Annotated in this window: 48 protein-coding genes; 31 read left to right on the plus strand and 17 right to left on the minus strand. The window is 64.9% G+C overall.

The window, feature by feature from the left end:
- Nucleotides 1-130: 130 nt before the first annotated feature.
- Nucleotides 131-442 (plus strand): HigA family addiction module antitoxin, encoded by a 312-nt coding sequence (locus tag EPN80_RS13455; RefSeq protein WP_293028020.1) that lies wholly within the window; start codon nt 131-133, stop codon nt 440-442.
- Between the two features lie 178 nt (nt 443-620).
- On the opposite strand, the gene hydA (EPN80_RS13460) is transcribed toward EPN80_RS13455, so the two are convergent.
- Genes hydA (EPN80_RS13460) through EPN80_RS13470 form a run of 3 tightly spaced genes read right to left on the minus strand, consistent with a single transcriptional unit; the run spans nt 621 to nt 4,153 of the window.
- Entirely contained in the window at nt 621-2,084 is a 1,464-nt protein-coding gene (gene hydA, locus EPN80_RS13460; RefSeq protein WP_293028023.1) for a dihydropyrimidinase, read from the minus strand.
- Between the two features lie 12 nt (nt 2,085-2,096).
- Nucleotides 2,097-2,825 carry an aspartate/glutamate racemase family protein gene (locus EPN80_RS13465; RefSeq protein ID WP_293028026.1) on the minus strand — a complete coding sequence of 243 codons (729 nt, stop codon included), beginning with the start codon at nt 2,823-2,825 and terminating at the stop codon, nt 2,097-2,099.
- 32 nt (nt 2,826-2,857) lie between these two features.
- The gene (locus EPN80_RS13470) at nt 2,858-4,153 is read right to left on the minus strand and encodes an MFS transporter (RefSeq protein ID WP_293028029.1); all 1,296 of its coding nucleotides are present in this window, start codon (nt 4,151-4,153) and stop codon (nt 2,858-2,860) included.
- 198 nt (nt 4,154-4,351) lie between these two features.
- Here EPN80_RS13470 and EPN80_RS13475 point away from each other — a divergent pair, with 198 nt between their 5' ends.
- Entirely contained in the window at nt 4,352-5,065 is a 714-nt protein-coding gene (locus EPN80_RS13475) for a GntR family transcriptional regulator (protein WP_293028032.1), read from the plus strand.
- 35 nt (nt 5,066-5,100) lie between these two features.
- On the opposite strand, the gene EPN80_RS13480 is transcribed toward EPN80_RS13475, so the two are convergent.
- Together EPN80_RS13480 and EPN80_RS13485 are read right to left on the minus strand one after the other, a co-directional pair.
- On the minus strand, nt 5,101-5,517 hold the full coding sequence (locus EPN80_RS13480; RefSeq protein ID WP_293028034.1) for a PilZ domain-containing protein: 417 nt from the start codon (nt 5,515-5,517) through the stop codon (nt 5,101-5,103).
- A 139-nt stretch (nt 5,518-5,656) separates the two neighbouring features.
- The gene (locus EPN80_RS13485; RefSeq protein WP_293028037.1) at nt 5,657-6,130 is read right to left on the minus strand and encodes a MarR family transcriptional regulator; all 474 of its coding nucleotides are present in this window, start codon (nt 6,128-6,130) and stop codon (nt 5,657-5,659) included.
- Between the two features lie 35 nt (nt 6,131-6,165).
- On the opposite strand from EPN80_RS13485, the gene EPN80_RS13490 reads away from it, so the two are divergent.
- The 6 genes from EPN80_RS13490 (at nt 6,166) to EPN80_RS13515 (ending at nt 12,216) form a co-directional block, all read left to right on the plus strand.
- A complete protein-coding gene (locus EPN80_RS13490; protein WP_293028040.1) occupies nt 6,166-6,900 on the plus strand; it encodes a siderophore-interacting protein in 735 nt (244 codons plus the stop codon).
- 363 nt (nt 6,901-7,263) lie between these two features.
- A complete protein-coding gene (locus EPN80_RS13495) occupies nt 7,264-8,685 on the plus strand; it encodes an outer membrane beta-barrel protein (protein ID WP_293028043.1) in 1,422 nt (473 codons plus the stop codon).
- Between the two features lie 274 nt (nt 8,686-8,959).
- Nucleotides 8,960-9,802, plus strand: a complete 843-nt coding sequence (locus EPN80_RS13500) for a hypothetical protein (RefSeq protein ID WP_293028046.1) — start codon at nt 8,960-8,962, stop codon at nt 9,800-9,802.
- A 55-nt stretch (nt 9,803-9,857) separates the two neighbouring features.
- The gene (locus tag EPN80_RS13505; RefSeq protein ID WP_293028049.1) at nt 9,858-10,871 is read left to right on the plus strand and encodes a hypothetical protein; all 1,014 of its coding nucleotides are present in this window, start codon (nt 9,858-9,860) and stop codon (nt 10,869-10,871) included.
- Nucleotides 10,872-10,873: 2 nt separating this feature from the next.
- Nucleotides 10,874-11,644 (plus strand): hypothetical protein, encoded by a 771-nt coding sequence (locus tag EPN80_RS13510; protein WP_293028052.1) that lies wholly within the window; start codon nt 10,874-10,876, stop codon nt 11,642-11,644.
- A gap of 71 nt (nt 11,645-11,715) precedes the next feature.
- A complete protein-coding gene (locus tag EPN80_RS13515; protein WP_293028055.1) occupies nt 11,716-12,216 on the plus strand; it encodes a hypothetical protein in 501 nt (166 codons plus the stop codon).
- A 73-nt stretch (nt 12,217-12,289) separates the two neighbouring features.
- Here EPN80_RS13515 and EPN80_RS13520 read toward each other — a convergent pair whose 3' ends face one another.
- Nucleotides 12,290-13,210, minus strand: a complete 921-nt coding sequence (locus EPN80_RS13520) for a LysR family transcriptional regulator (protein ID WP_293028058.1) — start codon at nt 13,208-13,210, stop codon at nt 12,290-12,292.
- Between the two features lie 279 nt (nt 13,211-13,489).
- On the opposite strand from EPN80_RS13520, the gene EPN80_RS13525 reads away from it, so the two are divergent.
- The 3 genes from EPN80_RS13525 (at nt 13,490) to EPN80_RS13535 (ending at nt 17,646) form a co-directional block, all read left to right on the plus strand.
- Nucleotides 13,490-14,605, plus strand: coding sequence for an NADH:flavin oxidoreductase/NADH oxidase (locus EPN80_RS13525; RefSeq protein WP_293028060.1), 1,116 nt, complete (start codon nt 13,490-13,492; stop codon nt 14,603-14,605).
- Nucleotides 14,606-14,685: 80 nt separating this feature from the next.
- Complete coding sequence (locus EPN80_RS13530; RefSeq protein ID WP_293028063.1) at nt 14,686-16,032, plus strand: MFS transporter; 1,347 nt, start codon at nt 14,686-14,688, stop codon at nt 16,030-16,032.
- A 129-nt stretch (nt 16,033-16,161) separates the two neighbouring features.
- A complete protein-coding gene (locus EPN80_RS13535) occupies nt 16,162-17,646 on the plus strand; it encodes an MFS transporter (RefSeq protein WP_293028066.1) in 1,485 nt (494 codons plus the stop codon).
- A gap of 84 nt (nt 17,647-17,730) precedes the next feature.
- Here the strand turns inward: EPN80_RS13535 and EPN80_RS13540 are convergent, their stop codons facing one another.
- Entirely contained in the window at nt 17,731-18,204 is a 474-nt protein-coding gene (locus tag EPN80_RS13540; RefSeq protein WP_293028069.1) for an Lrp/AsnC family transcriptional regulator, read from the minus strand.
- Between the two features lie 307 nt (nt 18,205-18,511).
- On the opposite strand from EPN80_RS13540, the gene EPN80_RS13545 reads away from it, so the two are divergent.
- Nucleotides 18,512-19,891, plus strand: a complete 1,380-nt coding sequence (locus EPN80_RS13545) for an amino acid permease (RefSeq protein WP_293028072.1) — start codon at nt 18,512-18,514, stop codon at nt 19,889-19,891.
- 70 nt (nt 19,892-19,961) lie between these two features.
- On the opposite strand, the gene ispF is transcribed toward EPN80_RS13545, so the two are convergent.
- Both ispF and ispD read right to left on the minus strand, forming a co-directional pair.
- Complete coding sequence (gene ispF, locus EPN80_RS13550) at nt 19,962-20,486, minus strand: 2-C-methyl-D-erythritol 2,4-cyclodiphosphate synthase (protein ID WP_293028075.1); 525 nt, start codon at nt 20,484-20,486, stop codon at nt 19,962-19,964.
- An 8-nt stretch (nt 20,487-20,494) separates the two neighbouring features.
- A complete protein-coding gene (gene ispD / locus EPN80_RS13555; RefSeq protein ID WP_293028078.1) occupies nt 20,495-21,211 on the minus strand; it encodes a 2-C-methyl-D-erythritol 4-phosphate cytidylyltransferase in 717 nt (238 codons plus the stop codon).
- A gap of 95 nt (nt 21,212-21,306) precedes the next feature.
- On the opposite strand from ispD, the gene mfd reads away from it, so the two are divergent.
- From mfd to EPN80_RS13595, 8 genes are all read left to right on the plus strand, one after another.
- A complete protein-coding gene (gene mfd, locus EPN80_RS13560) occupies nt 21,307-24,762 on the plus strand; it encodes a transcription-repair coupling factor (RefSeq protein ID WP_293028081.1) in 3,456 nt (1,151 codons plus the stop codon).
- A 101-nt stretch (nt 24,763-24,863) separates the two neighbouring features.
- Complete coding sequence (locus tag EPN80_RS13565) at nt 24,864-26,231, plus strand: diguanylate cyclase (protein WP_366468922.1); 1,368 nt, start codon at nt 24,864-24,866, stop codon at nt 26,229-26,231.
- 204 nt (nt 26,232-26,435) lie between these two features.
- Nucleotides 26,436-28,070 (plus strand): methyl-accepting chemotaxis protein, encoded by a 1,635-nt coding sequence (locus EPN80_RS13570; RefSeq protein ID WP_293028084.1) that lies wholly within the window; start codon nt 26,436-26,438, stop codon nt 28,068-28,070.
- Between the two features lie 172 nt (nt 28,071-28,242).
- Nucleotides 28,243-29,796: an alkaline phosphatase family protein gene (locus EPN80_RS13575; protein ID WP_293028087.1), complete on the plus strand. Its 1,554-nt coding sequence runs from the start codon at nt 28,243-28,245 to the stop codon at nt 29,794-29,796.
- A gap of 261 nt (nt 29,797-30,057) precedes the next feature.
- Nucleotides 30,058-30,198 carry a hypothetical protein gene (locus tag EPN80_RS13580; RefSeq protein ID WP_293028090.1) on the plus strand — a complete coding sequence of 47 codons (141 nt, stop codon included), beginning with the start codon at nt 30,058-30,060 and terminating at the stop codon, nt 30,196-30,198.
- Nucleotides 30,199-30,225: 27 nt separating this feature from the next.
- Nucleotides 30,226-30,756 carry a Spy/CpxP family protein refolding chaperone gene (locus tag EPN80_RS13585; RefSeq protein WP_293028093.1) on the plus strand — a complete coding sequence of 177 codons (531 nt, stop codon included), beginning with the start codon at nt 30,226-30,228 and terminating at the stop codon, nt 30,754-30,756.
- A 202-nt stretch (nt 30,757-30,958) separates the two neighbouring features.
- On the plus strand, nt 30,959-31,561 hold the full coding sequence (locus EPN80_RS13590; protein ID WP_293028096.1) for a Spy/CpxP family protein refolding chaperone: 603 nt from the start codon (nt 30,959-30,961) through the stop codon (nt 31,559-31,561).
- Nucleotides 31,562-31,611: 50 nt separating this feature from the next.
- Entirely contained in the window at nt 31,612-32,796 is a 1,185-nt protein-coding gene (locus EPN80_RS13595; protein WP_293028099.1) for an acetyl-CoA C-acyltransferase, read from the plus strand.
- A 51-nt stretch (nt 32,797-32,847) separates the two neighbouring features.
- Here EPN80_RS13595 and EPN80_RS13600 read toward each other — a convergent pair whose 3' ends face one another.
- Entirely contained in the window at nt 32,848-33,963 is a 1,116-nt protein-coding gene (locus tag EPN80_RS13600) for an NADH:flavin oxidoreductase/NADH oxidase (RefSeq protein WP_293028102.1), read from the minus strand.
- A gap of 248 nt (nt 33,964-34,211) precedes the next feature.
- Between EPN80_RS13600 and EPN80_RS13605 the strand changes: the two genes are divergently transcribed.
- The 3 genes from EPN80_RS13605 to EPN80_RS13615 are packed head-to-tail and all read left to right on the plus strand — an operon-like array spanning nt 34,212 to nt 37,342.
- Entirely contained in the window at nt 34,212-35,417 is a 1,206-nt protein-coding gene (locus EPN80_RS13605; protein WP_293028104.1) for an acyl-CoA dehydrogenase family protein, read from the plus strand.
- Nucleotides 35,414-36,463: a phosphotransferase gene (locus EPN80_RS13610; RefSeq protein WP_293028107.1), complete on the plus strand. Its 1,050-nt coding sequence runs from the start codon at nt 35,414-35,416 to the stop codon at nt 36,461-36,463. Before EPN80_RS13605 ends, EPN80_RS13610 begins: the two co-directional genes overlap by 4 nt.
- A gap of 42 nt (nt 36,464-36,505) precedes the next feature.
- Entirely contained in the window at nt 36,506-37,342 is an 837-nt protein-coding gene (locus tag EPN80_RS13615; RefSeq protein ID WP_293028110.1) for a class III extradiol ring-cleavage dioxygenase, read from the plus strand.
- A 29-nt stretch (nt 37,343-37,371) separates the two neighbouring features.
- Here EPN80_RS13615 and EPN80_RS13620 read toward each other — a convergent pair whose 3' ends face one another.
- The 3 genes from EPN80_RS13620 to EPN80_RS13630 all read right to left on the minus strand — a co-directional run bounded on the left by EPN80_RS13620 (nt 37,372) and on the right by EPN80_RS13630 (nt 40,112).
- Entirely contained in the window at nt 37,372-38,034 is a 663-nt protein-coding gene (locus EPN80_RS13620; RefSeq protein ID WP_293028113.1) for a LysE family translocator, read from the minus strand.
- A 93-nt stretch (nt 38,035-38,127) separates the two neighbouring features.
- Nucleotides 38,128-39,135 (minus strand): aromatic ring-hydroxylating dioxygenase subunit alpha, encoded by a 1,008-nt coding sequence (locus tag EPN80_RS13625; RefSeq protein WP_293028116.1) that lies wholly within the window; start codon nt 39,133-39,135, stop codon nt 38,128-38,130.
- A gap of 65 nt (nt 39,136-39,200) precedes the next feature.
- Nucleotides 39,201-40,112 (minus strand): LysR family transcriptional regulator, encoded by a 912-nt coding sequence (locus EPN80_RS13630; RefSeq protein WP_293028119.1) that lies wholly within the window; start codon nt 40,110-40,112, stop codon nt 39,201-39,203.
- A 104-nt stretch (nt 40,113-40,216) separates the two neighbouring features.
- Between EPN80_RS13630 and EPN80_RS13635 the strand changes: the two genes are divergently transcribed.
- From EPN80_RS13635 to EPN80_RS13665, 7 genes are all read left to right on the plus strand, one after another.
- Nucleotides 40,217-41,527 carry an MFS transporter gene (locus EPN80_RS13635; RefSeq protein WP_293028122.1) on the plus strand — a complete coding sequence of 437 codons (1,311 nt, stop codon included), beginning with the start codon at nt 40,217-40,219 and terminating at the stop codon, nt 41,525-41,527.
- 70 nt (nt 41,528-41,597) lie between these two features.
- Nucleotides 41,598-42,926 carry an arylsulfatase gene (locus EPN80_RS13640; protein WP_293028149.1) on the plus strand — a complete coding sequence of 443 codons (1,329 nt, stop codon included), beginning with the start codon at nt 41,598-41,600 and terminating at the stop codon, nt 42,924-42,926.
- Nucleotides 42,927-43,149: 223 nt separating this feature from the next.
- A complete protein-coding gene (locus EPN80_RS13645; protein WP_293028125.1) occupies nt 43,150-43,755 on the plus strand; it encodes a cytochrome b in 606 nt (201 codons plus the stop codon).
- Nucleotides 43,756-44,174: 419 nt separating this feature from the next.
- The gene (locus EPN80_RS13650) at nt 44,175-45,872 is read left to right on the plus strand and encodes a PAS domain-containing methyl-accepting chemotaxis protein (RefSeq protein WP_293028128.1); all 1,698 of its coding nucleotides are present in this window, start codon (nt 44,175-44,177) and stop codon (nt 45,870-45,872) included.
- A gap of 19 nt (nt 45,873-45,891) precedes the next feature.
- On the plus strand, nt 45,892-46,734 hold the full coding sequence (locus tag EPN80_RS13655) for a protein-glutamate O-methyltransferase CheR (protein ID WP_293028131.1): 843 nt from the start codon (nt 45,892-45,894) through the stop codon (nt 46,732-46,734).
- Entirely contained in the window at nt 46,718-47,209 is a 492-nt protein-coding gene (locus tag EPN80_RS13660) for a chemotaxis protein CheD (RefSeq protein ID WP_293028134.1), read from the plus strand. The genes EPN80_RS13655 and EPN80_RS13660 overlap by 17 nt, the downstream gene beginning before the upstream one ends.
- A 23-nt stretch (nt 47,210-47,232) precedes the next feature.
- A complete protein-coding gene (locus tag EPN80_RS13665) occupies nt 47,233-48,762 on the plus strand; it encodes a chemotaxis protein CheW (protein ID WP_293028137.1) in 1,530 nt (509 codons plus the stop codon).
- Nucleotides 48,763-48,777: 15 nt separating this feature from the next.
- Here EPN80_RS13665 and hydA (EPN80_RS13670) read toward each other — a convergent pair whose 3' ends face one another.
- The 4 genes from hydA (EPN80_RS13670) to EPN80_RS13685 form a co-directional block, all read right to left on the minus strand.
- Nucleotides 48,778-50,292, minus strand: coding sequence for a dihydropyrimidinase (gene hydA, locus EPN80_RS13670; protein WP_293028139.1), 1,515 nt, complete (start codon nt 50,290-50,292; stop codon nt 48,778-48,780).
- A 125-nt stretch (nt 50,293-50,417) separates the two neighbouring features.
- Entirely contained in the window at nt 50,418-51,203 is a 786-nt protein-coding gene (locus EPN80_RS13675; protein ID WP_293028141.1) for an ABC transporter ATP-binding protein, read from the minus strand.
- A 46-nt stretch (nt 51,204-51,249) separates the two neighbouring features.
- Nucleotides 51,250-52,038: an ABC transporter permease gene (locus EPN80_RS13680; protein WP_293028152.1), complete on the minus strand. Its 789-nt coding sequence runs from the start codon at nt 52,036-52,038 to the stop codon at nt 51,250-51,252.
- Between the two features lie 127 nt (nt 52,039-52,165).
- Complete coding sequence (locus tag EPN80_RS13685; protein ID WP_293028144.1) at nt 52,166-52,450, minus strand: hypothetical protein; 285 nt, start codon at nt 52,448-52,450, stop codon at nt 52,166-52,168.
- Nucleotides 52,451-52,654: 204 nt separating this feature from the next.
- Here EPN80_RS13685 and EPN80_RS13690 point away from each other — a divergent pair.
- Nucleotides 52,655-53,712, plus strand: a 1,058-nt coding sequence (locus tag EPN80_RS13690; protein ID WP_293028146.1) for an integrase arm-type DNA-binding domain-containing protein, incomplete at its 3' end; no start/stop codon positions are given.

The following is a 53,712-nucleotide window of genomic DNA, read 5'->3' on the forward strand; positions in this document are numbered from 1 at the left end:
TCCAGATCCGACGTCAAAATCTCGATTCCCTTGCGCCCCATGATCGCCTCCTGTCCACAGTGATTCGATCATAAAGCAATGCAAATTTATGTAAAGTTATTTCTGGGACATAACACTAGGAGTTGTTTCAATGAGTCGTATATTCAGTCCGCCGCACCCTGGCGCCACGCTGCGCGAGGACGTACTGCCCGCGCTCGGCCTGACGGTCACGCAGGCTGCGCAACAGCTCGGGGTTACGCGCTCCGCGCTCTCGCGCGTACTCAACGAGCACGCCGCGATTTCACCGGAGATGGCGCTACGCATCGAGGCGTGGCTAGGTGTCGAGCGCGGCGGCCGTGCCGACGTCTGGCTGGCCGGGCAGACCGCCTATGATCTCTGGCAGGCACGCCGGCAGAGACGGAAGTTGCGCGTTAAGCACGCGCCGGCAGAACGCGGTCATTGACGCCAAGGCGGAGGAGCCCTCTCGTCCCGCTTCGCACCTCTGAAGTCACGCCGGTCGAAGGCTTCACGAACAGCGGTGCGGCCGCGAAGCCCACATCCAGTACCCGTGAAAAAGACCACGCGCAACGCCCGTTTGGGTGTGCGGTGGTCTTTTTTGTTGCCCCGCTTTTGCGGTTGCGTTAGCCCCGGCGCGGCGGTTGCACGAACGCCGCCGGGGTGCCGCAGGGCAGGAATCGCCCTGCGCCTGGTTCACCGACGAATTGGCCGTTGTCGCAGACGACTTTGCCGGCGGCGATGGTGAGTACCGGCCAGCCTTGCACTTCGGTGCCTTCGTAGGGGGTGTAGTCGACGGCGTGGTGCAGGTCGCGGTTGCGGATGGTGACGCGCCGCTCGGTGTCCCACAGCACGAGGTCGGCGTCGGCGCCGACGGCGATGGTGCCCTTGCGCGGGTACAGGCCGTAGAGTTTGGCCGGCTCGGTGGCAGTCAGGGCGACGAAGCGGTGCACGTCGATCAGGCCGCTCATGACGCCGCCCGAGAACAGCAGCGGCAGCCGGGTTTCGAGGCCGGGGATGCCGTTGGGAATGTATTGGAACGGCTGTTCCTGCCCGTGCAGTTTTTTGCCGTGCGGGTCGTCATAGCGAAACGGCGCGTGGTCCGACGAGAATACGCTGAACAGGCCGTCGGCGATGGCGTTCCAGACCACGTCGCGGTTTTGCGCGTCGCGCGGCGGCGGGCTGCACACGCATTTGGCGCCGTGGTAGCCATGGTCGTCCAGGCCCAGGTCGTCGGCAGTGAGGTACAGGTATTGCGGACAGGTTTCGGCGTAGATGCGCAGGCCCTGCCCGTGCGCCCAGCGTATCTGCTCGATGGCTTCGCGCCCCGAGACGTGCACGATCAGGATCGGCACGTCGACGAGTTCCGCGAAGGTGATGGCGCGGTGCGTGGCTTCGCGCTCCACCGCGCTGGGCCGCGACATCGCGTGGTAGCGCGGCGCGGTGTGCCCGGCCGCAGAAAGGCGGTCGGTGAGCCAGCCGATGCAGTCGGCGTTTTCGGCGTGCACCATGACCAGCGCGCGGTGCTGGCGCGCGACGTCGAGCACTTCGAGAATCTGCCGGTCATTGAGCTTGAGGTCGTCGTAGGTCATGTAGATCTTGAACGACGTGTAGCCCTGCGCGATCAGGCGCGGCAGCTCCTGCTCGAGCACCGCCGGGGTCGGGTCGCTGACGATCAGGTGAAACGCGTAGTCGATGGCGGCCTTGCCCTCGGCGCGGCGGTGGTAGTCGGCCACCGCGGCGGCCAGCGACTCGCCCTTGGCCTGCGCGGCGAACGGAATCACCGTGGTGGTGCCGCCACAGGCGGCCGAGCGGGTGCCGGTGATGAAGTCGTCGGCCATGCGCATGCCGTCGGGCATGGGCTGGTCGAGGTGGCAGTGCGCGTCGACGCCGCCGGGCAGCACCAGGCGCCCGGCCGCGTCGATTTCCCGGCGCCCTTCGGGCAGGCGCCTGGCCAGGGCGGTGATCACGCCATCGCGCACGCCGATGTCGCAGGTGAAGCGATCGGATGCCGTGGCGACGTCGGCATGGCGAATCACCAGGTCGAAGCCGTCCCTGTCTGCCGCCTGATCGGGGGTGTGCGATGGCATGTGCGGCCCTCCTTAGGCGACTTCCTGGAACAGCCGGCCCCAGCCCTTGACCTGGGTGGTGTCGAAGCCGGCCATGCGCAGCGATTTCCACACCACGGTGGCGATCGTGTCATAGATCGGAATGCCGGTTTCGCGCTCCAGCTCGGGCACCAGGTGCGCGGCCTTGAGGTTGGTGCAGAAGGTGGTAATCGCCTCGGGCCGGTCGCGGGCGACGTCGCGCACCATGCCGCGAATCTGGTCTTCGGTGACTTCGGAGAAGCTGAAGTTCACGTGCAGCCCCAGATGGCGCTCGGCCACGCACTGAAAACCCTCGCTGGCGTAGTTGCTGACGATTTTTTCCTGCACGTCGTCGAGGTACGGCGTGGCCAGCCCGAAGCGCTTGGCGCCGGTTTTTTCGAGGATCTCGTTGAGCGCGAGCACCGAGGTGGTGGCGGGGATGCCGGTGGCTTCGGTGATGCGCTCGCACAGGCGGCGGTCGGCCTCGAAGCCGAGCCAGCCCGAGGAGGTGCCGTTCCAGCCGATCACGTCGACCTTGGCGTCGGCCAGCAGCTTGGCCGCTTCGATGATCTTGCTGTCGTCGAACTGGCCGAGGGCGCGGTCCTTGAGCGAGATTTCCGTGACGGTAAAGCGGGAGAAATGGGCGGAGACGCCCGGCAGCCCGGCCACCATGGCGCTCGTCAATGGTTCGAGCGCGGTGTTGGACGAGGGGGTCAACATGCCCAGCAGGATACGTTTACTCATTTAAGGTCATACTCCATCGAGGGTTCCGGCCTTCAGACCGGCAATTTGCGTTGATAGTCGATCAGCGTCGAGCATACGAACAGGCCGATGCCCGCCGCCGCAAAGAACATCAGCGCGAGAAAATAGGAACCGGTGGCCTGCACTATCAGGCCCACGATAATCGGTACCGAGACGCCGGCGATGTTGCCGCCGAGGTTCATCGTGCCGCCCAGGAAGCCCACCTTGTTGCGGGTGCCGAGCAGCGACGGGATGCACCAGTACATGCCGCACCAGCGCAGGAAGAACAACGTGGTGGAAAGCAGAATCACGACCATCATCGGCGTCGTTGCATAGGCTACCGAAAAGATCGATGCGGTGGCGATCAGCGCGGCGATGCCGAACAGCACGCGCATGACCTGGTTGGCGCTTGCGCCGCGCGCGCGCCATTGGTCGGCCAGCCAGCCGCCGAAGATCTCGCCGACGAATCCGGAGAAAAAGATGATGAAGGTGGCGCCGCCCATCTGCGCGATGTTCAGGCCCTGCACCTTGTTCAGGTAAGTCGGCATCCACGTCAGCAGGCCGTAGAACAGCGCGTTGAAGCACATCCAGCCGAACACCATGCACCACACCGAGCGGTATTTGAAGAAGTCGAGGCTGCGCCCGCTAAGGTTGGCCGGCTCCTGGCTGTGCTCGTGGGTGGCGGCGGCTTCGATGTAGCTGGCCTCGGCGTCGTTGACGGCCGGATGCTCGCGCGGATGGTTGCGAATGTAATACCAGGCCAGCAGGCCGACCAGCATGGTGCCCACGCCGGCCACCACGAACGACAGCCGCCACGAACCGATCACGGCGATCAGGCTGGAGATGATCACGGCCCCGAGCGCCGCGCCCAGGGGTGCGCCGCCGTCGAGCAGGGTGGCGCCGCGGCCGCGCTCGTGCGGCGTCATCCAGATGGCATTGAGCTTGCCGCCGGCCGGGTAGATCGGCGCTTCGGCCGCGCCCAGCCCGAGGCGCGTGAGCACCAGCGTGAAGGCGCTGGTGCAGCCCGCCGCGATGGCCTGGAAGAATCCCCAGAAGACGGTGGCCAGCGCGATCACGATGCGCGGCTTGAAGCGGTCGGCCAGCATGCCGCCTGGGATCTGCATCAGCGCGTAGGTCCAGAAAAACGAGCTGAGAATGAACCCCTGCATGGCCGGGCTCAGGTTGAATTCCTTCGATATCAGCGGCATCGCGACCGACAGCGAAGCCCGGTCGACGTAGTTGATTGATATCAGCATCAACATGATCAAGAAAATTTTCCAGCGTACGGTTGTCTTGGCCTGCGTAGGCACGGCAATAGACGGTGCGTCCATGTCCCCTCCTGTCGGTGTCGGAAATATTTGATACGGATCAGCCGGCCAAGCTGATGGATCGACACGTGTCGAACGGAGTATATTATGATTAATCAATAATTACAAATTACGTAATATATTGATTTATTGTGATTTTTTTAAAACGTATGGTTTTGCCTTATGCTCTTGCCGGAATTCAACGCAAAGGGGATGCGCGGTATGGATGTCAAAGTTGACCCAGGGGTCGCACGGCGCGCCAGCCTGCGCCGAGGCGGCATGCACGAGGCTACCGCGCAACGGCTGCGGGAGATGATCCAGGAGGGCGAGCTCGCCCCCGGGCAGCATATCAACGAGCGCGAGCTGTGCGAGGCGTTCGACATTTCCAAGACGCCGCTGCGCGAAGCGCTCAAGATGCTTGCCCTCGAGGGGCACGTCACGCATCGCCAGCATATGGGGTTTCGGGTGGCGCCGATCGATCTGGACGAGCTCGCGGCGATCTTCGAAGTGCTGCACGGCCTGGAGGAAATGACCGGGCGCCTGCTCGCCGAGCGCATCGACGATGCCACGCTGGCGCGGCTGGCCGAACAGCATCAGCGCATGGCCGACTATCATCGCGAGGGCAAGCGCCTGGCCTATTATCGCGCCAATCAGGAGATTCACGTGCAATTGGTGGCCGCCACCGGCAATCCGGTGCTCGCCTCCATGTATGCGACGCTGATGGCCAAGGTGTATCGGGCGCGCGGTGTCGCGAACGCCGACGTGTTGCGCTGGAAGGAGTCGTTCGAGGAGCACGATGCCATCATGCAGGCGCTGCGCGCGCGCGACGGCGGGCGGCTGGCGGCCATTTTGCGCGATCACTCCGAACACACCGCCGCCGAGGTGATGAAGATCCTGCGCGGCCCGCTGGTTAAACGCGCCGGCGCAAAGGGTTGAGGCTGGCGCCCAGGTGACAGTCGGTCCGGCGAGTGTCAATACTCGCGGTACTCGCCGTCGCCCTCGCCGGCATCCGGCTCGGCCGACCCGGTGAGCAGGAACTTCCAGCTCGCAGTGTCGATGCTCTCGATGTGGGCGCCCAGGCGATAGCCGCCGCTCGTGCCGGTGCGGTTGCGCACGGCCGCCTTGAGCGGCACGGCGACCGGCTGGCCACGCCCCTCGGCGCGATCGCCCACGACCAGCAGGGTCAGCGTGGTGTCGAGCGGAATCGCCGCATCAGTGATGATGCTCAAGCCTTCCCTGGAGATGTCCCAGACGCGGATGGTCGACACGGCCCCGGCGAAATCGAGCAACGCATGCCAGTTCACGCGAAATCGAGGCTCTTTGCGTCGCTCGGGAAAGACGGGCGATAGGCCTAGTTTTGAAGCAATATCATTGGTTGTCGAGGCCATCGGCTCCCCCCATGACTTCTCAGTGCATCCCCGGGCGGTGGGGCAGATTGAGATCGCTCAGCGACGTCAGTCTAGCCAGGAGTTGGCACACCGGCAATAGGGGAAACCCTTGCCGCCCATGGCGCAACGCTCGCGCGGCTTATTCGGGTTCCGCTTCCAGGGTCGTTTGCACCCGCGCGAGCAGCGCCGCCAGTTGCCGGCTTTCGGCGTCGCTCAGGCCGGCCATTGCGCGGCGCGCCAGCCGCGCGCCCAGCGCGTGCACCGCCCGATGCATGGCCTTGCCGGACGCGCTCACATGCAGCCGGGTGCTGCGCCGGTCGTTTTCGTCGACCTCGGCATCGAGCAGGCCCTTGTCGCGCAGCCCCCGGATCAACCGGGTCAGCTGCGCCTTGTCGCGCCCGGAGTGAGCCGCCAGGTCGCTCTGCGTGGCGCCGGGGTGCCGCGAGAAGTATCCCAGCACTTTGTCTTCCATATGCGTGAGTTCGTGCGGGCCTTCGCGTAACGCGCGATATTGCCGCGAACGGTACAGATGCATGATGGTATGGATCGACTCGAAAACCTCGTCAGGCGAGGCATCCGGCATCTGGTTGACTTTATCAACTTGTTTTCGCATAATAGGTGTCATTATCAACCAATTTGGAGAAGGCGATGGAAAACGCGATCGGTACGCGCCGCGTGCGCCGGGTCCGTCATGAATTGCGGCATCGGGAGGTCGAGGTCGCCCGCATCGAGGCGCTGGGCCCCAATTTCGTCACGATTACTTTCGCGGGCGAGGCGCTGGCAGGCTTTGTGTCCGACTCGTTCGACGATCATATCAAACTCATGGTGCTCGATGCGCAGGGCGAACCGGTGGGGCGCCACTATACGCCGCGCCGCTTCGACGCGGCCGCGCGCGAACTGACCATCGAATTCGCACGTCATGGCGCGGGCGCGGCTTCGACCTGGGCGCGCAGCACCCGCGTCGGCCAGCCTGCGATCGTTGCCGGCCCGCGCGGTTCGTTAATCATTCCCACCGACTATGACTGGCACCTGCTGGCAGGCGACGCCACTGCCCTGCCCGCCATCAGCCGGCGCCTGGAGGAGCTGCCCGAGAGCACCCGCGCCATCGTGGTGGCACTGGGCGAGCCGGGCGACCGGCGCGAGTTTTCCAGCCGCGCGCAATGCGACGTGCGCTGGGTCGCCAGCGCCGACGCTTTCCTGGCGACGCTAAGCGCGTTGCGGCTGCCGTCCGGCGAGGGCTTTGCCTGGTGCGCGGGCGAGGCCGCGGTGATGGCCAAAGCGCGCGAGATCCTGCTGCGCGAGCAAGGCCTGCCGAAAGAGGCGATGCGCGTGGCGGCCTACTGGAAACAGGGCGCGTCGAGTTTTCACGAGCACCTGGAATAGGCAGGCGGGTGGCACGGTATTCGCGCCCTCGCCGTCCCCCCTTATCCTCATTCCGCCCTCACTCCCGCCTTCCCCGCTTCGCCTGCGCCATTGCCGCAACCCCCTGCCCGGCCGCGCCGTCAAGCACGGCCGGGCAGGGTCTGTGGGCCGCCCGCAACGCAACCCTCAAGGTGACGGAGTAACTGCAAACTGTTTGTAAAAAATCAAACCCCCCGGTCAAGCTCGCGACTATGCTGAGCCGACAAATGAACGCACCATGCGCCCGTGGTTGACACCCAACACCGCAGCATGGCGCCGGGAGAAACGAAGATGTCGAACGAGTGCGCAAAAACGGGGAAAACCACGGCCGCAGGATGCCGGAGCATGGCGCGGCGAGCGTCAGAGGCCAACTGGCTGAGCCGGCATCACAGAACGGTGCTGTCGCTGGTGGCCGCTGCCCTGGTGTGGTCGGTCCCGGCGCTCGGCCAGGAACTGGTCCCGCAATCGCCCACCGCCGATCAGCCATCGCCCTCGGCGCAAGTGCCCAGCCTGCCGGCACAGGCACCGGTCGACAACGCCGTGCCCGGCAAGGCGCCGGATCGCATTCCGACGCCGGCCAGCCCGGTAAGCGCCGCCGGCGCCCCATTCTCGCTTGGCTCTTTTTTGCTTTACCCCGAGCTCGATGCGACATGGATGTACGACAGCAACGTCTTCTTTTCGCCCAACGACACGTGGCTGAGCGACCGCGCCTGGGTTTTCTCGCCGGCGCTGTGGGCGCTGTCGAACTGGACCAAGCACGAACTGGATTTTCATGCGTCGCTCGACAGCACGCGGTATTCGACCTATACGTCGGAAAACTCGAATGACTATCATTTGAGCACCGAAGGGCGCTACGATTTCAGTTCGGATACCAACGTGTATGGCGGCGTGCACTTCTCGCAGGAGCATGAAGACCGCGAGTCGCCCTCGGCGCGCAATGGGTTGACGCCCACCCAGTATCATCAGTTGCGGCTGTATGGCGGCGTGTTCCACCAGTTTGGCCGCGTCACCGTGCGCGTAGCCGGCACCGCCCAGCAACTGACTTACAACAACGTCAACTTCCTCACCGGCAGCGGCGTCATCAATATCATCAACAACCAGGACCGCGACCGCTGGCAATATGCCGGCGGCGTGCGCGTCGGGTATGAAATCACACCGCGTGTCGAGCCCTACGTGCAGATCGCCTTCGACAACCGGCGCTACGACAGCGCGGTCGACGATCTGGGTTATCAGCGCGACTCGAGCGGCATGCGCTACCTGGCGGGCGTGCGCTGGAATGTTCCGCGTGTACTGAAACTCGACGCCTTTGCCGGGTGGATGCAACAGGACTACCAGGACCCGCGCTTTGCCAATGTCAGCGCGCCGGTAATTGGAACTGCGCTGCAGTGGTCGGCCACCAGTCGCACCTCCGTGACCGCGTACCTCGACCGGACCATCGAGGAAACCACCGTGACGTCGACACCGTCGCCCAGCGTGGTGCTGGTGTCGTCGAGCTACGTCAACACCTATGCGTCGCTGGGCGTCGAGCAACAGCTGACCGACAAGCTGACAGTGCGCGGCACAGGCTCGCTGTCTCACGTCGCCTACAAGGGCATCTCCCGCACCGACGACTACTACGGACTCACGCTGGGGCTTGTCTATCGCTTGCACCGGAATCTGTATTTCGATCTGAGCGTCACCGGTCGCAGGCTGAATTCGAGCGTGCCCACCGAAGACTTCAATCAATACACCGTGATGGCTCGCGTGGCGATTCCGTTCTCGCACTGACCCGCGCCAATTCCCGTCAACTTCGCTCGCGCGCCGGTACCGATTTGCCGGCGCGTCGCCGCATGCTTTGGTCACCGCGCATGAGGTATTCGGCGCATTCTTTCAAACCCTGATCCAACGCGATGCGCGGGGTGCGAAACCCTTGATTCGCATCAATATCCGCGCGTTGCCAACTGTAACAATGCAATCGAGTGATACAAGCCAATCCAGGTGGGTTGGCTCCCAACGCAACCATTAAAGCGCACTCAATCAACCACGAGCACAGAGGAATATCATGTCCACCAAGACCCTACCCCTGAGCAAGATTGCCATTGCCGCCGCAGCGTCGCTGGGCATGGCCCTCAGCGTCAGCAGCATCGCCCCGAACTGGCTGGCGTCGATCGCGCCGGTGGCTTCCGTGCATGCCCAAACCAGCACACCCAAAGGCCAGGGCGGCCCGAGCGCCGACCGCGGCAGCAAAGGCAAGCACGGCTCATCGACCGAACCCGGCGCGAGCGGCTCCGGCCAGGGCGGCCCGAGCGCCGACAGCGACGCCAAGGGGCCGAAGTACGGCGGCGGCGGCTCCAAGCCGGCGGCTGGCACGCAAGGCGGCAAACCTGCCTGGGCGCAAGAAGGCATTCCTTCGGACCTCGAACTGGGTCGCCTGAACGTGGCACGCGCGCCGTCCCATGTGCTTGACCGTTCGCTCGCCGACGCGCTCTCGAGCATGCAGCCGACGTTCTACAACCAGGTCCTGGCGATCGCCGACAACGCGACACTCTCCATGGATCAGAAGGTCGCCGCGCTGCAGACGCTGGTCAAGTCGACCTTTACCGACACGTCGATCGTGATGGTCGACTCGCCGCTGCAAAACCTCGCGCTCTACAAAGACATGCTGAGCACCGGCCAGATTGTCAGCGCCTCGGGCACCTACGACGCCAACACGGCCACGCGCGCCCTGCTGCTGGCGGCGGTCTTCATCGGCACGGCATCCGACAAAACGCTGCCGGTCAGCCCCGCAACCGTCGATGCGGTCAACAAGATCATGTCGCTGACATTGCCGGCGGGGGTCTCGGACACCGATCTGGGCGCGGCAGCCGAAGCGGTGCGCGCCGCGATTGCGGAAGCGCATGGTTGATCGGCCCGCCCGCCACCGTCCAGGACGCTCGCTACCGATTGCTCGAGTCAAGAAAATGAACGCTGTCATTCAACATAAGGTTCGCGTCACGGCAATTGCCCTCGCGATCATTGGCACGCCACTGCTCGTATTGGAGCTCGCCGGCGTGCCGGCCGCACCCGGCATGATCGGTACCGTGTATGCACAGGACGCCGGCGGCGGCCACGACAGTGGCGGCGGCAGCGGCGGTAGCGGCGGTCACGACAGTGGCGGCAGCAGCAGCGGCCACGACAGCGGTGGCGGCGGCGGCGGACATGGCGGCGGCAGTAGCGGCGGCGGGCACGAAGGGGGCGGCGAAACCGGGGGAACGGTCGAAAAAGGCCACGGCACGCGATACGGGCACCAAGGCCACGAGAGCGGTCAGCACCAGGGGGCCATCTCGCACCCGACGCCGGGCGCCGACCGGTTCGGCGGCGGCAGCGGCGTGCGCGGCAACGGCCAGGTGCCGGAGGGCGTTGGGCGCTACGGCAGCGGCGCGGCCAGCATGCAGGACGTTGGCCGCACCCGCCTGCGTTACTGGGGCGGGTGGTCCAATCCGAGCGATCCATTGACGCCGCCCGACTCCGGCACCGAGACAACCGATCCCGGCACGGGCACCGCGACCTCCGACTTCATACCGGGCCCCGGCGGCGGTCCGGCCGTCAATGTGCGCAGCTCGCTCGACAGCTCGCAGCGTTGCCAGGGCGTGGCGCCGGGCATGGCGGCCACGCAGCAATTCAGCGGCGGCAATCTGTTGCGCCTGAACGAAGCGCGCGGCGAAGTCGACCCCGCGCTGGCCGCCAGCGGCAAGATCGTCTCGCCCTACCTGATGGGCAACCTGCAAAACGAGCTGATCAAGCCCGCGCCAAATCCCGAACTGGCGGGCACCCTGCTCGGGCTGGTGGCCAAAACGCCGGTCACGCCCACAGCAGTCAAAAGAATCGGCTTTTTGCTGTGCGCCAGGATGACTGACGCGCAAGCCGACCAGATTGCCCAGATCGCCGAACAGCAGCGAGCCGCGCTCGCCGCTGCACCCACCGCCAGGAAATGACTATGCGAAGCTTGGCCGACCAGATTCGCCGGCAATGGACGTTGCCGCTGACCGTTGTACTTGCCGTCGCGGCGGCAACGCTGCCCGATGCCGGCGCGCAGGGCCGCGCCAGCACCGCCACGGGCCCTTCGAACGGCACGCTCGGCGGCGGGGCGAACGGCGCCTCCAATCGCGGCGGCGCGGGTGGCGTAAGCAATCCGAGCCCGGGCGCGGGCACGGGCTCGGCCGCCAATGGCGGCGGCGCAAGCGGCCGCACCCCGCAGGCGACTGAATCGTCCCGGCAGGGCTATCTCGGCGGGCGCACCACGCCCGTCGTCACGCCGCCGCCCGAGACCCCGCCAAGCACCTCGACCACGACGCCCGCCGCGCCGTTGACGGTGCTGCCGGCGAGCCAGTTCGGCAAATGCGCGCATTCGGCAGCGCTCGCATCGCCGCAGGCCCGCCTGAGCGGCAACAATCTCGCGCGTATCGACGCGCTCGCCGACGGTCTGATGCCGGGCACCCGGCAAGGCACGCTGACCGCGCGCTATTTGCTGGCCGACATGCAGGCCGAACTGGAAAAGCCGGATCCCGATCCGCTGCTGGCCGGCACCTATCTGGGCATGGTCTCGGTGCGGCCAGTGACGGAGGACCTGGTAGCGGTGGTGAGCGAATCGCTTTGCGCGCCGCCCCTGCCGCCAAGCCGCGCGCGCGCCATCGCCGCGATCGCGGAAGCGCAGCGGCTCAAACAGTTATCGCAAGCTGGCGCGCCGGAAGTCGCGCCCACGAAGTAGCCGGCCATCTTCTTTAAGAAAATTTCTCACCCTCGCGGGCAATCGCCCGCACGCAAAGATTGGAGAGCATCATGAAATCACGCAAATTGCTTGGTTCGTTGGCCGTGTCGTCGACCCTCGTTTTGCTGTTGGGCGCAAACGTGGGCATCGCCACCGCGCAGGACCGCATTCAGGATCGCACCCAGGATCAGACGAAAGATCAGTTACAGGACAGGGATCGCCTGCAAGACCAGGACCGCCTGCAGGACAGAACCCGCGACCGCACGCAGACGCAATCGCGCGACACGATCTATGGCAGCCAGTTGATGACGCAGCGCGAACGCAATGAATACCGCGCCAGAATGCGCGCGGCGAAAACCGCGCGCGAGCGTGAAACCATCCGTCTGGAACATCACCGCCAAATGCAGGAACGCGCGCGCGAGCGCGGCGTGACCCTGCCGGACATGCCGCCCGCGCGCGGCAATAGCACCGGTGGCCGTGGCGGCTTCGGCGGTGGCGCAGGCGGCGGCATGGGTGGCGGCATGGGTGGTGGCATGGGTGGTGGCGCCGGCGGTGGTGCAGGCGGCCGCTAAGGCGAACCGCCCAGGGTAGCCACGGAGCGAACTCGGCCTCCGTGGCATTCAATTTGCCTGTGAAAAGGCCTGGCTAAGGCGCGCGCTTGCGCGCCCGTTCGAGATGATCGACAAGCATGCGGGCGGGCAGCGGCAGCGTCTCGAAATTGCGCGCGAGCAACAGCAGCGGACGCATCGCCCACGGGTCTTCGAGCTTCACCACGCGCAACGGCGCGGAGTGAAGATAGGGACGCACGCTGTCTTCGGGCAGCACGCCGAGTCCGAGACCGGCGCCGACCATATTGCGCACCCCCTCGAAGCTGGTCACCTCGATGCGCACGCGCAGGCGCTTGCCGCTGCGCTCGGCCGCGGCACGGCATAGCTTCGAGATCGACGTGCCGTGCTGCATGCTGACGAACTCGTCGTCGAGCGCCTCGGCGAATTCGATGCTCGAGCGTGTGGCCAGCCGATGGTCGGGCGGCACGATCAGCACCAGGGTGTCGGTGCTGTAGGGCCGCCACTGCAGATCGCCCAGCGTGCCGGGCGTGGCCGAGCAAAGCCCCAGATCGGCGATACCGCTGGCAATCGCCTGCACCACTTCGTCGCTGCGCTTCTCGACCATGTCGACGCGCACTTCCGGATTGGCGCGCAAAAATGAATGCAGCGGCCCGGGCAGGTACTGGACCATCGCTGTGAAGTTGACGTAGATGCGGGTGTGACCACGCAGGCCTTCCGAGTATTCGGACAACTCGTCGGCGATCTGCTGCAGATGCTCGATCATCCGCCTGGCGTGCCGGTAGAGCGCCTCGCCCGCCGGCGTGGCCTGCACGCCACGGCTGTGCCGATACAGCAGCAGTGTGCCGGCGTCGCTCTCCAGGTCGGAGACGCGCTTGCTCACGGCCGAGGCGACCAGGTGCGTGCGCACCGAGGCGGCGGCGATGCTGCCCTCCTCGACGACCGCCACGAAAATGCGCAGCGATTCCATGTCGAAACGCAGCGGCCGGTCGTTTGCCATGCGCATTTCTCCCCTCCGATGCGGGTTTTCCCGTAGAAATTTACGATGTGCGCCATCGCGGCTGACGATGGCTGCATTGAACATTGAGAAGTTCCCAAAATGCTCGGTAATCCCCATCCTTATGGGCGTTAGCGCATTGGCCAGGATGCGCCGAGCATCGCGTAATACGATTCTAAGTCGGCGCGGCGGCTTTGTCCCGCTCCTTGCGCCCGCCCGCTCGGCGAGCCGGTCCGAATGCCATGGAACTTCACCTGCTTCGCACAAGGATTCGCTTTTTCGATGAGCGCACCACTTTTTTCGCCGTTCGAACTCGGGCCGCTCAAGCTCGAGAACCGTATCGTCATCAGCCCGATGTGCCAATACAGTGCGCTCGATGGTTCGGCCAGCGCCTGGCATCGCACGCATATCGGCAATCTGTCGCTCAGCGGCGCCGGACTGCTGCTGCTCGAGGCCACCGCGGTGGAGGCGGCCGGGCGTATCACGCCGTTTTGCCTGGGCCTGTATTCCGATGCCAACGAACAGGCGCTCGATAACGTGCTCGAGGCCGTGCGCGAATATAGCGATATGCCGATCGGCATCCAGTTGTGCCATGCCGGACGCAAGGCTTCGAGCGAGCCGCCCTGGCGCGGCGGCAAGTTGATTCCCGCAGCCCAGGGCGGCTGGGCCACGTACGCACCATCGCCTTTGGCGCACAATGACGGCGAGGCGCTGCCGGCCGCACTTGATCGCGCCGGCCTGGCGCGCATTCGCGAGGCGTTCGTCGCCAGCGCGCGGCGCGCGGCCCGGCTGGATCTGGCCGCCGTGGAACTGCATTTCGCGCATGGCTACTTGCTGCACCAGTTTCTCTCGCCGCTGGCCAACCAGCGCGGCGACGAATACGGCGGCTCGCTGGAGAACCGCATGCGTTTTCCGCTCGAGGTGTTCGACGCCGTGCGCGCCGTCTGGCCCGCCGGCAAGCCCCTGGGCGTGCGCGTGTCGGCCACCGACTGGGTCGACGGCGGCTGGGATCTGACGCAGACCATCGACCTGGCGCAGCGCCTGCGCGAGCGCGGCTGCGACTGGATCGACGTGTCGACCGGCGGCGTCTCGCCGCGCCAGCAAATTGCGGTCGGGCCGCATTACCAGATGCCGTTCGCCCGCGCCGTGCGCGAAGCGGTCGGCATGCCGACCATCGGCGTGGGCCTGATCACCGATGCGCAGCGCGCCGACCAGGCGATTCGGGATGGCGACGCCGACCTCGTCGCACTGGCGCGCGCCATCCTGTGGGATCCGCGCTGGCCGTGGCACGCCGCCGCCGCGCTTGGCGCCACGCTCAAGGCACCGCCGCAGTATTGGCGCTGCGAGCCGCGCGGCGCCGCTCGCGTGTTCGATGGCGCTTCGTTCGGACAACGTTAATTGCAGCACCCCAAACCCGCGCAGCCTTGCTGCCACACCGATTCACCGCACCACCCGCAGGAACGACGAAGGAGACATACATGGAACAGGGACACTTGGCGGCAAGCGCCGGCTCGCGCTGGCATAGCGGCCTCACAGCAATGCACTGGCGCGTTCTAAAGGCCAGCTTTTTGGGCTGGATCTTCGATGGCTACGAGGCGCTGGCGCTCGTGGTCGTACTCGGGCCGATGCTGCATTCGGTGCTCACGCCCGCGCAGGCTGCCTCGCCGACGATCTACGCCGGCACGGTGATCGGCATCACGCTGCTGGGCTGGGGCGTGGGCGGACTGGTCGGCGGCATTATGGCCGACTACATCGGGCGCAAGCGCATGATGCTGTGGTCGGTGTTCCTGTACGCGATGTTCTCGGGCCTGACGGCGTTCTCGCAGAGTTTCTGGGTGCTGTGCTCGCTGCGCTTTCTGACCGGCCTGGCGATGGGCAGCGAGTGGAGCACCGGCATCGCGCTGCTGTCGGAAACCTGGCCCGAGCGGGCGCGCGCCAAGGGCGCCGGTTTCCTGCAATCGGGCTTCGGCTGGGGCACGCTGATCGCCGCGGTGGCCTGGTATGCGCTGTCGAGCACGCATCCGATGGGCGCCGACACCTGGCGTCTGATGTTCGTGCTGGGCGCGCTGCCGGCCTTCGCCGTGCTGTACCTGCGGCGCGGCATCAACGAGTCGGAAAAATGGCAACGCGCGGTACGCGAAAAGCGCTGGGGCGCAACCGGCGCCGAGCCGGCCGCCGCGACGGCTTCCGGCAAACGACCGTTCACGCTGACGCAGTTGTTCACCGAGCGCGAAGCCCTGCGCCGCACGTTGATTCTGCTGGTGCTGTCGATTGTCACGACGGTCGGCTGGTGGGCCATCTCCAGCTGGCTGCCGGGCTACTCCATTGCGCTGGCCAAGGCTGAAGGCGTGGCCAATCCGGTGTCATGGGGCTCGAAGGTATCGATCTCGTACACCGTGGGCGCCATCGTCGCCTATATGGTCGCGGGCTTCATCGTCGACGCGATCGGCCGGCGCACTTTCCTGTCGCTGACTTTCATCGGCTCGCTGGCCACCACCATCATCACCTACAAGATGACCAGCAGTGTCGAGGCGATGATGATCATCGCGCCGATCAACGGCTTCTTCACGCTGGGCTGCGCCTATGTGTGGATGGCCATTTATCCGTGCGAGCTGTTCACCAGCACCGTGCGCTCGACCGCGATCAGTTTCGTGTTCAATGCGGCGCGCCTGATTGCCTGGGTGTTCCCGATCATCGCCGGCACCATGATCAAATCGTTCGGCGGCGTCTCGCATGCGGCGCTGGCGATGGGTTCGGTCTACGTGCTGGGCATTTTCCTGCCGTGGTTCCTGCCCGAGACGCGCGGCACCGGCATGCCTGACTGAAGGCGACGGCGGCCCGCGCCAGCGGGTTGCCGCCAACGATGGGCTGGCCGCCCTCGGGCGGCCGTTGCCGACGCGGGTTGTTATCATCGTGTTCGATGGCCGGTCACGCCGGCCGCTTCGAGCAGACCGATGCCCCCGCACGTGCCGCACTCCAAGCCCCGAAGCGCATCCCCGCGCACCTCGGGCATCATCGACACCGACCTGCCCGCACGGCTCGACCGCTTGCCGTGGGGCCGCTTTCACCGCCTGATCGTCGTCGCGCTCGGCATCACCTGGCTGCTCGACGGGCTCGAAGTGACGCTGGCCGGCGCGGTGGCCAGCGCCTTGCGCACCAGCCCCGCCCTGCACCTGGGCAATACCCAGATCGGCCTGACCGGCAGCGCCTATATCGCCGGCGCGGTGCTCGGCGCGCTGGGCTTCGGCTGGCTCACCGACCGTCTTGGGCGGCGCAAGCTGTTCTTCGTCACCCTCACGCTGTATCTCGCGGCCACCGCAGCCACCGCGCTGTCGTGGAGCTTCGCGAGCTTCATCGCATTCCGCTTTCTGACCGGCGCGGGCATCGGCGGCGAGTATGCGGCGATCAATTCGACCATTCAGGAATTCACCCCGGCGCGCGTGCGCGGCTGGACCGACCTGGCGATCAACGGCACTTTCTGGGTCGGTGCGGGCCTGGGCGCGGCCGGCTCGCTGGTATTGCTGGCGCCCGGCGCGCTGCCGCCCGACTGGGGCTGGCGCGCGTGCTTCCTGGTGGGCGCGGCGCTCGCGCTGGTGATCCTGCCGATGCGCGCGTGGGTGCCGGAGAGCCCGCGCTGGCTGGTGCTGCGCGGCGAGCAGGCGCGCGCCCATACCATCGTCGGCGACATCGAGGCCCGCCTGCGTGGTGCCGGCCACGTGTGGGACGAGGCGCCGGCGGCGCGCCTGCGATTGCGCGCGCGCCGCCATACGCCGCTGCGCGAGGTGTTCGATGCCCTGTTCCGGCGCCATCGCCGGCGCGCGCTGGTGGGTCTGTCGCTGATGAGCGCGCAGGCGTTTTGCTACAACGCGATCTTTTTCACTTATGCGCTGGTGCTGACCGATTTCTACGGCGTGCCCGGTGCGCGCGTCGGCTGGTATCTGCTGCCTTTCGCGCTGGGTAATTTTCTGGGGCCGCTGCTGCTCGGCCGGTTGTTCGACGTGCTCGGCCGCCGCACGATGATCACCCTGACCTACGCGCTCTCAGGCGTGCTGCTGGCGCTCAGCGGCTACCTGTTCGCCCGGCACTGGCTCACGCTCACGACGCAGACGATCGCCTGGATGGTGATTTTCTTCTTCGCCTCGGCGGCGGCCAGCTCGGCCTACCTGACGGTGAGCGAATCGTTCCCGCTGGAAATCCGCGCGCTGGCGATTGCCGTGTTCTACGCGTTCGGCACCGCGCTGGGCGGCATCGCCGGCCCGGCCGTATTCGGCCACCTGATCGCCACCCATCAACGGAGCGACGTTTTCACCGGTTACCTGGTCGGCGCGGCGCTCATGGTGGCCGCCGCGCTCATCGAAGCACGCTGGGGTCTCGACGCCGAACGCCGGCCACTGGAGGAAGTCGCGGCGCCGCTGTCGCGTGTCGCCGATGATGATTGAGCGGGTACGGCAGGCGGCGCAGCGACCTTCGTGGTACCTCGTGCCGGGTCTTCTGCTGGGCATTGCCTGACGTCGAGTGCCTCGCTACCCCGCCACCGGCAACGCGCTGGTGCATTTGACCTCGTCCAGGCAAACGCTTGATTTCACGCCGCTCACACCGGGGATCTGCATCAGCGTGTCGAGCAGAAAGGTCGACAGGTCCTTGAGATCGCGGGCGACGACTTTGAGCACGTAGTCGATGTCGCCGGTCACCGAGAAGCATTCCTGGATTTGCGGCAGTTCGGCCACGAGGTTCTGGAATTTCGACATGTCGCGCAAATAGCCACGCTCCATCGTGACGTGAATGAAGGCGACCACGCCAAAGCCGAGGCTGGCGGCGTCGAGCCTCGTTTCATAACGCTTGATGACCCCGGTTTCCTCCAGGCGGCGATGGCGGCGCAGGGTCTGGGCCGGCGAGAGCTGGACGGCGTCGGCCAGTTCAAGATTGGTCGTGCGGGCCTGTTGTTGCAAGACGTCGAGGATGTGGCGGTCAACCCGGTCGAGCTCGTTGCTATGCAATTTCTCCTCCTGTTTCTTGTATTTCGGGAAATTTTATCTCATTAGTTAGGGTTTGTCCGCGCACCAAATGAGAGCCTATTTCCCAACCCTCTGGATAAACTGCTTGCCTCGATGGGCGAGCTTGTTGGCGAGACACGAGCCGGTTTCGGCGGACAACCGAGCACTGCGCGCCTAGCACAGCCGGTTGGCACCCGCAATTTTATTTCGTGCATAATGCCTGCCCGGCACCGCCATCGCGGCGCGCCAAACCCGGGTCGATCCGGCAAAGCAGGCAAGGTTATTCAAAGGCAGGAAGACAGGAGCACACATGGTTTCACACAATGCAGAGGATGGACTGAAACGCGGCCTGAAAAACCGCCACATTCAGTTGATCGCCCTGGGCGGCGCGATCGGCACCGGCTTGTTTCTCGGCATCGCGCAGACGATCAAGATGGCCGGGCCCTCGGTACTGCTCGGCTATGCGATCGGCGGGATCATCGCTTTTTTCATCATGCGCCAGCTCGGCGAACTGGTGGTCGACGAACCGGTGGCCGGCTCGTTCAGTTATTTCGCCAACCGCTATCTGGGCAGTTTCACCGGCTTCACCTCGGGCTGGAATTACTGGGTGCTGTACATCCTGGTGAGCATGGCCGAACTCTCCGCCGTGGGCATCTACATTCAATACTGGTGGCCGCAGATCCCGACGTGGGTCTCGGCGCTGGGCTTTTTCGTCGTCATCAACGCGCTGAATCTGACCAGCGTCAAATCGTACGGCGAGACCGAGTTCTGGTTCGCGATCATCAAGGTCGCCGCGATCATCGGCATGATTCTGTTCGGCGGCTATCTGCTGTTCTCCGGCAAGGCGGGCCCCGACGCGAGCGTTGCCAACCTGTGGCAGCACGGCGGGTTCTTCCCGCATGGCGTGAGCGGCCTGGTGATGGCCATGGCGGTGATCATGTTCTCGTTCGGCGGCCTCGAGCTGGTGGGCATTACCGCGGCCGAGGCGGACGATCCGTCGCACAGCATTCCGCGTGCGACCAACCAGGTGATCTACCGGATTTTGATTTTCTACATCGGCGCGCTCAGCGTGCTGCTCTCGCTCTACCCGTGGGAAAAAGTCGTGACCGGCGGCAGCCCGTTCGTGCTGATTTTCCATGCGATGGACAGCAATCTGGTGGCCAATGCGTTGAACGTCGTCGTGCTGACCGCCGCGCTGTCGGTCTATAACAGCTGCGTGTATTGCACCAGCCGCATGCTGTTCGGCCTGGCGCAGCAAGGCAACGCGCCGCAAGCGCTGCTCAAGGTCAATCGCCGCGGCATTCCGCTCGCGGCGCTGGGCGTGTCGTCGCTGGTGACCGGGCTGTGCGTGCTGATCAACTACCTGATGCCGGGCAAGGCGTTCGAAATGCTGATGGGCCTGGTGGTCTCGGCGCTGCTGATCAACTGGGCGATGATCAGCATCATCCATCTGAAATTCCGCCGTGACAAACGCCTCGCCGGCCTGCAGACCAACTTCAGGAGCCTGGGCTATCCGCTCACCAATTACCTGTGCCTGGCCTTCCTGGCCGGCATTCTGGTGATCATGTACCTGACGCCCGAGCTGCGCATCTCGGTGTACCTGATCCCGTTGTGGCTGGTGGTACTGGCCGTGAGCTACCGCTTCAAGCGCCCTGGCGCCGCATTGCGTGGCGGCGTTTCGGTGCGGTAAGGCGCGCGCGCCGCTGCCGGCTCGCTGCCGGCTTCTCCCAAGGAAAACGGGCGCCCGAGGCGCCCGTTTTTCATATCGCCGACTTTGCGATGTGCCGTGCCGGCGAGCGGCTCAGCCCCCCCACCAGTACCACCGCCTGCGCCTCGATTCCCTCTTGCCGGCCGAGGTAGCCGAGCTTTTCGTTGGTTTTGGCCTTGACGTTGACCTGTTCGACAGCCACGCCCAGGTCGGCGGCGATGGCCTCGCGCATGGCCGCGATATGCGGGCCGAGCTTGGGCGCCTGGGCGATCACGGTGCAGTCCAGGTTGATCACGTGCCAGCCGGCCTCGGTCACACGGCGCAGCGTCTCGCGCAGCAGCGTGCGGCTGTCGGCGCCGTAGAAGGTCGGGTCGGTGTCGGGAAAATGCTTGCCGATGTCGCCCAGCGCGGCCGCACCGAGCAGTGCGTCGGTAATGGCGTGCAGCAGCACGTCGGCGTCGGAGTGGCCGAGCAACCCGGTGGTGTATGGAATCGTCACGCCGCCGATTACCAGGGCGCGGCCCGGCACCAGCGCGTGCACGTCATAGCCTTGGCCGACGCGGAGTTTGGGCAACATCGTGGCGCTCATCGGGGTTCCTTGGGAGGCTCGCGCAACATGGCTTCGGCCAGCGCGAAATCTTCCGGGTAGGTGACTTTGAAATTGCGCAGATTGCCCTGCACCAAGCGGGGAGCGTGCCCCATCAGTTCGATCGCGCTGGCTTCGTCGGTCACGTTCTGTCCGTTGGCCAGCGCTTGCTCGAGCGCCTCGCGCAACAGGCCGAGGCGGAACATTTGCGGCGTCTGCGCCTGCCACAGGCCGTCACGCGGCTCGGTGGCGGCCACGCGCGGCTCGTCGCCGGGAGTGGCCCGCTTGAGCGTGTCGGGTACCGGCAAGGCCAGCAACCCGCCCACCGCATCGCCCTTGAGCGCGGCCACCAGCGTGCGGATCAGCGTGGCGGTGATGCCCGGGCGAGCAGCATCGTGCACCAGCACCCAATCGCTGTCCTGCGCGCCGTATTCGGCCAGCGCGCGCACACCATTGAGCACCGACGCGTGACGCGTGGCGCCGCCACAGCGCTTGACGGCAAAACGCAGCGCGCCGAAGCGACGCCCGTCGAAATGAGTGTCGTCAGGGGCCAGGACCACCAGGGTCTGGGCAAACTCCGAACAGGCGTCGAACGCCGCCAGGGTGTAGTGGAGCATGGCGCGGCCCGCGATGCTGCGGTACTGCTTGGGCACCTCGGCGCCGGCGCGAGAGCCCGTCCCGGCACACGGGATGACGGCAAAAAGTCGATCGGCCACGGTCAGAAGAATAAGAAAAGGGAGTAAGACACAAGGGAGGATTTTATAATACGGCCTGCCCTCTTCGCAGGCCGCCTTCCGAATAATTCGTATTTATGCCTGAAAACGACACCCCGGCACTGCCTTTTGCACTGGTCAAAAGTGGTCAACGCTACGCCTTCGCCGGGTCGCACGGCTCCGCCGATGCGCTGCTCATCGCGCGCTACTTCGCCGCCCATCGCAACGCCATCCCCTTGCTGACGGTGCTGTGCGCCAACACCACCGATGCGCTGCGCCTGCTGCAGGAACTGCGCCACTGCGCGCCTGACGCGCGCGTGCGCCTGCTGCCCGACTGGGAAACGCTGCCCTACGACGCCTTCTCGCCGCACCAGGATCTGGTCTCGGAACGTCTGGCTACCCTGCACGACCTGAGCAGCCGGCGCTGCGATATCGTGCTGGTGCCGGCCACCACGGCGCTGTACCGGATGGCGCCGGCCAGCTTCATGGCGGCCTATACGTTTTTCTTCACGCAGGGCGACACGCTCGACGAGGCTGCGCTTAAGTCCCAGTTGACACTGGCCGGCTACGAGCACGTGAGCCAGGTGATGCGCCCGGGCGAATACTGCGTGCGCGGCGGGCTGATCGACCTGTATCCGATGGGCTCGCCACTGCCCTATCGGCTCGACCTGTTCGACAACACGATCGAAACCATTCGCGCGTTCGATCCCGACACGCAGCGCAGCCTCTACCCGGTCAAGGAAGTGCGCCTGCTTCCCGGGCGCGAATTTCCGTTCGACGAAGCAGCCCGCACCGCCGCGCGCGCGCGCTGGCGCGAGACGTTCGAGGGCGACCCGACGCGCAGCCCGATTTACAAGGATCTGGGCATCGGCGTGCCGTCGGCCGGTATCGAGTACTACCTGCCGCTGTTTTTCGACGAGACGGCCACGCTGTTCCATTACCTGCCCGAGGGCGCGCATCTGGTGATGTGCGGCGACCTGGACGCCGCCATCAAGCGCTTTTGGAGCGACACCCGCCAGCGCTTCAATTTTCTCTCGCACGACCGCGAGCGGCCGATTCTCGAGCCCGAGCGCCTGTTTTTGCGCGACGAAGACTTTTTCATCTTCGCCAAGCCGTTCGCCCGTCTGGCGCTGCCGGCCGTCGGCGACGGCACCTGGGCCCAGGCACTGCCGCCGCTGGCCGTCAATCGCCGCGCCGACGATCCGCTGGCGGCCTTGCGCGCCTATCTGGCCCGCACGCCGCAGCGCGTGCTGCTGTGCGCCGACTCGCCAGGTCGGCGCGAAACCCTGCAGCAGTTCTTGAACGAGTACGATATTCGGCCGGCCGCATGCGAGTCGCTCGACGAATTCCTGCATGGCAGCGACGCCCGCGTCGCGCTGACGGTCGCGCCGTTCGCTACCGGCTTCGAGATTCCTGCCGAGGGCCTGGCGGTAGTCACCGAGAACGAACTGTTCGAGGGCATCGTGCGGCGTGCCGGGCGGCGTCGCCAGGAACAGGTCAGCTCGGTCGACGCGATGGTGCGCGACCTGGCCGAGCTGAAGATTGGCGACCCGGTGGTGCACAGCCAGCACGGCATCGGCCGCTACCTGGGCCTGGTCGGGATGGACCTGGGCGAAGGCGAGACCGAGTTCCTGCATCTCGAATACGGCGGCGCCGCCAAGCTTTACGTGCCGGTCTCGCAACTGCACCTGATCTCTCGCTATTCAGGCGCCGATCCGGATACCGCGCCGCTGCATACACTTGGCTCGGGCCAGTGGGAGAAGGCCAAGCGCCGCGCCGCCGAGCAGATCCGCGACACCGCGGCCGAGTTGCTCAATCTCTATGCGCGCCGCGCCGCGCGCGCCGGCCATGCGTTCGAGATGTCGCCGCGCGACTACGAAAAATTCGCTGACTCGTTCGGTTTCGAGGAAACGCCGGATCAAGCTGCGGCGATTGCCGCCGTTATAGCGGATATGACAAGCGGCAAGCCAATGGACCGCCTGGTATGCGGCGACGTGGGGTTCGGCAAGACCGAAGTGGCCTTGCGGGCGGCTTTTATCGCGATTATGGGCGGCAAGCAGGTCGCGCTACTCGCGCCCACCACCCTGCTGGCCGAGCAGCACGCGCAAACCTTCGCCGACCGTTTCGCCGAATGGCCGGTGCGCATCGCCGAATTGTCGCGCTTCAAGAGCGGCAGGGAAATCTCGGCCTCGATCAAGGCCATCAACGAAGGCCAGGTCGATATCGTCATCGGCACGCACAAGCTGCTCTCGAGCGAGGTCAAATTCCAGCGCCTGGGGTTGGTCATCATCGACGAGGAGCACCGCTTCGGCGTGCGCCAGAAAGAGGCGCTCAAGGCATTGCGCGCCGAGGTCGATGTGCTGACCCTGACCGCCACGCCGATTCCGCGCACGCTGGGCATGTCGCTGGAGGGGTTGCGCGACTTTTCGGTGATTGCCACCGCCCCGCAAAAGCGTCTGGCGATCAAGACCTTCGTGCGGCGCGAGGACGACAGCACGATCCGCGAGGCGATACTGCGCGAGCTCAAGCGCGGCGGCCAGGTCTATTTCCTGCACAACGAGGTCGAGACCATCGAGAACCGTCGCGCCATGCTCGAGGCGCTGGTGCCCGAGGCGCGCATCGCCGTGGCGCACGGCCAGATGCACGAGCGCGATCTGGAGCAGGTGATGCGGGATTTCGTGACGCAGCGCACCAACGTGCTGTTGTGCACCACCATTATCGAGACCGGCATCGACGTGCCCACCGCCAACACCATCCTGATGCATCGCGCCGACAAGTTCGGTCTGGCGCAGCTGCACCAGTTGCGCGGCCGGGTCGGGCGCTCGCATCACCAGGCCTATGCGTATTTGCTGGTGCACGACCCGCAGGCCCTGACCAAGCAGGCGCAGCGCCGGCTCGAGGCCATCCAGCAGATGGAAGAACTCGGCGCGGGCTTCTACCTCGCGATGCACGACCTCGAAATCCGCGGCGCGGGCGAAGTGCTGGGCGACAAGCAATCGGGTGAGATGACCGAAATCGGTTTTCAGCTATATAGCGACATGCTGGCCGACGCCGTCAAGGCGCTCAAGGCCGGACGCGAGCCCGACCTGACCGCCCCGCTGGCGGCCACCACCGAGATCAATCTGCACGTGCCGGCGATCCTGCCCAGCGACTACTGCGCCGACGTGCAGGAGCGCCTGTCGCTTTATAAGCGCCTGGCCAACGGCACCTCGCGCGAAGCCATCGATACGCTCCAGGAGGAATTGGTCGACCGTTTCGGCAAGCTGCCGCCGCAAGCCCAGGCGCTGATCGAGACACATCGCCTGCGCCTGATCGCAAAACCGTTGGGAATTGCCAAAATCGACGCCTCGGAAGCCGCTATTTCGTTACAATTCATTCCAGACCCGCCAATCGATGCGCTGCGCATCATTGAACTGGTGCAGCGCGACCGCCATATCAAACTGGCCGGGCAGGACAAGCTGCGCATCGAGACAGCCCTTGCGGAATTGGGCGCGCGGGTCGGCAAGATCAAGGAAACGCTGCGTGCGCTCGCCGGTCCGGGGGCGCGCGAATAAAATAAAACAGGGACTGGAACGGGTCGAGCCGGCCCGCACGGCGGCTCGGACGGTGGCTGGCAGCACAGTCATCGGCAGTATCGATGATCGGGGAAATGCACATGGCGCCAGACGACGCTCGGCATACTGTTGCCGCCGCGCACGATCCGGTTCGGTCCGAAGCGCGGCCCGAACCGCCTGCGCTCATGGAGGACGCGCAGCGCATGGCGTTGGCCATCGACGGCAGCGGCACCGGCATCTGGGATCGCGACGTGCGTGCGGGCAAAATCTACTACTCGCCCGGCTGGAAGGCGATCCTGGGTTACGCGCCCCACGAGTTGAGCGACGCGATCGAAGAGAGCTACACGCGCGTGCATCCCGACGACCTGGAATATGTCAAAGCCACCATCCAGGCACACTTCGACGGTAAAACCGACAGCTACACGGTGGAGCACCGCATCCGCTGCAAGGACGGCAACTGGAAATGGATTTCCAGCCGCGGCAAGGTGGTCAGCCGCGATGCCGACGGCCGGCCGCTGCGCATGATCGGCACCACCACCGATATCTCTGCCATGCGCAGCCTGTCGGACCGTCTGCAGCAAAGCGTCGAGCTCATTACCAATCTGACCAATGAAGTGCCCGGCCTGGTGTTCCAGTACCGCCAATGGCCGGAGGGTCGCGGGCATTTCTCTTATGCCAGCGCGGGTATTCGCGACATGTACGAAGTCACGCCGGAGCACGTCATGGCCGATGCCGAGTGCCTGCACCGGCTCGTCCATCCGGATGATCAGGCGCGTTACCGCGCCTCGCTGGCCGCGTCAGCCGCAACCCTCAAACCCTGGCATCTCGAATACCGCGTGCTGCTGCCCAGGCAAGGCCTGCGCTGGCGCCAGGGGGCGGCGCGGCCAAGCCGCCTGCCCGACGGCGGCACGATCTGGCACGGCTTCATCACCGACGTGACCGAACGCAAGCGCATCGAGGCCGAGCTGCAGGAGTTCGCCACCATGGACTTCCTCACGCAGATCCCGAACCGGCGCTATTTCATGACCTGCATGGACGCCGAGCTGGCGCGCATGCGGCGCGCCGCCAGCGCGCCAACGGCCGTGTTGATGTGCGATCTCGACCACTTCAAGTCGATCAACGACAATTACGGCCACGCCGTGGGCGATGCGGTGCTGCGGCACTTCGCCGCGCTGCTGCGCGCGCAGGTGCGCGAGAGCGACATCGTCGGCCGCGTCGGCGGAGAGGAATTCGCCGTGGTGCTCATCGGCACCGGCACCGCCCAGGCCTGCAGGTTTGCGCGGCGCATCCAGCTGCGCACCGCCAATACGCCCTTCGTCGATGCCGGCCGGCGTATCCCGATCACCGTCAGCATTGGCCTGGCCGCCATGTACGCTACCGACGCCAGCGCCGATGCCGCACTGTCACGCAGCGATACGGCGCTCTATCGCGCCAAGCATAACGGCCGCAACCGCATCGAGTGCGCCTGAGGCGCGCCCGATCGCGGGCCATTGTCATATTTTCTAAACAATTCCCGCCGATGTGCCGATAACCAGGAGAGGACAGGCCTCGCCACGTCGCCGGCGTTTCCGGCAAGACGGCCGCGCCCGCTCGCCGCCGCACCTCATTCGCACTTCATTTCAAGCCGGTCGCAACGCACGGCCCTGCGGCAGCCCCCTCGAGGAGACTTTCGAATGCGCCGACTCAGTTTTACCCAGAAGCTCTGGATACCTTTGCTCATCAGCCTGATTGCGCTGTTGCTGGTGTCTGTTTCGGCAGCCTATATGGCGCGCCAGACGCGCATCGATGAACGCAAGAACGATCTGGTCAACGCGGCGCAGATCGGCCTTGGCATTGTCAAGGAATACGCGGCGCTCGCGCAAAGCGGCAAACTCAGCGAGGCGGACGCGCAAAAGCAGGCGCTGGAACGCTTGCAGGGCATCCGCTATGGCCAGGACGGCTATTTCCTGGTAATCAATTCGAAGCCGCAGATGGTGATGCACCCGATCAAGCCCGCGCTCGACGGCAAGGATCTGGGCCATGTCACCGATGCCGACGGCAGGCACCACTACGTGAGCTTCGCCAAGGCCGCGCAGGCCCCGCAAGGCGGCTTCGTCGATTACGTGTTTCCGCATCCGCACGTCACGCCTGCGCGCGCGGTGCCAAAGGTCGGCTACGTGCTGCGCTACGCGCCGTGGGACTGGATTCTCTCGACTGGCGCCTACGTCGACGACATCGACGCCGCCTTCATGCACTCGCTCTACCTCGCCGGCGGCATCTTCGTGGCGATGGCGCTATTGCTTGGCGCGCTGGCGACCGTCACCAACCGCAGCATATTGCGCACCATCGGCGGCGATCCGGCCGATGCCGCACATATCGCCGAGGCCATCGCCTCGGGTAACCTGGCAATCCCCATCGGCACGCGCGCCGGCGACCAGGAGAGCCTGATGCGCGCCATCAGTCGCATGCGCGATGCCCTCACGCAGATCATCGGCCAGGTCAAGCTTGCCGCCGACAACGTTGCGGCCGCCGCGCGAGAAATCTCCAATGGCAATGCAGACCTGTCGCGCCGCACCGAAAATCAGGCCGCGTCGATCGAGGAAACCGCTTCGAGCATGGAGCAAATCACCTCGATGGTGCGCCAGACCGCCGACCATGCCAGGCACGCCAGCCAGTTGGCCGCCAGCGCGATGCAGATCACCGATCGGGGCGGCGAGATGGCCGCCGACGCCGTCACCGCCATGCATGGCATCTCCGACGAATCGAAGAAAATGGGCGAGATCATTGCCGTGATCGAAGGCATTGCGTTCCAGACCAACATCCTCGCGCTCAATGCCGCCGTGGAGGCAGCGCGCGCCGGCGAACAGGGGCGCGGCTTCGCGGTCGTGGCCGGCGAAGTGCGCACGCTGGCCCAGCGCAGCGCCAGTGCGGCAAAGGAAATCCGCGCGTTGATCCACAATGCGGTGGGCAAGGTCGGCACCGGCGCCGAGTTGGTGGAAAAAACCGGCGCGACCATCGAAGAAGCGCGCGGCGCATTGGCGCGCGTCACCGGTATCGTCCAGGAAATCGCCGCCGCCGCGGCCGAGCAAAGCGCCGGCGCCGAACAGGTAAACACCTCGATTACGCAAATGGACGGCATGACCCAGCAAAACGCCGCCCTGGTCGAGCAGGCCGCCGCGGCTGCGCAATCGCTGGCCGAGCAGGCGCGGCACTTGCAAACGGCCATGGCGACGTTCCAGATCCGCGAGGCAGCACGCGCCGAGCCGGCCACATCCAGCGATATCGCGCCCGCATCCCGGCCGGCGCTCCGGCGTATAGCCAACCGCTAAGCGGTATCAGGCACGGCGAGAGTCGGATGCGCTGGCCGCGTCGCCGCGACCCGGTTAAACTTTTTCAGCCATCAAAAATCCGTCATATAGCGATGCTACTTTGCGATGCTACCGCCCTCGGCGCCACCGGCCGAGGCCCGCCGCCTCACTCATCGACGCGCAGGAACAGTACATGACGATTATTCGACCCAGCCGCAGGGACTTTCTCAAAGGAATGGCCGCCGCCGGCGGCGCCGCGTTCGCCGGCACCAATTTCGCCACCCTGGCACACGCGGCGCCCGCGCCGTCCGACCTCAAGGGACTGCGCGAGAAGATCGAGCATATCGTGGTGATCTTCCAGGAGAACCGCAGCTTCGATCATTATTTCGGCGCCTACCAGTCGCCGTCCGGCGCGTTCGTCAACAACCTGCTGGACAAGGACGGCAAGGTCGACGGGCGTTTCACAGGCCTGCAGAAAAACCCGGCGGGCGTGCCTTACGCGTATTTGCCGGTGCCCGACGATATTCCCGGATTCCAGAGCGCCCTGCTCGAGAACCAGCCGTTTCACCTCGCGCCCTACATCCCCGCGAGTCACAACGTGCACTGGGATCCGCAGCACCATTTCTTCCGCATGCAGGCACAGATCGACAACGGCGCGATGGATCGCTTCGTCGCGCTGGCGCTGGCCAAAAAGCCGCACGGCCCGGCCGCCAAACTGACCGATCCGGTCCAAATGATGATGGCCGAGTCAGCCCCGTCGGGCGCGGTGCTGGGCTATTACACGCGCGAGGACCTGCCGCTGTATCACCGGCTGGCCGACGAATACGTGCTGTTCGATCACTTCTTCCAGGCCATGTCGGGCGGCTCGACGGGCAACGCGCTGTACCTGGCGGCCGCACGCTCGGCGGTCTGGCACGCGGCGCCGCACAAGCTGATGGGCAGCCTCACGCCGCCCGTGTACGACAAGCCGTACGACGCGCAGGGCGTGCTGATCAACGATCTGCCACCGGTCAACGGCCCCACCGAGGCATCGTTCGGCAATCTCAAGATCGCGCCGCCGCCCGATGAGCAGTCCTATCCAAACATCGGCGACCGGCTCAACGCCGCCGGCCTCTCCTGGGCCTGGTACAACGAGAACTGGAATGCGGTCAAGCCATGGGCGATGAAGACCGCGTTCGGCGCCGGCGACGGCTCGGCCGTGATCGACAATATCGACATGTACGTGCCGCACCACAATCCGTTTCAGTACTATCCGAGCTGGTTCGCCAACGTCAAGGGCGGCCACATGCGCGACAGCAACGATTTTTTCGAGGACGTCAAGGCCGGCCGCCTGCCCCACGTATCGTTCATCAAGGCCACCGGCGCGCATGACGAGCATCCGGCCGACTCGGCCCCGCGCTGGGGTGAACAGTGGGTATCGAGCCTGCTCGGCGCGCTGGGCGAGAGCCCGTTATGGAACAAGACGGCGGTGGTGATCACCTACGACGAGGGCGGCGGCTTCTGGGATCATGTCAAGCCGCCGCGCCCCGACGCCTATGGCTGCGGCACGCGCATCCCGGCGCTGCTCGTCAGTCCGTGGACACGGCGCGGCTATGTCGATCATCGCGTGGCCGACACCGTATCGGTGCTCGCCCTGATCGAAGCCCGTTTCAACCTGCCGCCGATGCAGGAGCGCGACGCCAAGGCTTACAACCTCCTCGACGGTTTCGATTTCACGCAAAAGCCCCGCGCGCCGTCGTTCTCCTGAGCTGTGGCGCGGCCCTGTCCAGCCCCCGCGCCGGCACGGGGTTTGCGCCGTGCCGCGGCCCCCGCAGCTTCCTTGACTTACGTCAAGTTCCATCTTCCCGCTCTGTTTAGACTTGGCGTCATGACACTGATGTCTTGCGCAGAACAGCGCGCAAGTTCAGTCTCCGTCGCCCGGTCGGGAGGGGATGCCTGCCGGGATTTGCAGCCGTCCGGCGGCTCAGCCCAGCGTGCCGGACGGTTTTTTTATTCTGGAGAGAATGCGATGCACGCCTTGTACAACCCTGATTGGCTATTCGGCGGTGGCATGCTGTTTGGCGGCTTGTGGCTGATGGTGGCTGTCGCGTTCGGCTACGGCGTCGCTGTCGCGGCGCAAAAAATCCAGCGTGTGGTGCGTGCGCGCTGATCTGCATTCATCGGCACCGCATTTTCGATGCCGATGGGCACGCGGACGTTTCGATATCCAAAGTTACTGGCTACGCACCACTTCGCATGGCGCACGCGCTGTGCGCTGGTCGCCCTGCTCGTCATTGCCGCTCCGGCCCTGGCGCAGGCAGGCAATAGCGCTTCGTCTGGCGCGGCCGCGGCCGGCCTGCCGCCCGGCGTCATCACTGCAAGCCAGCCAACGGTCGAGAAAGCGGGCGCCTACCAATGGGGCAGCGATCTCGGCCTGAGCACCGCGCAACGCGCCGCCATCAACCATATTCGTGATCAGGCACGCCAGCAACGCTGGTCTCTGCTCGACGCCATCAGGGATCAGCATGCCAGGCTGCGCGATCTGTACGGAGCGCCGACGCTGGACCAACCGGCCGTCGACGCCGCCCTCCGGACGCTGCGCCAACTCCGGCGGCAGATGACCCGCGTCTCGAAAGCGGAACACCAACGCATCGACGCCATCCTCACGCCCAGGCAGCGCAACAAGCGCAACCAGGACCTGCTGCGCGACGACCAGCAGATCTGGTAACCCCGGTTCGATATACCGGCGCTGCTGTTCCGCATCCTTGACCTAGGTCAACGCCATCCGGCCTGGCTTTCCTAGACTGAGAACGTAATCTTTCGTTGCCTGAGCAATTCGTCCGGCCAAGCGACCGATCGCCTTGCGCGAAAGCGGGGCCTCGCACTCACTGTCAACCACATGATGTTGTCATTACGAGAAGGAAACGATCATGAGAATCACCGAGATCAAGCGTTCCAACCTGCTGATTGCCTGTGCGTTTGCCATTGCGCTGTTTGGCGCTTCGCAACTGGGACATGCCGCGCCCGCGGACAGCCCCGCTGCGCCGGGCGGCTACGGTCCCGGCTACGGGCCGTGCGGCGGTGGCATGGGGCCCGGCATGATGGGCGGTTACGGCGGCGGCTATGGCGGCATGGGCCCGGGCATGATGGGCGGCTACGGTGGCTACGGCGGCATGGGCCCGGGCATGATGGGCGGCTATGGTCGCTATGGCGGCTACGGTTGGGGCAGCGAGCTCGGTCTGTCGCAGGAGCAGCTCGCGAAAATCAATCGCATTCACGATGACACGCGGCGCGCGCACTGGGCGCTGATGGGCCAGATCATGGATCAGCAGGCCAAACTGCGTGACCTGTACCAGGCGCCGCAGCGCGACAACGCCGCCATCGAGCAGGCCGAGAAAAACTATCGCCAGCTTCGGCAGCAAATGTACGACGCATCGATCGCCGCGCATCGGCAAATCGAAGCGGTGCTGACCAAGGAACAGCGGGACAAGCTGCGCAAAGCCTGGCGCCGCGACGAAGAGTCGGACTGGTGATTCGCCTTGCCTTGCCTTGATCGCCCACCTATTGCTACAGGAGCAACATAATGTCCTTGCCGGAAATCGTCTTGTGCGCCCCATTGCGCACTGCCATTGGCACCTACAACGGTACGCTCAAGAGCGTGCCGGCTACTGAACTCGGCGCCGCGGTGGTGCGCGAGACACTCAAGCGCGCCGAGCTCGACCCGGCACAGGTCCAGAGCCTTGTTTTCGGCCAGGTCATCCAGGCCGGCGCCAAAATGAATCCGGCTCGGCAGGCCGCCATCGCCGGCGGCCTGCCGATCGAAGTGCCGGCGATGACGGTCAACCGCGTATGCGGATCCGGTGCGCAAGCGATCGTCAGCGCCGCGCTGGAAATTGCCAGCGGCCACCTTCAGTGCGCCATCGCCGGCGGCATGGAGAACATGGATCTGGCCCCTTACCTCCTGCCGCACGGTCGCTGGGGTTTGCGCATGGGCGACGGCGCGGTCATCGACAGCATGCTGCACGACGGCCTGAACGATGCGTTCAGCGGGCAGCACTCGGGCTGGCATACGGAAGACCTGGTGACTCAGTTCAACATCACCCGCGAACAGCAGGACGCCTGGGCACTGCGCTCGCAACAGGCGTTTTCGGCCGCGCAGGCGGCAGGCAAGTTCGGCGAGGAAATCGTGCCGGTCGAGATCCGGGGGCGCAAGGGCGCGGAGCAGTTCGCCAAGGACGAACACAACCGGCCCGAAACCACGGTCGAGTCGCTGGCCAAGCTCAAGCCCGCGTTTCGCAAGGACGGCACGATTACCGCCGGCAATGCGCCCGGACTCAATACCGCTGCGGCGGCGATGATCGTGGCCGAGCGCCGTTGGGCCGAGCAGCACAGCCTGATGCCGCTGGCACGCCTAGTCAGCTACGGGGTCGCGGCGGTCGCGCCCGGCATGTTCGGACTTGGCCCGGTGCCGGCCGTGCGGCAAGCGCTGGAGCGCGCCAACTGGCCGCTGGCGACGGTCGACCGGGTCGAGATCAACGAGGCGTTCGCCGCTATCGCGATCGCCTGCACGCGCGAACTCGGCCTGGCGGTCGATATCGTCAACGTCGAGGGCGGCGCGATCGCGCACGGTCACCCGATCGGCGCGACTGGCGCCGTGCTCACGACACGCCTGCTGCATTCGATGTTGCGCGACGGACTCAAGCGCGGCGTGGTCACGTTGTGCATCGGCGGCGGCCAAGGCATCGCCCTGGCGCTGGAAATGCTCTAGCAACGGCGCGCGCCGCGCCCCATGGCGGAGGGAGCGGGATCGGCCGGCGAACTACCGCTGGCCGAAGCTGGCCCCCTTGAACAGATCCTTGAACTCGCGCGGCTGCGAGCGCCAGTACTGCTTCGGCGCGCTCACCTGGGCACCGAGCCTGGCGGCGGCATGCCAGGGCCAGCGCGGATCGTAGAGCATCGCGCGGGCCAGCGACACCGCATCGGCCTCGTGGTTGGCGATGATCGCCTCGGCCTGCTCCGGCTCGGTGATGAGTCCCACCGCGAGCGTCGGCAGGCCGACCTCGGCCTTCACGCGCTGGGCATAAGGCACCTGATAACCGGGCCCGAGCTTGATCGCCTGAGCCGGCGAGACACCGCCGGTGGTCACGTGAATCGCCGCGCAGCCGCGCGCCTTGAGCGCTTGGGAGAGCGCTACCGTGCCGTCGATGTCCCACCCGCCGGGTACCCAGTCGGTGGCGGAGATGCGCACCCAGACAGGCTTGTCGGCCGGAAATCCGGCACGCACCGCATCGAAAATTTCGAGCACGAAGCGCATGCGATTTTCCAGGCTGCCGCCATATTCGTCGTCGCGGTGGTTGGCCAGCGGCGAGAGGAACTGGTGCAACAAATAGCCGTGCGCGGCATGAATCTCGAGACCGTCGATGCCGAGTCGCGCGGCGCGACGGGCCGTGGCCACGAAATCCGCCCTCACTTTGTCCAGGCCGGCGCGGTCGAGCGCGGCCGGCGCCGCTTCGCCTTCGGCATGCGGCACGGCCGACGGGGCGACGGTTTGCCAGCCGCCCGTCTCGCCCGGGCGGATTTGCCGCCCGCCCGCCCAGGGTGCCTGGCTCGACGCCTTGCGCCCGGCGTGCGAGATCTGCATGGCCACGGCAATCGGCGCGTGCGCGCGGATCGCCGCAAGCACTCGCGCCAGGGCGGCCTCGTTGGCATCCGAATACAGGCCGAGATCGTTCGCCGTGATGCGCCCCTCGGGCGACACCGCCGTGGCCTCGGTGATCAAAAGCCCCGCGCCGGAGAGCGCCAGGTGGCCGAGGTGAATCATGTGCCAGTCACCCGCCGATCCCTCCTCGGCCGAGTACTGGCACATCGGCGCGATGACAATGCGGTTATCCAGTTGAAGATTGCCGATCGCTAGCGGCTGGAAAAGTTGGCTCACTGAAAGCTCCTGATTGGTTCGATGGCAAGAGGTCGGCCCGATCTGCGGCGCTTGCCCGCCGATCGCACCGGCCACACTGTGCAGGCATTTTATGGCAACGGCCATTTGCGCGTGCGAGCATCGCCAGCGCCCTTGCCGGGCGAGAAAATCGCGAGGGCCGATGTATTGATGGTGATTCGTCGCTATGATGAAGCCTGCGAGACGCGCAAGCCCCTGCCCGTCCATACTGACCGAGAGAGCTTCACGCCATGAACCATCCCGACCAGCCCCCCCGAACCGGCACCTCCGAACGCGCGCAGGCGATTGCCGATCGCGTCGAGGCGTTCGTGCGCGACGTCGTCGCGCCGTTTGAGCACGATCCACGCTATGGCAGCCATGGCCCCAGCGAAGAACTGGTGCATGAGTTGCGCACCCTGGCGCGCTCAGCCGGCGTCATGACCCCACACATCCTGCCCGACGGCAGCCACCTGAGCCAGCGCGAGACAGCGCTGGTGCTCAAGCGCTCCGGCCTCTCCCCGCTGGGGCCGGTAGCGGTCAATACGGCCGCGCCCGACGAAGGCAACATGCTGCTCCTGGGCAAGGTCGCCACCGCCGAACAGCAGGCGCGTTATCTCGCCCGGCTGGTCGCCGGCGAGGCGCGCTCGGCATTCTTCATGACCGAGCCGGCCGCCGATGGCGGCGCGGGCTCCGACCCATCGATGCTGCAGACCACCGCGCGGCGTGACGGCGACCATTGGGTCATCAACGGCCGCAAGGCCTTCATCACAGGCGCAGTCGGTGCCCGGGTCGGCATCGTGATGGCGAAGACTTCGACCGGCGAGGCACTGACAGCGACGATGTTCCTGGTGGAATTGCCCCACCCGGCAATTCGCGTGGCGCGAGTGCTCGATACCATCGACGGCGCCATGCCGGGCGGCCACGCCGTGATCGAGATCGACAACCTGCGCGTGCCCGAGCGCGACGTGCTGGGCGAGGTCGACCAGGGCTTCAAGTATGCGCAGGTGCGCCTGTCGCCGGCCCGCCTGTCGCATTGCATGCGCTGGCACGGCGCGGCCACGCGCGCGCACGAAATCGCCACGGCCTATGCGACCAGGCGTCATGCGTTCGGCAAGCCGCTGATCGATCACGAAGGTGTCGGCTTCATGCTGGCCGACAACCTGATCGATCTCAAGCAGGCCGAGCTGATGATCGACTGGTGCGCCGACGTGCTCGACACGGGCTCGCTGGGCACCACCGAAAGCTCGATGGCCAAGGTCGCGGTGTCCGACGCGCTGTTTCGCGTGGCCGACCGCTGCGTACAGGTGATGGGCGGCACCGGCGTGACGCGCGATACGATCGTCGAGCAGGTGTTCCGCGAAATCCGCGCATTCCGCATTTACGATGGTCCGACCGAGGTACACAAATGGGCGCTGGCCAAGAAAATCAAGCGCGAAGCGTTGGGAGCCCATCGATGAGCGGCTCGACCATGCCGGTGCGCGAGGCGCACCGTTTTGACGTCGCACGCCTGGCCGAGTGGATGCAGGCCAACGTGGCCGGCTTCAGCGGCCCCCTCACGGTCGAGCAGTTTCAGGGCGGGCAATCGAACCCCACCTACCGCCTGGTGACGCCGGCGCGCAGCTACGTGCTGCGGCGCAAGCCGCCGGGCGAATTGCTCAAGGGCGCGCACGCGGTCGACCGCGAGGCCCGCGTGCTCACCGCGCTGGCCAGCGTGGGTTTTCCGGTCGCGCACGTGCATGGCCTGTGCGTCGACGATTCGGTGATCGGCACGTGGTTTTACGTGATGGACATGGTCGAGGGCCGCGTCTTCTGGGAGGCGACCTTCCCCGGCGTGCCGACCGTGCAGCGCGACGCTTACTTCGATGCGATGAACGCCACGCTCGCCGCGCTGCATCAGCTCGACTACACGGCGCTCGGCCTGGCCGATTACGGGCGCGTCGGCGGGTATATCGAGCGGCAGATCAGCCGCTGGTCGCGCCAGTATCTCGAAGACACCGACGCCGGACGCGACCCGCACATGGATCGGCTGCTGGCGTGGTTGCCCGAGCACATCCCGCCGGCCGACGAGACCGCCATCGTGCATGGTGACTACCGCGCCGACAATATGATCTTTCATCCGAGCGAGCCGCGCATCCTGGCGGTGCTCGACTGGGAATTGTCGACGCTCGGGCACCCGCTGGCCGACTTCGCTTATCACGTGATGATGTACCGCATGCCGCCCGACATTCTCGGCGGCATCGCCGGTGCCGATCTGGCCGCTCTCGGCATTCCCGACGAGGCCGAGTACGTCGCGCGCTATTGCCGCCGCACCGGGCGCGACGGCATCGCCGATCTCGATTTCTATATCGCCTTCAATATGTTCCGCTTCGCAGCGATCGTCCACGGCATCAAGGGGCGTCTGGCACGCGGCACCGCAGCCAGCGCCAACGCGCCGGCCATGGCCGCCCGCTTCGAGCGCATCGCGCAATTGGCATGGCAGCAGGCCGAGCGCATGGGCGCCTGAACCGAAGACAGGCAAACCACGACCACCCACTCGAAGGCCCCCATGACCTCGCCCCGACTCCCGACTTTTTTTATTTCCCACGGCGGTGGGCCATGGCCCTGGATGACCGACCAGTTGGCCGGCCGCTACGATCGCCTGGCGGCGGCGCTGCGGCAAATGCCGCATTTGACGGTCGCGCCCCCCAAGGCTGTGCTGATGATCTCGGCGCATTGGGAAGCCCCCGAGTTCACTGCGATGGCGCACCCGCGACCGCCGATGATTTATGACTATTACGGGTTTCCCGACTATACCTACCAGATCGCCTACGCGGCGCCGGGTGTGCCGTCGCTGGCGACCCGGGTGCATGACTTGCTCGAGAGCGCGGGCATAGCCGCCCGGCTCGACGCGCAACGCGGCTTCGACCACGGCATGTATGCGCCGATGGCGGTCATCTACCCCAATGCCGACATGCCGACCGTGCAACTCTCGCTCAGGCACGGGCTCGATCCGCGCGAACACCTGGCGCTCGGGCGCGCGCTCGCACCGCTGCGTGACGAAGGCATACTGATCATCGGCAGCGGGCTGAGCTATCACAACTTGCGGGCGTTCGGTCCGGCCGGCAAAGCGCCGTCCGCGGCCTTCGACGCCTGGCTGCGGCATACCCTGGCCGACACCGACGCGGCCCGCCGCAGCGCCGCGCTCACCGACTGGGAGACGGCACCGTCGGCACGCCAGGCGCACCCGCGCGAGGAACATCTGCTGCCGCTGATGGTTGCGCTCGGCGCGGCCGAGCATGAGGCGGCCACGCTGGTCTATCACGAGGACGATTTCGCCGGCGCGCTCAGCGTGTCGAGCTTTATGTTCGGCGGCAGCCAGCGGGCCGCCACCGAGACGGCATGATTGATCGATCGAATGAATGACCTGGCCGGCTAGCGCGTCTGCGTGGCGACCTTGAGGCCCAGGGAGATGAATATCAGGCCAATGACCTGGTTTTGCCAGCGCTTTAGCCATACAAGCCGTTTGAGTACCCGGCTCAACGGCCGGATAGTCAGCGCAATCAACGAAGTATAGAGCGCGCTGAGCATGGCGAAAATCGCGCCCAGCACCGCAAACTGCATAAACGGCGCGCCATGCGACACGTGGACGAACTGCGGCAGGAACGCCAGGAAAAACAGCGCCGTCTTGGGATTGAGCACCTCGGTCGGAATCGCCTGAAGGTAAGCCCGGCCGGCGCTCAGCGGCCTGGCCGCCTGTGAAGCCTCGGGCACTTGGGCGAACTCGCTGGCTGGCGCACCCGCTTGAGCGCGTTTGGTCCGCAGTGCGCGAATACCGAGGTAAACGAGATAGGCAGCCCCCACCCATTTGACAACGTTGAAAGCCAGCGCCGAAGTCATCAGCAGCGCCGACAGGCCGATCGAGGCGCCCAGCGTATGGAGCGCGTCGCCGGTGGCGATTCCCAGCCCGGTGGCGATCCCCACGCGGCGCCCGCCCTGCACGGTACGCGTGAGTACCAGCAAAACCGCCGGGCCCGGAATCAAGAACAGGCCCAGTACCACGGCAATGAACGTGCCCAGTGTCGATAAATCCAGCATGGCGTCTCCTGTGATGTGCCTGGCGACTCATCAAGTCCGACCAGGGGTCGATGCGGTCGGCGACCTCGCCGCCGCGATGCGACTCGCGACATATTAGCGCTCGGTGGCAGGCATCGCGATCGGTGCCGGAGGCATATCACGCATGTGGCGGTGCCAGCGGCGAAATTCGATGATAGCGCGATCCGCGCCGATCAGGCGGTCTTGCTCGGCGTGCGCGCTGTCGCGCGGCGTTTGCGTGACGACCACACGGCGATCCTGGTTCAGGATGAAGCGGTTGCTCAGCCCCATGATGAACTCTAGCGGCCTGGCCAGCAGCGGATTGCGCACGCGGTGATAGAAGCGCAGATAGTAGCGCGTGGTGCTTTCGTTCACGGGCACGAACGCAATCATGTTCTTTTGGCGCTCGCCCAGATTCAGCAGCCACAAGGCGGGAAAGCGAAAGTGCAGTCCGGGGGGTGCGCCTGCGGCCGCAGTCGCAAGCTCGGCCAGGGTGCGGGGACTTTGCCCGACATCCGCGGCGTTGGTCACCCACACCCGAATCCCGTGGTCGTCGCTCTCGATGTAGGGCCCCTCGACAAGACTTCGCCCGCCCGCGCCAATGGTGGTGCGATGGACGAACGGCAAATGCGCCACGTCGAGCTGGTTTTCGATCGCGCGCGTGTAATGCACCGGCCATTCGACCGTCTCGGTGCCATAACGCCAGCCGTCGTCCAATTCCGGGAAGAAAGGCAGCTCCGGGTAGACTTCGCGGGGCGCGCCCCACCAGAGCCAGAGCAGGCCGTGCGCCTCGCGCACCGCAAAAGCCTCGAGTGCCATGCCCTTGGGAATCTTGCCTTGACGGCCGATGGCCGGAATCCGGCGGCACTGCCCCTGCGCATCGAATGCGAATCCATGAAACGGACAGCTCAGGCAATCTCGATCGACCGCGCCCCGGCTCAGTTGCGCGCCGAGGTGCGGGCAACGGTCGGGGTGGGCATGCGCCCGGCCGTCCTCCGTGCGCCAGAACACCAGCCTGCGCCCGAAGCGCTCGACGCCCAACGGCTTGCGACCGAGTTCGCGGCTTTGCAGAACGGGATACCAGTGCTCACTGGGGACGAACATCGCGGGCAATGCTCCTGTAGGTGGCCGGGATAGGCCGATTGTGCCATGCCGGCCCATGGCGATTGTTACCCGTCGTTTCCAACGGCGAGCGCTTCGCGACGGAGGTGGTCGACAAACGTCTCGGTCAACGGCGACAGTTCGCCGGACTGTCTGGTAAACAGGCCAATGGTGCGCCGCCAGTGGGCGTTCTCCACATCGACCATGCGCAACCCCAGGCGTTCGGCGATGCTGCGTTGCTGGCTGTTGCAGATGCCGAGCAGGTCGGTATTTGCGAGGATGAAGAACACGCCCGATGCCGAACCATACTCACTCTCGACCTGAACCGAAGGCGCGTCCAGACCGAGCTGCCGATATAACGCTTCGATCTGCTGGCGCACCGGCACGGACTGACCGGGCAAAACCCATGCCGCGCGTGCCAGGCTGTGGGCCGACAGCGGTTTGCTCTCACGCAGGATTCGATGGCCTTTGCGACACGCGATCCAGACATGATCCTCGCTTAGCGGCCGCACCACCAGACCAGCCGGCACGTCGGCAGGCACCGGGGCCACCGCGGCGTCGACCTCGCTCGAGGCCAGGGCATGAAAAAGTGCGTCGGACAGACGAATTTTCATCTCGATGCGCAGCGCCGGACGAGCACGTTGCAGGGCAACAAAGGTCCGCGCCACAAGCGGCTCCGCCGCAGGCGTCGTTCCGACGCGCACCGTTGCCAGTTCTCCCGAGTGTAATTCGCCGATCAGATCAAGGGTTTCCCGATACCTGAGCTGCATCGTGGCCGCCCCGCGCACGAAGATCTCGCCGTAGCGCGTCAGTCGCATGCCTTTGGCGTGCCTCTCGAACAGCGGCACGCCCACTTGCGCCTCCAGGCGTCGCACGGCCTTGGTCAGAGCGGGCTGGCTAACGCCTGTCTGGGCGGCGGCTCGATGCAGCAGGCCAGTCTCGGCAATGGCAAGGAAATAGCGAAGATCGTCGAGATTCATGAGATAACCAATGGTTATTGAATTTACACCAATGATACTTGCACGCGCCAAACGCGACATCAATACTTTGCCTACCACTACAAACACGATCCGGAGACCCGGTCATGCCAGAGTTTTCCCTCTCGAGCCAAGCTGACGCGCCCGACGCCAGTGCCCGCCGACACCTGCGCCATGCGGTCGCCGCCGCGACCATCGGCACCGCCCTCGAGTGGTTCGATCTGGTGGTCTACGGCTTTTTCGCGCTGACCATCGCCAAACTGTTCTTCCCGGCAGGCAACCCGCTCACGTCGGTGTTGCTGACCTTGGGCACATTCGGCGCGTCCTATCTGATGCGCCCTCTCGGCGCCCTTTTGCTCGGCGCCTATGCCGATCGCCACGGCCGCAAGCGGGGGCTGACGCTGAGCATTGCGCTGATGGCCTTGGGCACCCTGATCATCGCGGTGGCGCCCACCTATCAGGCGGTCGGCATTGCCGCGCCAGCGTTGATGGTGGCCGCACGTTTGATCCAGGGCATCTCCGCGGGCGGCGAGTTCGGCTCCTCAACCAGCTTCCTGGTCGAACATTCCCCGCCCGCGCAACGCGGCTTCTACGCCAGTTTTCAAATGGCCGCGCAAGGTGCCACGGCAGTGCTCGCGTCGCTGTTCGGCGTGATGCTGACCCGCTCTCTGAGTACTGCTCAATTGCTCGCCTGGGGCTGGCGCATACCTTTCCTGTTTGGGTTGACGATCATTCCTGTGGCCTACTTCATTCGCCGCCGTGTCAGCGAGACGCCCGTCTTTCTCAATACCAGTAAAGCGCACAGCCCGGTGCGCGAGACATTCGCTGACCACAAGCTGCGGCTGATGCTGGCGATTGGGGTCTATATCCTGGTCACCTCGTCGTCGTATGTGATTATTCTTTTCATGCCAACGTTTGCCGTCAGGCAACTCGGCATTCCCTCGTCAATAGCCTTCACCGGCACCCTGCTGATGGGAGCCATTCAAATCTTTGCCTGTCCGATCGCCGGCGCGCTGGGCGATCGGGCGGGACGCCTGCGCGTATTGCTGGGGGCTGCGGTCATATTCGGCGTGAGCGTCGTGCCATTGTTCTCTCTGCTGGCCGCAAGCCCGACGACGCCTGTCTTTCTGGCGCTATGCATCGTCCTGGGTTTGTTGGTAAGCGCTTATCAGGGTCCGATCCCAGCCGTGCTCAGCGAGCTGTTTCCAGCCCGCGTGCGAACCGTCGGCCTGGCATTGACACATAACCTCACCGTGGCAATTTTCGGCGGCTTCGCACCGATGATCCTCACCTGGGCCATCAGTCGCACGCACAGCAATCTGGCGCCGGCCGCCTATATTGCCGCAGCGGCCCTGCTGAGCGTGATTTGCCTGGGCATCAGCTTGCGTCGCTATGGCGCCCACCTCCAACAGGATTGAATCCACTGCGCGGCGCACGGGTCGCCTCGACAAGCCCAACCCCGAATCCCGGAAACAAGCAATAAGTGAAATCATGGAACGACCGAACATAGTACTCATCGTCGCAGACAATCTTGGTTGGGGTGAACTCGGCTGCTACGGCGGCGGCAAGATGATGCGTGGCGCGGCAACCCCTCGTATCGACGCATTGGCCGCAAGCGGCATGCGACTGCTCAACTACAACGTCGAAAGCGACTGCGTTCCGACCCGAAGTGCACTCATGACGGGTCGCCACCCGATTCGCACCGGCGCATTCCAGTCGGTGCCCCCCGGCTTGCCGCAGGGCCTGAAGCAAGACGAGTGGACGCTCGCGCAGATGCTCTCGGAAGCAGGCTATGCCACTGCGCATTTCGGCAAATGGCATCTGGGCGACGTACCGGGGAGATATCCCTCCGATCGCGGCTTCGATGAGTGGTATGGTATTCCGCGGACCACCGACGAAACGCAGTTCACGACATCGGTCGGCTTTGACCCGTCGGTGGTCGAACTCCCCTACATCATGACCGGCAAGAAGGGCGAGCCATCGCATAACGTCAAGATATACGACCTTGCAACGCGCCGCACGATCGACGAGGAGCTCGTCGTGCATTCCAGACGCTTCATGCGACAACACGCATCGACCAATACCCCGTTCTTCCTGTATCTGCCGATGGTTCATCTGCATTTCCCGACCCTGCCGCATGCCGATTTCGACGGCAAGACCGGTCTGGGCGAATTCGCCGATTCACTGGCGGAGATGGATTTCCGCGTCGGCCAAATCGTCGACGAGCTCTCCGCGCTAGGGATCGCCGAGAATACCTTGTTGATCTTTTGCAGCGACAACGGCCCGGAATATCGGGCTCCGTATCGCGGCACCGCCGGCCCGTGGACCGGCACGTACCACACTGCGATGGAAGGTAGCTTGCGCGTCCCGTTCATTGCGCATTGGCCCCGACGAATTCCAGCGGGCAACGTCAACAATGAAATCGTTCACGTGGTCGATCTGCTGCCAACCTTGGGCGAACTTGCCGGCGCGCGCCTGCCGCAGGAGAAACCCATCGACGGCGTGAGCCAGCTCAATTTCCTGCTCGGCCAACAAGCCAAATCGAATCGCGAGGGTTTTCTCTTTTATATCAAGGAAGAACTGCGTGCGATTAAATGGCGCGACTGGAAATTGCATCTGGTCTGGGAACCTGCCGTCAATTGCGGCGCCAGGAAACTCGAGGTGCCGTATCTATTCCATTTGATCCAAGACCCGAAAGAGGAAACCGATATCCTGACACGCAACACGTGGGTGCTGGGGCCGATGCTCAAATTGGTGCGCACCTTCAAGGAAAGCGTCAAAATCCATCCGAACACGCCGCCCGGCGAACCTGACTGAGTAACCCCCGCCGCCCGGCCCACATGGTCGGGCAACGCCTGGCCCGGCGCCTGATCCGATGTACAGGACTCCTTGATGTTCACCCAGGCTCGCGAATCCGCATTTATGTGTGGCAAGCGTTAATCAACTCATGGAAACTCTTTTGCACTGCGTCAATCAGAGGGAAACGCATTTATGCCCGACTTGTACGGGCATGACCTTTTCACAACGGAAAAAATTCCCCATGTCTGAATCGTCGCGAACCACTGCCTCGGCGGCTGTCAACACGCTGCCTCGACCAACAACCTACTCCGCCACGCTGCGCGTGCTGCATTGGCTCAGTGCGCTGTGCATGTTCATCGTCATCCCGCTGGCCTGGTACATGACCGAACTGGATCGTCATGATCCGCATCGGGTGACGTGGTTCACTCTGCACAAATCGATCGGTTTGACGGTGCTGCTGCTGACCGTCATTCGCATCATCACGCGCCTGTCCGGCACCGTGCCGGCGTTGCCGGCACGCATCCCGGCGATGGAGCGGGCGCTTGCCCACATCGGGCACGGCTTGCTCTATCTGATTCTGCTCGGCATGCCGATCAGCGGTTACCTCAACTCCTATGCCGGGGGCCATCCGGTCGAGTGGTTCTGGTTATTTCAGGTGCCCGTGATGGCTTCACCCGACCGCCCGCTGGCTCATCTGGCCGGCCAGACCCATCGACTGCTCGCGTGGGCGACCTATGCGCTGATCGCCGGCCACGTACTGGCTGTTGCCTACCATCAGTTGGTGCAGCGCATCGACCTGCTGGGCCGCATGACGGGGCGGGCGACATCCGTCCCTGGCCAGAAATAGGTCGAGCGGCGCGCCGGGACGCGGCACGGCAGCCGCCTCCCGGGTGATCATCTCGCCCGACGACGCTCAGCAGGCCGGGCCGCCCCGCTAAAAGCTACGCGCGCTTGTTTTCCGGCAAGCCCTGTCACAGCGACCCTTTGTTCAATGCACATTCCCTATCACCAATGTAAATTCCCATTTTTCGGGAAACATGGGTATCCAATATGTATTTCGATGCATTAGGGTAACCCCGATCTCAAGCGACCAAAACACCCGCCGTTAAACCGGCAACGATGTCGCGATCCGCAAGTCAGCCTGGCACATGCAGCCCCCAAACCCGGAGGCTTGCGGATCGAAATCGTGCCGCGCCAATGGTGGCTCGCGGCACGGTGCAACCCCATTGTCACGTCCAACACAATCAGTACAACCGGGAGCACACAATGGAACACACCACGCCCGAACGGGGAATGGAGCTGCACGAATTGAGCGCCATCAGCACGGCACTGAACCGGGTTCAGGCGGTCATCGAGTTCGATCTGCACGGCATCGTGCTGCATGCGAACGACAATTTCCTGCAAGTCCTCGGCTACACCCTCGACGAAGTGCGCGGCCAGCATCATCGGATGTTCTGCGAAGCAACCTATGCCGAGAGCGCCGCCTACCGGCAGTTCTGGGAAAAGCTCGGCCGCGGGGAATTCGACCATGGCGAATACAAGCGCATCGGCCGCGACGGGCGCGAGATATGGATCAATGCCTCCTACAACCCCGTGTTCGACGCCGACGGCAAGCCGTACAAGGTGATCAAGTTCGCCACCGACGTTACCGCCGCGCGCCAGCGCAATGCCGAGTACGAAGGCAAGGTGCGCGCGATGGACAAGGCGCAGGCGGTCATTGAATTCGATCCGAGCGGCAACATACTGACGGCCAACCAGAATTTTCTCGACGCCATGGGTTATCGACTCGAGGAGATTCAGGGCAAGCATCACCGCATCTTCTGCGACGACGCTTATACGGCCAGCGACGACTATCGCGCCTTCTGGGCCAAGCTCAACCGTGGCGAGTTCGACGCGGGCCGGTACAAGCGACTGGGTAAGGGTGGCCGCGTGATTTGGATCCAGGCCACCTACAATCCTATTTACGACGGTAACGACAAGCTGACCAAAGTGGTCAAGTTCGCTACCGATGTCACCGCTCAGGTCGAGCTGGAAGAGCAGGTCAGGCGGCGCGCCGAGGACGACCAGCGCAAGGTGGCCGCCCTGCTCGAGGTCGTCAACGGCGCTGCCGCGGGCGACCTGACCGGGCAGATCGTGATTGGCGGCACGGACCCGATCGACCAGCTCGGCGCCGGCATCAAACACATGATCGACGATCTGCGCGGCGTGATCGGCCAGGTGGTCGAGTCGGCCAGCGGCTTCTCGGCATCGTCGCAGGACATCGCCGGTCGCGCCAACACGGTGGCCGGCGGCGCCCAATCGCTCGGTGCGACGGTCGAGGAAATGAACGCTTCGGTGGAAGAACTGACCGCCTCGATCAACTCGATTGCCGACAACTCGCGCAGCGCCGACGGCTTGGCCAAGGACACCCAGCAGGAAGCCGAGCGCGGCGCCAAGGCGATTGCCCGCTCGATCGAGTCGATGGAGCTGATCAATAAGTCGTCGGAAGACATCAGCGAAATCATCAAGGTGATTGGTGAAATCGCCAGTCAAACCAATTTGTTGGCGTTCAACGCCGCCATCGAGGCCGCGCGCGCTGGCGAGCACGGACTTGGCTTTTCGGTCGTTGCCGACGAGGTACGCAAGCTCGCCGAGCGTTCGTCACAGGCGGCCAAGGAAATTTCCAAATTGATCAACGAATCGGTCAAGCGGATCGCGCAAGGCAGTGACATCTCCCGCCAGGCCGGCGAGGCCTTCGAAAAGATCGTGGCCGGCGTCGCCCGCACCACTCAGGCCATCTCCGAGATTTCCTGCGGGGCAGACGAACAGTTGGTGGCCGCGCGCGAAGTCAGCGCGGCAATCCAGCAAGTTGCCGAGGACGCGGAGAAATCGGCCGGCGCCTGCGACCTTATCGCGCGAGAGAGTGCCACGCTCATGCGTGGCGCCGAGGCACTCGACAAGACAGTCATGCGTTTCGTGGTCTAGCCTTGGGAAGGCCCCTGCCATGAGCGATTCCGAGGTCGATCCGCTCACCCGGCGCGCCCTGTTCGAGCAGGTGCGCCGGCATACCGGCATTGTCATGAACGAGCGCAAATGGCCGATGCTCGACGGCCGCCTGCGGCGTCGCCTGCAGGCGCTCGCCCTGCCGGGCTACCGCGAGTATTTGGGCTTGCTGGAAGCAACACCCAGCGAAGTGCGCGACTTCGTCGATCTGGTCACCACCAATGAAACATCGTTCTTCCGCACACCGCGCATCTGGCAATATCTGGCCGAGGAATTCCTGCCGCGGTGGCACCACGCGCACCCGCATCTGCCGTTGCGCGTCTGGTCCGCAGCTGCTTCGAGCGGCGAGGAAGCCTACAGCGTCGCGATGCTGTGCGAGGAATTTCGCGCCCGTCACCCGGGTTTCCGTTATCGCATTCTCGCCACCGATATTTCGGACGGCATTCTGCGCAGCGCCGCAACCGGCCACTACCGCGGACGAAGCGCTGCCGGCCTGCGACAAGCGCATCCTGCCCTGCTGGACAAATACTTCAGCACCGACGAGGACGGCACCGGCATTCGCGCCAATTCAGCCCTGCGCGCGCAAGTGACGTTTCGCCAGCACAACCTCTACAAGCCGCCGCGCGACGTCGGGCCGGTCGATCTGACGCTGTTGCGCAACGTCCTGATCTATTTCGACACGGCCGGTCAGCAAGCGGTGCTGGAGAATGTGCGGCGCGCGATGGCGCCCGACGGCGTGCTGATCGTCGGCGAGTCCGAGTCGTTGAGCCGCTTTCATGCCGGCTTCGTGTTCGAGCAGCCGCTGATCTATCGTCAGGGAACGGCCCATGTCCAGCACACGTGAAATCCAGGTGCACATGTGCGAAATCGCCGTCGGCCGCGGCAGCGATGGCAACGTGCTGCGCACTACGCTCGGCTCCTGCGTGGGCATCGGCTTACTGTGGCGCGAGCGCGATCTCTATGGACTGGCGCATTGCCTGCTGCCCGACAGCGCGCCCGGCGCGCCCCGTCCGGTCGAGCCGGGCGCCAAATACGTCACCCAGGCCGTGCCATCGCTGCTGTCGATGATGCATGCCTGGCATGCGCCACCGAACGCGCTGGAAGCCGTGCTGGCCGGCGGCGCGAATATGGTGCATTACGTCAGCACGCCACGCCATGCGCCGATCGGCGAGCTGAATGTGCGCACCGCGCAAAGACTGCTTGCCGAGCGCGGCGTGCGGGTGGTGCACCTCGACGTCGGCGGCGACTGCGGCCGCCAATTGTCGATCGATTGCGCCCGGCACGAATATGCGGTCAAGACAATCTCTCGCTTTGCCTGATCTCGATGAACCGGAACCCCGCCATGGAAAACGCCGCCGCGCCCGACCTTTCGTCCGCCGTCGAACTGTATGGTTCGTTTCACCTGGGCCAGGCCGAGCTGGCGTTACCGGTCGCAGCGCTGCAGGAGGTGGTCAATTATCCCGCCGCCGTCACCCGGGTGCCGCTTGCCCCGCCCCATTTACTGGGCCTGTTCAACCTGCGCAGCACGCTCATTCCCATCGTCGATTTGTGCCAGTTGCTGCGCCTGTCCGGGGATCGTGCGCGCCTGACCGGCAAGATTGCCATTGTCGAGCTGGGCGACGCCCGCGTCGGTCTGCTGTTCGATGGCACCGGAGAAATCCTGCGCGTGCCGGCCGCCCAAAAAGTCGCCTTCGAGCCGCCCGCCAATGGCATCGCAGTGATCGCCGGTGCGCTCAAGCTCAATGGCGGCGAGCGCATTTTGCAGATTCTCTCGGCCGCGGCGCTGCTCGGGTTGCCCGACATGCCGCGCCTGCAACACCGGGCCGACAGCATGCAGCGTCGCGCGCAGCGGGCGCTGCGCGAGCAAACGGTGTCGTTCCGGGCGGCGGGCGCTCACGTGGCGCTGCCGATGGCGGCCATCCAGGAGATCATCCGCGTGCCGACGCTACTTCCCTCGCCGTTGGCCGACGAGCTATGTATCGGCATGCTGAACCTGCGCGGCGCGACCCTGCCGGTGGTGGATCTGGCGCGCTTGCTGGGCGCGGGTTCCGATGGCGAGGCCGAGGCAGAGGAGCCGTCCGACGAGCCGAGTAATCAGGCCGCGACCGACGAGCAGCGCATCGTGATCTTTCAGCAACAGGGCGTGCACGTCGGACTGCTGGTCGACGAAGTGCGCAGCATCGTCGGCTATCGCGCCGACGATTTGCTGCCCATGCCGGTCTATTGCGCGCGGCAGGTGCCTCTGTTCGCCGGCTGCTTCGGGCATGACGGGCAGGACAGCATTTTCCTTCTGAGTCCGGCGGCATTGCTGGCGCACCCGCAGCTCGCCGCGATCGCCGAGGGACACCACGAACTTTACCGTGCGACCGGCGCAGCGTCGACGGCCGCCGGCCCCAACGCGCGCCGGCATACCGGCATGCGCGAGACCTATGTGATGTTCCGGCTGGGGCACCTGCTCGGGGTGCGCATCCGCCAGTTGCGCGAGGTAATCGATTACGGCGGCGAGATCGTCACGACACCGGGCGCGCCGTCGTTCGTACGCGGCGTGCTGCATCTGCGCCGGGAATTGATCACCGTGGTCGATGTGCGTGCCATGCTCGGCATGGCCCCGCACGACGATCTCGCGCAGACAAAGATTCTGATCGTCGAACATAGCGGGGAAAAATTCGGTCTGGTGGTCGATACGGTCGACAATATCGTCACGCTCGACGACGGCGAGCGCGTGCCGGTGCCGGCCGTACTGCTGCAGCAGGCCGGCGCTGCACTGCGCGGCTGCATGACGGAGGCTGTTGAATTGCCCGAGCACGGCATGCTGATGCTGATCGATCTGGGCCGCCTGTGCGAACACGTCGCGCTTGAAGCGGCGGCTTGAGTCACGCTGCCCGCGTCACTCGATACCGAGTGCCTCGAGCCATGGAAACAGTCGCCGACGACCGGGCCGGACTTGCCGGTGGTAGTCCACCGGACGGGCGCACCGCAGGAATTCGCCACGTCCGTGGGCGTCGCTCACATACCCCGTAGCGCGCTCCCACAAGATCGTGCCGCGCGAGAGCGTGAGCGCCGGCCAGGCCCTTACTTCACGCCCCTCGTATGGCGTGTAATCGACCGCATGGTGCAGGGCCTCGTTGCGGATCGGCTGCGCGGCGAAGGTGTCCCAGATTACCAGGTCGGCATCCGAGCCGATCGCAATACTGCCCTTGCGCGGGTAAAGCCCATATAGCTTGGCCGGCTCGGTCGCGGTAAGCGAGACAAAGCGCTGCACGCCGATGCGGCCCTGCAGGACGCCCTCGGAAAACAAGAGCGGCAGGCGGGTCTCCAGGCCAGGAATGCCATTGGGCACGCGATCGAACGGCGCATCTTCACCGGCGATCTGCTTGCCGCGCGTGTCCGCATAACGGTAGGGTGCGTGGTCCGACGAAAACACCTGGAAAGTGCCGTGATCAAGCGCCCGCCACACCGACTCCTGATTAGCGGCATCGCGCGGTGGCGGGCTGCAGATGCACTTGGCGCCTTCGAAACCCTCGCCCGCCAGGTCGTCGTGGGTCAGGAACAAGTATTGCGGGCAGGTCTCGGCATAGATCGGTGCGCCGCGCATCTGGGCCTGCTGTATCTGCTCGATCGCCTCGCGCCCCGACACGTGCACGATCAGCACCGGCGTGTCGAGCATTTCGGCAAGCGAGATCGCCCGATGCGTCGCTTCGCGCTCGACCGCCGGCAAGCGCGAGAAGGCGTGATACAACGGCGCGCTCAGGCCACGCGCCAGCATTCGCTCGGTGAGCCAGGCAATGCAGTCGGCATTCTCCGCGTGGACCATGGTCATCGCCTTCTCGCGCCTTGCCACTTCGAGCACGTCGAGGATGCGACGGTCGTCGAGTTTGAGTGCGTCATAGGTCATGTAGATCTTGAACGACGTATAGCCCTCGGCGATCATCGCCGGCAGCTCGGCCTCAAGTAGCGCGGGCGTGGGGTCGGTGATGATCAGGTGAAACGCATAGTCGATGATCGCCTTGCCTGCCGCGCGCGCGTGGTAATCGGCCACTGCCTCGCGCAGCGTGCCGCCACGCCGCTGCAGCGCGAACGGAATGATGGTGGTCGTGCCGCCGCACGCGGCCGAGCGCGTGCCGCTGGCGAAATCATCCGCCATCAAGGTGCCGTCGTCGCTCGGCTGGTCGAGGTGGCAGTGCGCGTCGATGCCGCCGGGCAACACCCAGCGTCCGGCGGCATCGATCTCCCGGGCGCCGCCGCTCAAATCCTGGCCCAACGCCGCAATCACACCATCGGCAACGCCGATGTCGGCGCTAAAGGTGTCGGCGGCCGTGGCAATGCGGGCGTTGCGCACCACCAGGTCGAATGCCGCATGCGTTTGCATCCGTTGCCGGACATGAGATTCGATGGCACTCATGTGAGATCCCGCAGCGGATGCGACGCGCCCTCGACGGGGGACGAAATGGCAAGCAAGCGACGTAAAGTCATGACAATCCCGATTCAATTTCAAAACGACGTGCAATATCTCGGCAACCAGTGCCGTCAGTGCGCGCGGGCAAGCCGGCTGGCTGCGCGCGCTTCTTCGCGAATCAGCCCCAGTACATGACGCTTGAGATCGTTAAAGCGCGGCGAGGTCACGTCACGCGGGCGCGGCAGATCGACGCCGATCATCTCCCGGATGCGGCCCGGCCGGTGCGTCATGACGGCCACCTGGGTGCCCAGCAGCAGCGCCTCGTCGACGCTGTGCGTGACAAACACGATGGTCGATTGAGATTTCTGCCAGATCGTCACCAGCTCCTGCTGGAGCTCCTCCTTGGTCTGCGCGTCGAGCGCGGCGAACGGCTCGTCCATCAGGATCACGTCGGGGTTGAGCAGCAGCGCGCGGGCGATACCCACGCGTTGGCTCATGCCTCCGGAGAGTTCGGACGGATAATGGTTTTCGAAGCCAGTCAGGCCGACCAGATCGATATAGGCCTGCGCCAGTTCGCGCCGCTCCTGTTTGCCGCGCCCCTGCAGCTTGTGATAGAAGGCCACGTTTTCCCACACCATGAGCCAAGGCATCAGTGTCGCCTGCTGGAACACCATGCCGCGATTCGCGCCCGGTTGGTCAACTTGCTGGCCGCCGACGATCACGCGCCCGCTGGATGCGCTCTCGAAGCCGGCGATCATATTCAGCAAGGTCGATTTGCCGCAGCCGGAAGGCCCCAGCAGGCAGAGGAACGCCTGCTTCTCCAGGCGCAGCGAGACGTGGTCGAGTGTCTGCAACTCGGTGCCGCGCCGGGTGTCGGTGAACACTTTGCTGACATCGTCGATTTGTACGTAAGACATTTTTCTCTCCCCGAAAGCAATCGGTTACGGAACCCGCCAGACGGCGTCAGCGCTTGTTGGCGCCACGATGCTGCCAATGCAACACCCGGTTCATCAGCGCCTTCATCATCAGGTCGGACAAATAGCCGAGCACGCCGATGCTGATCATCGCGGCTATCACGAGGTCGTAGCGCAAGAAGTAGTACGAATCCCACAGCGAATAGCCGAGCCCGCTCTTGACCGCCACCATCTCCGCAGTCACTGTCAGCATCCAGGCCGAACCGATGGCGATGCGCAGTCCGGCGAAAATGCTTGGCAGCGCCGCCGGCAGTACGATAAAGCGCAGCATCTGCTGCTGGGTGGCACCCATCATCGCCGCGGCACGAATCAGTTGCCGGTCGGTCGCCTTCACGCCATGGATCGTATTGAGCAGGATCGGGAAGAATGCGCCGAGGAAAACCAGAAAGATCGCCGGCTTGTTGGCGATGCCGAACCAGATGATCGCCAGTGGAATCCACGACACCGGCGGAATCGGGCGCAGCAGTTGCAGGGTCGGCTCGATCGCCTGCTCGACCCAGCGCCACCAGCCAATCGCGACGCCCAGGCCGATCCCCACGAACGAGGCGAGCGCGTAGCCGCACGCCACGCGCGCCAGGCTCGCCTCGGCACTGCCTAGCCAGGCGCCGCTATATGACAGGGTCGAGCCGTCGGTGGCGAAAATCCAGTCGGCCAAGGTCATCAGCACGCGCGAGGGTGCCGGCAACAGCGATGGCGGGATCCATCCCGAGCGGGAGAATAGTTCCCAGCTCACGATCAGGGCAAGCGGGACGAACGATCTCAGGAAGCTGGCGCGCATGCGCGCCTTCGGCTTAGAGACCGGCAAGGACATGGTGGGCAGCGTCGGGATCGGATTCATGGCGTTCGATAGCTCCAGGCCTTGCGGCAAAGAAAGGGACGATGGGCGGGCCGGCATGACGGGGCGCTCAGTAGCCCAACGCGGTCTTTGGCTGACCGGTGGCTTTCATGAGAAACGAATAGTCCATGTGCTGATCGATCTGCGTCGAAACGTCCGACGAGACATAGTGCAAGTCGTGCATCATCGCAGCGATCGCATAGGTTTTCTTGCGGTACATGCGATAGTCGGGGTCAGTGTTCTTGAGCGACTCCGCCGCCACTTTCGGGTCGAGCGCCGTATACTTGCCGATCGCAGCCAGCCACGGACCATCGCCGGCCTTGAGGCCGTCGACCATTTTCACGACAGCGTCCACGGTTTGCTGCACTGATTTTTATTGGCTTCCGACAGCTTCCAACGGTTTCCGGTCTCTCCTGTTTTGTCCAACATTTCAAGTACTTATGTTCCTACACAGTCTTTTTTATACCGATAACATCCGCTTGAATACGGGTAGCTAGTTGGGTAGCCTCGAGCGTGTGTGGGTAGCTATAATAAGCTAATACTCCACAGGAGCTATGGCATGCCCAAACAGCTTCACGTTCTGGACGATATCCAACTCCGCGCCTGGATAAGCAGAGGCGAGCCGGTTGCCAAATCGGACGGTGACGGCCTCACCTTTACGCTGTCAAAGACCGGAACCGCGAGCTGGATTCTTCGCTACCGGCTCGGCGGCAACATCCGGCGCGAGTTGACGCTTGGCAACTACCCAGACATGTCCCTCGCCGCGGCACGCAGACTCGCTCGGCAGCACAGGGTCAAGATCGACGGCGGTGGCGACCCAGCGCGCGAGAAACGCATCAAGAAGGCGCGAGCTGCCGCCGACTGGACTGTCAACCTGCTGATCGACGACTACCAAGAAAAGATCATGCCCTCGCTGGCCGCGGGGAGCGCGGCCGCTCGCAAGCGACACTTCAAGAAGTGCATCCGCCCCACCCTTGGCGCCCTGTCCGTGTCCGCCGTGACTGCCGCGGATATCGTGCTCATGATCGAACGCGTCCGCAGCTGGTCGATGGCGGAACAGATTCTGTGCTCGGCGTCGCGCCTCTTTCATCACGCGGTCGGCCGACGCCTCATCAACGCGAACCCCAGTGCTGGCATTTCGCTTGACGCCATCAAGGGAGCCAAGCCTCCTCCGAGAAAACGCGTGATGCTAACAGCCGAGGAACTGCACGATATCTTGTCCAAGATAGATCATGCCGCAGGTCGAAAGTACGGTTTGATGTTTCGCTGCCTGCTCGGGACGTGCGTCCGGACCGCCGAGCTGGTTAAGTCGAAAAAGGACGACTTTGACCTCGACAAAGGGACGTGGTGGGTCGCACCGGAAAACGTCAAGACGCGCCACGGAATGCTTATCCCTCTCGGTCCGGACCTGATCGAATGGATTCAAGAGTTGATGGATATGTCGGGGGACTCGGAATACCTCCTGCCAGGGATGTACACGCGCGAGGGGAGTCATATGGGCGTGACCACCCTGTGGGACGTCGTGTCGGGGCTTCAAGACGATCACGTGTTCGACGCCCGCTACTTCACACCACACGACACCCGCAGCACCGCGAAAGGCCACATGCGCAATCTCGG

It is taken from the genome of Pandoraea sp., from assembly GCF_004297875.1.
Lineage (GTDB): Bacteria > Pseudomonadota > Gammaproteobacteria > Burkholderiales > Burkholderiaceae > Pandoraea.

Coding starts and splice junctions, on each gene's coding strand:
- EPN80_RS13455 (WP_293028020.1), top strand. CDS start 131: ATGAGTCGTATATTCAGTCCGCCGCACCCTGGCGCCACGCTGCGCGAG.
- EPN80_RS13580 (WP_293028090.1), top strand. CDS start 30,058: ATGCACGCCTTGTACAACCCTGATTGGCTATTCGGCGGTGGCATGCTG.
- EPN80_RS13535 (WP_293028066.1), top strand. CDS start 16,162: ATGCCCCCGCACGTGCCGCACTCCAAGCCCCGAAGCGCATCCCCGCGC.
- EPN80_RS13570 (WP_293028084.1), top strand. CDS start 26,436: ATGCGCCGACTCAGTTTTACCCAGAAGCTCTGGATACCTTTGCTCATC.
- EPN80_RS13630 (WP_293028119.1), bottom strand. CDS start 40,112: ATGAATCTCGACGATCTTCGCTATTTCCTTGCCATTGCCGAGACTGGC.
- EPN80_RS13675 (WP_293028141.1), bottom strand. CDS start 51,203: ATGTCTTACGTACAAATCGACGATGTCAGCAAAGTGTTCACCGACACC.
- EPN80_RS13505 (WP_293028049.1), top strand. CDS start 9,858: ATGAACGCTGTCATTCAACATAAGGTTCGCGTCACGGCAATTGCCCTC.
- EPN80_RS13510 (WP_293028052.1), top strand. CDS start 10,874: ATGCGAAGCTTGGCCGACCAGATTCGCCGGCAATGGACGTTGCCGCTG.
- EPN80_RS13620 (WP_293028113.1), bottom strand. CDS start 38,034: ATGCTGGATTTATCGACACTGGGCACGTTCATTGCCGTGGTACTGGGC.
- EPN80_RS13475 (WP_293028032.1), top strand. CDS start 4,352: ATGGATGTCAAAGTTGACCCAGGGGTCGCACGGCGCGCCAGCCTGCGC.
- EPN80_RS13615 (WP_293028110.1), top strand. CDS start 36,506: ATGACCTCGCCCCGACTCCCGACTTTTTTTATTTCCCACGGCGGTGGG.
- EPN80_RS13480 (WP_293028034.1), bottom strand. CDS start 5,517: ATGGCCTCGACAACCAATGATATTGCTTCAAAACTAGGCCTATCGCCC.
- EPN80_RS13520 (WP_293028058.1), bottom strand. CDS start 13,210: ATGGCAAACGACCGGCCGCTGCGTTTCGACATGGAATCGCTGCGCATT.
- EPN80_RS13500 (WP_293028046.1), top strand. CDS start 8,960: ATGTCCACCAAGACCCTACCCCTGAGCAAGATTGCCATTGCCGCCGCA.
- EPN80_RS13660 (WP_293028134.1), top strand. CDS start 46,718: ATGTCCAGCACACGTGAAATCCAGGTGCACATGTGCGAAATCGCCGTC.
- EPN80_RS13650 (WP_293028128.1), top strand. CDS start 44,175: ATGGAACACACCACGCCCGAACGGGGAATGGAGCTGCACGAATTGAGC.
- EPN80_RS13515 (WP_293028055.1), top strand. CDS start 11,716: ATGAAATCACGCAAATTGCTTGGTTCGTTGGCCGTGTCGTCGACCCTC.
- EPN80_RS13575 (WP_293028087.1), top strand. CDS start 28,243: ATGACGATTATTCGACCCAGCCGCAGGGACTTTCTCAAAGGAATGGCC.
- EPN80_RS13635 (WP_293028122.1), top strand. CDS start 40,217: ATGCCAGAGTTTTCCCTCTCGAGCCAAGCTGACGCGCCCGACGCCAGT.
- EPN80_RS13585 (WP_293028093.1), top strand. CDS start 30,226: ATGCCGATGGGCACGCGGACGTTTCGATATCCAAAGTTACTGGCTACG.
- EPN80_RS13680 (WP_293028152.1), bottom strand. CDS start 52,038: ATGCGCGCCAGCTTCCTGAGATCGTTCGTCCCGCTTGCCCTGATCGTG.
- hydA (WP_293028139.1), bottom strand. CDS start 50,292: ATGAGTGCCATCGAATCTCATGTCCGGCAACGGATGCAAACGCATGCG.
- EPN80_RS13470 (WP_293028029.1), bottom strand. CDS start 4,153: ATGGACGCACCGTCTATTGCCGTGCCTACGCAGGCCAAGACAACCGTA.
- EPN80_RS13665 (WP_293028137.1), top strand. CDS start 47,233: ATGGAAAACGCCGCCGCGCCCGACCTTTCGTCCGCCGTCGAACTGTAT.
- EPN80_RS13565 (WP_366468922.1), top strand. CDS start 24,864: ATGGCGCCAGACGACGCTCGGCATACTGTTGCCGCCGCGCACGATCCG.
- hydA (WP_293028023.1), bottom strand. CDS start 2,084: ATGCCATCGCACACCCCCGATCAGGCGGCAGACAGGGACGGCTTCGAC.
- EPN80_RS13495 (WP_293028043.1), top strand. CDS start 7,264: ATGGCGCGGCGAGCGTCAGAGGCCAACTGGCTGAGCCGGCATCACAGA.
- EPN80_RS13545 (WP_293028072.1), top strand. CDS start 18,512: ATGGTTTCACACAATGCAGAGGATGGACTGAAACGCGGCCTGAAAAAC.
- EPN80_RS13625 (WP_293028116.1), bottom strand. CDS start 39,135: ATGTTCGTCCCCAGTGAGCACTGGTATCCCGTTCTGCAAAGCCGCGAA.
- EPN80_RS13590 (WP_293028096.1), top strand. CDS start 30,959: ATGAGAATCACCGAGATCAAGCGTTCCAACCTGCTGATTGCCTGTGCG.
- EPN80_RS13605 (WP_293028104.1), top strand. CDS start 34,212: ATGAACCATCCCGACCAGCCCCCCCGAACCGGCACCTCCGAACGCGCG.
- EPN80_RS13485 (WP_293028037.1), bottom strand. CDS start 6,130: ATGCGAAAACAAGTTGATAAAGTCAACCAGATGCCGGATGCCTCGCCT.
- mfd (WP_293028081.1), top strand. CDS start 21,307: ATGCCTGAAAACGACACCCCGGCACTGCCTTTTGCACTGGTCAAAAGT.
- EPN80_RS13530 (WP_293028063.1), top strand. CDS start 14,686: ATGGAACAGGGACACTTGGCGGCAAGCGCCGGCTCGCGCTGGCATAGC.
- EPN80_RS13645 (WP_293028125.1), top strand. CDS start 43,150: ATGTCTGAATCGTCGCGAACCACTGCCTCGGCGGCTGTCAACACGCTG.
- EPN80_RS13610 (WP_293028107.1), top strand. CDS start 35,414: ATGAGCGGCTCGACCATGCCGGTGCGCGAGGCGCACCGTTTTGACGTC.
- EPN80_RS13655 (WP_293028131.1), top strand. CDS start 45,892: ATGAGCGATTCCGAGGTCGATCCGCTCACCCGGCGCGCCCTGTTCGAG.
- EPN80_RS13525 (WP_293028060.1), top strand. CDS start 13,490: ATGAGCGCACCACTTTTTTCGCCGTTCGAACTCGGGCCGCTCAAGCTC.
- ispF (WP_293028075.1), bottom strand. CDS start 20,486: ATGTTGCCCAAACTCCGCGTCGGCCAAGGCTATGACGTGCACGCGCTG.
- EPN80_RS13465 (WP_293028026.1), bottom strand. CDS start 2,825: ATGAGTAAACGTATCCTGCTGGGCATGTTGACCCCCTCGTCCAACACC.
- EPN80_RS13595 (WP_293028099.1), top strand. CDS start 31,612: ATGTCCTTGCCGGAAATCGTCTTGTGCGCCCCATTGCGCACTGCCATT.
- EPN80_RS13490 (WP_293028040.1), top strand. CDS start 6,166: ATGGAAAACGCGATCGGTACGCGCCGCGTGCGCCGGGTCCGTCATGAA.